The sequence below is a fragment of the Nostoc mirabile CHAB5784 genome (assembly GCF_020829645.1).
GTDB lineage: Bacteria > Cyanobacteriota > Cyanobacteriia > Cyanobacteriales > Nostocaceae > Nostoc > Nostoc mirabile.
The window spans coordinates 1-57,108 of the sequence record NZ_JAIVFS010000012.1 but is presented as its reverse complement, the minus strand read 5'-3'; the positions used below and the strand labels follow the sequence as shown (position 1 = coordinate 57,108).

The 57,108-nt window shown below is 42.1% G+C and carries 60 protein-coding genes and 3 pseudogenes (1 of these 63 only partly in view); 38 read left to right on the top strand and 25 right to left on the bottom strand.

Annotation, left to right across the window (positions count from 1 at the left end):
• From LC653_RS10910 to LC653_RS10900, 3 genes are all read left to right on the top strand, one after another.
• Positions 1 to 1,111, top strand: the 3' portion of a protein-coding gene (locus LC653_RS10910) for a toll/interleukin-1 receptor domain-containing protein (protein WP_229494498.1). The gene continues 251 nt to the left of window position 1, outside the view; only the last 1,111 of its 1,362 coding nucleotides appear in the window; the start codon falls outside the window, past its left edge; it ends in the stop codon at positions 1,109 to 1,111.
• 201 nt (positions 1,112 to 1,312) lie between these two features.
• Complete coding sequence (locus tag LC653_RS10905; RefSeq protein ID WP_229494497.1) at positions 1,313 to 1,642, top strand: flavoredoxin; 330 nt, start codon at positions 1,313 to 1,315, stop codon at positions 1,640 to 1,642.
• Between the two features lie 15 nt (positions 1,643 to 1,657).
• On the top strand, positions 1,658 to 1,918 hold the full coding sequence (locus tag LC653_RS10900) for a hypothetical protein (RefSeq protein ID WP_229494496.1): 261 nt from the start codon (positions 1,658 to 1,660) through the stop codon (positions 1,916 to 1,918).
• Positions 1,919 to 1,947: 29 nt separating this feature from the next.
• Here LC653_RS10900 and LC653_RS10895 read toward each other — a convergent pair whose 3' ends face one another.
• On the bottom strand, positions 1,948 to 2,871 hold the full coding sequence (locus tag LC653_RS10895; protein ID WP_229494495.1) for a nucleoside hydrolase: 924 nt from the start codon (positions 2,869 to 2,871) through the stop codon (positions 1,948 to 1,950).
• A gap of 15 nt (positions 2,872 to 2,886) precedes the next feature.
• Between LC653_RS10895 and LC653_RS10890 the strand changes: the two genes are divergently transcribed.
• On the top strand, positions 2,887 to 3,318 hold the full coding sequence (locus LC653_RS10890; RefSeq protein ID WP_229494494.1) for a nucleoside deaminase: 432 nt from the start codon (positions 2,887 to 2,889) through the stop codon (positions 3,316 to 3,318).
• A gap of 175 nt (positions 3,319 to 3,493) precedes the next feature.
• Here the strand turns inward: LC653_RS10890 and LC653_RS10885 are convergent, their stop codons facing one another.
• On the bottom strand, positions 3,494 to 4,618 hold the full coding sequence (locus LC653_RS10885; RefSeq protein ID WP_229494493.1) for a metallophosphoesterase family protein: 1,125 nt from the start codon (positions 4,616 to 4,618) through the stop codon (positions 3,494 to 3,496).
• Positions 4,619 to 5,061: 443 nt separating this feature from the next.
• On the opposite strand from LC653_RS10885, the gene LC653_RS10880 reads away from it, so the two are divergent.
• The 5 genes from LC653_RS10880 (at position 5,062) to LC653_RS10860 (ending at position 8,043) form a co-directional block, all read left to right on the top strand.
• Entirely contained in the window at positions 5,062 to 5,391 is a 330-nt protein-coding gene (locus LC653_RS10880) for a hypothetical protein (protein ID WP_229494492.1), read from the top strand.
• A 322-nt stretch (positions 5,392 to 5,713) separates the two neighbouring features.
• The gene (locus LC653_RS10875; protein ID WP_229494491.1) at positions 5,714 to 6,586 is read left to right on the top strand and encodes an S-methyl-5'-thioadenosine phosphorylase; all 873 of its coding nucleotides are present in this window, start codon (positions 5,714 to 5,716) and stop codon (positions 6,584 to 6,586) included.
• 86 nt (positions 6,587 to 6,672) lie between these two features.
• Positions 6,673 to 6,879 carry a hypothetical protein gene (locus LC653_RS10870; RefSeq protein ID WP_229494490.1) on the top strand — a complete coding sequence of 69 codons (207 nt, stop codon included), beginning with the start codon at positions 6,673 to 6,675 and terminating at the stop codon, positions 6,877 to 6,879.
• Between the two features lie 235 nt (positions 6,880 to 7,114).
• A complete protein-coding gene (locus LC653_RS10865; RefSeq protein ID WP_229494489.1) occupies positions 7,115 to 7,918 on the top strand; it encodes an Rpn family recombination-promoting nuclease/putative transposase in 804 nt (267 codons plus the stop codon).
• Positions 7,894 to 8,043, top strand: coding sequence for a hypothetical protein (locus LC653_RS10860; protein ID WP_229494488.1), 150 nt, complete (start codon positions 7,894 to 7,896; stop codon positions 8,041 to 8,043). The genes LC653_RS10865 and LC653_RS10860 overlap by 25 nt, the downstream gene beginning before the upstream one ends.
• A 67-nt stretch (positions 8,044 to 8,110) precedes the next feature.
• Here LC653_RS10860 and LC653_RS10855 read toward each other — a convergent pair whose 3' ends face one another.
• Positions 8,111 to 8,626, bottom strand: a complete 516-nt coding sequence (locus tag LC653_RS10855) for a DUF2085 domain-containing protein (protein WP_229494487.1) — start codon at positions 8,624 to 8,626, stop codon at positions 8,111 to 8,113.
• Between the two features lie 42 nt (positions 8,627 to 8,668).
• Positions 8,669 to 10,780, bottom strand: a complete 2,112-nt coding sequence (argZ, locus tag LC653_RS10850; protein ID WP_229494486.1) for a bifunctional arginine dihydrolase/ornithine cyclodeaminase — start codon at positions 10,778 to 10,780, stop codon at positions 8,669 to 8,671.
• Positions 10,781 to 11,569: 789 nt separating this feature from the next.
• Between argZ and LC653_RS10845 the strand changes: the two genes are divergently transcribed.
• A complete protein-coding gene (locus LC653_RS10845) occupies positions 11,570 to 13,141 on the top strand; it encodes a glycosyltransferase family 39 protein (RefSeq protein ID WP_229494485.1) in 1,572 nt (523 codons plus the stop codon).
• Between the two features lie 570 nt (positions 13,142 to 13,711).
• Positions 13,712 to 17,710, top strand: a complete 3,999-nt coding sequence (locus tag LC653_RS10840; protein ID WP_229494484.1) for a DUF2157 domain-containing protein — start codon at positions 13,712 to 13,714, stop codon at positions 17,708 to 17,710.
• 427 nt (positions 17,711 to 18,137) lie between these two features.
• On the opposite strand, the gene LC653_RS10835 is transcribed toward LC653_RS10840, so the two are convergent.
• Together LC653_RS10835 and LC653_RS10830 are read right to left on the bottom strand one after the other, a co-directional pair.
• Positions 18,138 to 18,584, bottom strand: a complete 447-nt coding sequence (locus LC653_RS10835; protein WP_229494483.1) for a type II toxin-antitoxin system VapC family toxin — start codon at positions 18,582 to 18,584, stop codon at positions 18,138 to 18,140.
• Positions 18,581 to 18,823, bottom strand: a complete 243-nt coding sequence (locus tag LC653_RS10830) for a hypothetical protein (protein WP_229494482.1) — start codon at positions 18,821 to 18,823, stop codon at positions 18,581 to 18,583. The genes LC653_RS10835 and LC653_RS10830 overlap by 4 nt, the downstream gene beginning before the upstream one ends.
• Positions 18,824 to 19,020: 197 nt before the next feature.
• On the opposite strand from LC653_RS10830, the pseudogene LC653_RS10825 reads away from it, so the two are divergent.
• The 3 genes and pseudogenes from LC653_RS10825 to LC653_RS10815 form a co-directional block, all read left to right on the top strand.
• Positions 19,021 to 19,293: pseudogene (locus LC653_RS10825) on the top strand (hypothetical protein); the annotation flags it as partial.
• Between the two features lie 104 nt (positions 19,294 to 19,397).
• The gene (locus LC653_RS10820) at positions 19,398 to 19,628 is read left to right on the top strand and encodes a type II toxin-antitoxin system Phd/YefM family antitoxin (protein ID WP_229494480.1); all 231 of its coding nucleotides are present in this window, start codon (positions 19,398 to 19,400) and stop codon (positions 19,626 to 19,628) included.
• Positions 19,625 to 19,885, top strand: a complete 261-nt coding sequence (locus LC653_RS10815; RefSeq protein ID WP_229494479.1) for a PIN domain-containing protein — start codon at positions 19,625 to 19,627, stop codon at positions 19,883 to 19,885. Before LC653_RS10820 ends, LC653_RS10815 begins: the two co-directional genes overlap by 4 nt.
• Positions 19,886 to 19,974: 89 nt before the next feature.
• On the opposite strand, the gene LC653_RS10810 is transcribed toward LC653_RS10815, so the two are convergent.
• From LC653_RS10810 to LC653_RS10795, 5 genes are all read right to left on the bottom strand, one after another.
• Positions 19,975 to 20,946 carry an NACHT domain-containing protein gene (locus LC653_RS10810; RefSeq protein ID WP_229494478.1) on the bottom strand — a complete coding sequence of 324 codons (972 nt, stop codon included), beginning with the start codon at positions 20,944 to 20,946 and terminating at the stop codon, positions 19,975 to 19,977.
• Between the two features lie 3 nt (positions 20,947 to 20,949).
• A complete protein-coding gene (locus LC653_RS10805; RefSeq protein WP_229494477.1) occupies positions 20,950 to 21,336 on the bottom strand; it encodes a Het-E N-terminal domain-containing protein in 387 nt (128 codons plus the stop codon).
• 237 nt (positions 21,337 to 21,573) lie between these two features.
• Positions 21,574 to 21,768 (bottom strand): DUF5615 family PIN-like protein, encoded by a 195-nt coding sequence (locus LC653_RS46805; RefSeq protein WP_308189071.1) that lies wholly within the window; start codon positions 21,766 to 21,768, stop codon positions 21,574 to 21,576.
• The gene (locus LC653_RS46800) at positions 21,746 to 21,928 is read right to left on the bottom strand and encodes a DUF5615 family PIN-like protein (protein ID WP_308189070.1); all 183 of its coding nucleotides are present in this window, start codon (positions 21,926 to 21,928) and stop codon (positions 21,746 to 21,748) included. Before LC653_RS46800 ends, LC653_RS46805 begins: the two co-directional genes overlap by 23 nt.
• A gap of 2 nt (positions 21,929 to 21,930) precedes the next feature.
• Positions 21,931 to 22,257 carry a DUF433 domain-containing protein gene (locus tag LC653_RS10795; RefSeq protein ID WP_229494476.1) on the bottom strand — a complete coding sequence of 109 codons (327 nt, stop codon included), beginning with the start codon at positions 22,255 to 22,257 and terminating at the stop codon, positions 21,931 to 21,933.
• A gap of 639 nt (positions 22,258 to 22,896) precedes the next feature.
• On the opposite strand from LC653_RS10795, the gene LC653_RS10790 reads away from it, so the two are divergent.
• From LC653_RS10790 to LC653_RS10775, 4 genes are all read left to right on the top strand, one after another.
• Entirely contained in the window at positions 22,897 to 23,337 is a 441-nt protein-coding gene (locus LC653_RS10790; protein WP_229494475.1) for a hypothetical protein, read from the top strand.
• Positions 23,338 to 23,750: 413 nt separating this feature from the next.
• Entirely contained in the window at positions 23,751 to 23,981 is a 231-nt protein-coding gene (locus tag LC653_RS10785) for a type II toxin-antitoxin system Phd/YefM family antitoxin (RefSeq protein ID WP_229494474.1), read from the top strand.
• Positions 23,978 to 24,169 carry a PIN domain-containing protein gene (locus LC653_RS10780; RefSeq protein WP_229494473.1) on the top strand — a complete coding sequence of 64 codons (192 nt, stop codon included), beginning with the start codon at positions 23,978 to 23,980 and terminating at the stop codon, positions 24,167 to 24,169. Before LC653_RS10785 ends, LC653_RS10780 begins: the two co-directional genes overlap by 4 nt.
• An 8-nt stretch (positions 24,170 to 24,177) precedes the next feature.
• Positions 24,178 to 24,363: a type II toxin-antitoxin system VapC family toxin gene (locus LC653_RS10775; RefSeq protein ID WP_229494472.1), complete on the top strand. Its 186-nt coding sequence runs from the start codon at positions 24,178 to 24,180 to the stop codon at positions 24,361 to 24,363.
• 16 nt (positions 24,364 to 24,379) lie between these two features.
• Here the strand turns inward: LC653_RS10775 and LC653_RS46175 are convergent, their stop codons facing one another.
• On the bottom strand, positions 24,380 to 24,511 hold the full coding sequence (locus LC653_RS46175) for a hypothetical protein (protein ID WP_267923009.1): 132 nt from the start codon (positions 24,509 to 24,511) through the stop codon (positions 24,380 to 24,382).
• Between the two features lie 152 nt (positions 24,512 to 24,663).
• Positions 24,664 to 24,921 (bottom strand): hypothetical protein, encoded by a 258-nt coding sequence (locus LC653_RS10770; protein ID WP_229494471.1) that lies wholly within the window; start codon positions 24,919 to 24,921, stop codon positions 24,664 to 24,666.
• Between the two features lie 476 nt (positions 24,922 to 25,397).
• On the opposite strand from LC653_RS10770, the gene LC653_RS10765 reads away from it, so the two are divergent.
• On the top strand, positions 25,398 to 25,760 hold the full coding sequence (locus LC653_RS10765; RefSeq protein ID WP_229494470.1) for a hypothetical protein: 363 nt from the start codon (positions 25,398 to 25,400) through the stop codon (positions 25,758 to 25,760).
• Between the two features lie 434 nt (positions 25,761 to 26,194).
• Here the strand turns inward: LC653_RS10765 and LC653_RS10760 are convergent, their stop codons facing one another.
• Positions 26,195 to 27,142, bottom strand: a complete 948-nt coding sequence (locus LC653_RS10760) for an NAD-dependent epimerase/dehydratase family protein (RefSeq protein ID WP_229494469.1) — start codon at positions 27,140 to 27,142, stop codon at positions 26,195 to 26,197.
• A gap of 718 nt (positions 27,143 to 27,860) precedes the next feature.
• Here LC653_RS10760 and purD point away from each other — a divergent pair.
• From purD to LC653_RS10735, 5 genes are all read left to right on the top strand, one after another.
• Complete coding sequence (purD, locus tag LC653_RS10755; protein WP_229494468.1) at positions 27,861 to 29,162, top strand: phosphoribosylamine--glycine ligase; 1,302 nt, start codon at positions 27,861 to 27,863, stop codon at positions 29,160 to 29,162.
• Positions 29,163 to 29,236: 74 nt separating this feature from the next.
• The gene (locus LC653_RS10750) at positions 29,237 to 29,512 is read left to right on the top strand and encodes an element excision factor XisH family protein (RefSeq protein ID WP_229494467.1); all 276 of its coding nucleotides are present in this window, start codon (positions 29,237 to 29,239) and stop codon (positions 29,510 to 29,512) included.
• A 143-nt stretch (positions 29,513 to 29,655) separates the two neighbouring features.
• Positions 29,656 to 31,602: a two-component system sensor histidine kinase NblS gene (nblS, locus tag LC653_RS10745; protein WP_229494466.1), complete on the top strand. Its 1,947-nt coding sequence runs from the start codon at positions 29,656 to 29,658 to the stop codon at positions 31,600 to 31,602.
• 193 nt (positions 31,603 to 31,795) lie between these two features.
• A complete protein-coding gene (locus LC653_RS10740) occupies positions 31,796 to 32,041 on the top strand; it encodes a type II toxin-antitoxin system RelN family antitoxin (protein WP_190727335.1) in 246 nt (81 codons plus the stop codon).
• Entirely contained in the window at positions 32,031 to 32,480 is a 450-nt protein-coding gene (locus LC653_RS10735; RefSeq protein WP_229494465.1) for a type II toxin-antitoxin system RelE family toxin, read from the top strand. The genes LC653_RS10740 and LC653_RS10735 overlap by 11 nt, the downstream gene beginning before the upstream one ends.
• 584 nt (positions 32,481 to 33,064) lie before the next feature.
• On the opposite strand, the gene LC653_RS10730 is transcribed toward LC653_RS10735, so the two are convergent.
• Positions 33,065 to 33,436 carry a zinc ribbon domain-containing protein gene (locus LC653_RS10730; RefSeq protein ID WP_229494464.1) on the bottom strand — a complete coding sequence of 124 codons (372 nt, stop codon included), beginning with the start codon at positions 33,434 to 33,436 and terminating at the stop codon, positions 33,065 to 33,067.
• Positions 33,437 to 33,695: 259 nt separating this feature from the next.
• On the opposite strand from LC653_RS10730, the gene LC653_RS10725 reads away from it, so the two are divergent.
• Complete coding sequence (locus LC653_RS10725; protein WP_229494463.1) at positions 33,696 to 35,078, top strand: AAA family ATPase; 1,383 nt, start codon at positions 33,696 to 33,698, stop codon at positions 35,076 to 35,078.
• Positions 35,078 to 35,815, top strand: a complete 738-nt coding sequence (locus LC653_RS10720) for a ParB N-terminal domain-containing protein (protein WP_229494462.1) — start codon at positions 35,078 to 35,080, stop codon at positions 35,813 to 35,815. The genes LC653_RS10725 and LC653_RS10720 overlap by 1 nt, the downstream gene beginning before the upstream one ends.
• A 191-nt stretch (positions 35,816 to 36,006) precedes the next feature.
• Here the strand turns inward: LC653_RS10720 and LC653_RS10715 are convergent, their stop codons facing one another.
• Positions 36,007 to 36,954, bottom strand: coding sequence for a glycosyltransferase family 2 protein (locus tag LC653_RS10715; protein WP_229494461.1), 948 nt, complete (start codon positions 36,952 to 36,954; stop codon positions 36,007 to 36,009).
• A gap of 958 nt (positions 36,955 to 37,912) precedes the next feature.
• On the opposite strand from LC653_RS10715, the gene LC653_RS10710 reads away from it, so the two are divergent.
• From LC653_RS10710 to LC653_RS10700, 3 genes are all read left to right on the top strand, one after another.
• Complete coding sequence (locus tag LC653_RS10710) at positions 37,913 to 39,382, top strand: MFS transporter (RefSeq protein ID WP_229494460.1); 1,470 nt, start codon at positions 37,913 to 37,915, stop codon at positions 39,380 to 39,382.
• A gap of 156 nt (positions 39,383 to 39,538) precedes the next feature.
• On the top strand, positions 39,539 to 40,288 hold the full coding sequence (locus LC653_RS10705) for an SDR family NAD(P)-dependent oxidoreductase (RefSeq protein WP_229494459.1): 750 nt from the start codon (positions 39,539 to 39,541) through the stop codon (positions 40,286 to 40,288).
• 19 nt (positions 40,289 to 40,307) lie between these two features.
• Positions 40,308 to 41,033: a gamma-glutamylcyclotransferase gene (locus LC653_RS10700; protein WP_229494458.1), complete on the top strand. Its 726-nt coding sequence runs from the start codon at positions 40,308 to 40,310 to the stop codon at positions 41,031 to 41,033.
• Here the strand turns inward: LC653_RS10700 and LC653_RS10695 are convergent.
• From LC653_RS10695 to LC653_RS10685, 4 genes are all read right to left on the bottom strand, one after another.
• Positions 41,011 to 41,850: a class I SAM-dependent methyltransferase gene (locus LC653_RS10695; protein ID WP_229494457.1), complete on the bottom strand. Its 840-nt coding sequence runs from the start codon at positions 41,848 to 41,850 to the stop codon at positions 41,011 to 41,013. The two genes, LC653_RS10700 and LC653_RS10695, sit on opposite strands and share 23 nt — an antisense overlap.
• Positions 41,834 to 42,223, bottom strand: a complete 390-nt coding sequence (locus LC653_RS10690) for a DUF120 domain-containing protein (RefSeq protein WP_229494456.1) — start codon at positions 42,221 to 42,223, stop codon at positions 41,834 to 41,836. The genes LC653_RS10695 and LC653_RS10690 overlap by 17 nt, the downstream gene beginning before the upstream one ends.
• A 385-nt stretch (positions 42,224 to 42,608) precedes the next feature.
• Positions 42,609 to 42,743, bottom strand: a complete 135-nt coding sequence (locus tag LC653_RS46170; protein WP_267923007.1) for a hypothetical protein — start codon at positions 42,741 to 42,743, stop codon at positions 42,609 to 42,611.
• Between the two features lie 121 nt (positions 42,744 to 42,864).
• Positions 42,865 to 43,362: a GNAT family N-acetyltransferase gene (locus tag LC653_RS10685; protein WP_229494455.1), complete on the bottom strand. Its 498-nt coding sequence runs from the start codon at positions 43,360 to 43,362 to the stop codon at positions 42,865 to 42,867.
• 609 nt (positions 43,363 to 43,971) lie between these two features.
• On the opposite strand from LC653_RS10685, the gene LC653_RS10680 reads away from it, so the two are divergent.
• On the top strand, positions 43,972 to 44,451 hold the full coding sequence (locus LC653_RS10680; protein ID WP_229494454.1) for a protein tyrosine phosphatase family protein: 480 nt from the start codon (positions 43,972 to 43,974) through the stop codon (positions 44,449 to 44,451).
• Positions 44,452 to 44,499: 48 nt separating this feature from the next.
• Here LC653_RS10680 and LC653_RS47890 read toward each other — a convergent pair.
• Positions 44,500 to 45,086, bottom strand: a pseudogene (locus LC653_RS47890) (IS110 family transposase); the annotation flags it as partial.
• A 5-nt stretch (positions 45,087 to 45,091) separates the two neighbouring features.
• Positions 45,092 to 45,481 (bottom strand): annotated as a pseudogene (locus LC653_RS10670) (GTP cyclohydrolase II); the annotation flags it as partial.
• Between the two features lie 212 nt (positions 45,482 to 45,693).
• On the opposite strand from LC653_RS10670, the gene LC653_RS10665 reads away from it, so the two are divergent.
• The 6 genes from LC653_RS10665 (at position 45,694) to LC653_RS10640 (ending at position 51,150) form a co-directional block, all read left to right on the top strand.
• Positions 45,694 to 46,176, top strand: a complete 483-nt coding sequence (locus tag LC653_RS10665) for a tetratricopeptide repeat protein (RefSeq protein WP_229484814.1) — start codon at positions 45,694 to 45,696, stop codon at positions 46,174 to 46,176.
• A gap of 299 nt (positions 46,177 to 46,475) precedes the next feature.
• Positions 46,476 to 46,721, top strand: coding sequence for an ABC transporter substrate-binding protein (locus LC653_RS10660; RefSeq protein ID WP_229494452.1), 246 nt, complete (start codon positions 46,476 to 46,478; stop codon positions 46,719 to 46,721).
• A gap of 313 nt (positions 46,722 to 47,034) precedes the next feature.
• The gene (locus LC653_RS10655) at positions 47,035 to 47,736 is read left to right on the top strand and encodes an ABC transporter permease subunit (RefSeq protein ID WP_229494451.1); all 702 of its coding nucleotides are present in this window, start codon (positions 47,035 to 47,037) and stop codon (positions 47,734 to 47,736) included.
• A 516-nt stretch (positions 47,737 to 48,252) separates the two neighbouring features.
• Positions 48,253 to 49,299 carry an RNA 3'-terminal phosphate cyclase gene (gene rtcA / locus LC653_RS10650; protein ID WP_229494450.1) on the top strand — a complete coding sequence of 349 codons (1,047 nt, stop codon included), beginning with the start codon at positions 48,253 to 48,255 and terminating at the stop codon, positions 49,297 to 49,299.
• Between the two features lie 175 nt (positions 49,300 to 49,474).
• Complete coding sequence (locus tag LC653_RS10645) at positions 49,475 to 49,945, top strand: toll/interleukin-1 receptor domain-containing protein (protein ID WP_229494449.1); 471 nt, start codon at positions 49,475 to 49,477, stop codon at positions 49,943 to 49,945.
• 113 nt (positions 49,946 to 50,058) lie between these two features.
• Positions 50,059 to 51,150 carry a toll/interleukin-1 receptor domain-containing protein gene (locus LC653_RS10640; RefSeq protein WP_229494448.1) on the top strand — a complete coding sequence of 364 codons (1,092 nt, stop codon included), beginning with the start codon at positions 50,059 to 50,061 and terminating at the stop codon, positions 51,148 to 51,150.
• 487 nt (positions 51,151 to 51,637) lie between these two features.
• Here LC653_RS10640 and LC653_RS10635 read toward each other — a convergent pair whose 3' ends face one another.
• Positions 51,638 to 53,089 carry an MFS transporter gene (locus tag LC653_RS10635; protein ID WP_229494447.1) on the bottom strand — a complete coding sequence of 484 codons (1,452 nt, stop codon included), beginning with the start codon at positions 53,087 to 53,089 and terminating at the stop codon, positions 51,638 to 51,640.
• 143 nt (positions 53,090 to 53,232) lie between these two features.
• On the opposite strand from LC653_RS10635, the gene LC653_RS10630 reads away from it, so the two are divergent.
• Both LC653_RS10630 and LC653_RS10625 read left to right on the top strand, forming a co-directional pair.
• Positions 53,233 to 53,835, top strand: a complete 603-nt coding sequence (locus LC653_RS10630) for a phosphoribosyltransferase (RefSeq protein ID WP_229494446.1) — start codon at positions 53,233 to 53,235, stop codon at positions 53,833 to 53,835.
• On the top strand, positions 53,828 to 54,103 hold the full coding sequence (locus LC653_RS10625; RefSeq protein ID WP_229494445.1) for a type II toxin-antitoxin system RelE family toxin: 276 nt from the start codon (positions 53,828 to 53,830) through the stop codon (positions 54,101 to 54,103). Before LC653_RS10630 ends, LC653_RS10625 begins: the two co-directional genes overlap by 8 nt.
• A 71-nt stretch (positions 54,104 to 54,174) precedes the next feature.
• Here LC653_RS10625 and topA read toward each other — a convergent pair whose 3' ends face one another.
• Entirely contained in the window at positions 54,175 to 56,346 is a 2,172-nt protein-coding gene (gene topA, locus LC653_RS10620) for a type I DNA topoisomerase (protein WP_229494444.1), read from the bottom strand.
• Positions 56,347 to 56,555: 209 nt separating this feature from the next.
• Positions 56,556 to 57,108 (bottom strand): transposase (locus LC653_RS10615; RefSeq protein WP_229494443.1); only part of this gene is annotated, 553 nt, incomplete at its 5' end.

Sequence of the window (57,108 nt, the reverse complement as noted above, 5' to 3'; positions counted from 1 at the left end):
TTGGAAGAAGAAGAAACCGCAACCACCGCGAGATATAAAAAAACCTCAAAAAACTGAATTTTCGGATGCTAGTTTGAGTGGTAAACCCATTGATTTAAAGGTAGAACCAAATAGTAAAAATATTGTTGGAGTGAATGAATTAAATAATATTATTGTTACAGTGAATGAGTTAAGTAGGGGTGGCGGCGATATCAAGGTTGAAGAAGAAGTTATTAAGCAGTTAAAAGCGCAGCTACAAAAAACCCCAACTATTCAAGAACGATCTTCACAGCCTGCTGATATAACGAAAGATTTGGTCGATTGTAGTGTGTTCAGTCCTTCTTGTGTAACTCCAGACGATATGTTTCTCGTCCAAGTCTTTGTTCATCTTCCTGAACAAGTTGAATTTGCCAAACAGTATGCTCAACAATTTGATCCTGAAGCTAAACAGTTAGGAGCAAAAACTTTAGGAGTACCTATTAAACGGGGAAGTGAACTCACTTTTAACTTATTTATTCCAAAACTAGAAGTGGACGAGCCGATTCAACGGTTGAGTTGGAATGGTAGAGCAGATTCTATTCAATTTGGAGTAACGGTTCCTGCTGATATCATTCAGAAAACAGTAATTGGAACTGTTACTGTAAGCCAAAATACAATTCCCCTTGGTCATCTAAAATTCAAGCTATCGATTATTCCTTCTGCATCTTCTACATCCAAAGATCCTCAACTTGTAGGAGATATCGCTAGACATTATAGAAAAGCATTCGTCTCTTATTCTTCTAAAGATCGGATAGAAGTTCTTAAAAGGGTTCAGGGAGTCGCTGTAAGTGGCATTACAATTTTTCAAGATATTCTTAATTTAGAACCTGGCGATCGTTGGGAAAAAGAACTTTATCGCAACATTGATGAGTGTGATCTCTTCCTACTATTTTGGTCTACTGCTGCTAAAGAATCGCCGTGGGTGCTTAAAGAAGTATTATATGCCCTTAAACGACAAGGATCTGATGGATTGCGTTCCCCCGAAATTATTCCTGTAATCATAGAAGGCCCACCGCTTGTTCCTCCACCTCCTGAATTGCAGGAGCTTCATTTTAATGACAAACTTCTTTACTTAATGGCGACACCTAAATAGCAGATGGAAATCCAAATTCAAACTTGATAAAATACGGAGATTAAAAGTACGATTTTTTAAGCTTTTCAGCTATCTTTTTATTATAAATGATTAGGATTCTTATAGTTACGCATAGCTTAACTATTCTTTAAATTTGTAGCATCCAATGCAATCCATGAAGTACCTGCCAAATTCTAATCTTTAATCAAAAACACTACACTTGTGACAATAATTCCAGATGAAGCATTGGTAGTTCGGGGAGGGCGTAATCGTCCAGAGGATATTCGACGTGGAATAGCTACTCATCCCAGTGGCATAACAGGAATTTCTGTGGAATGTGCAGTAGGATCGTCAGTAGCGGAGTTGGCATCGAGTATTCCTCATGGGCAGATTGGTGTAACAACAGTTGGCGAGGTTCGCCAAGCAGGTAGTGATGTAATCCGAACATCCGGTAGAAGTGCTAATCATGCAACATTAAGGGGTTTAAACCCGCAGCAAGTTAGTCAACTCCTTACACCTACTGTTCCAAATCCAGCAAAGCAGCAGTTATAGTTTGGATCACCTAGAATGATTACCCCTAGAGTTTTTGCAGATTTTCATAATACTGATGCTGAAGGGCGTTTGCGTTTGAACTGTATTGGTACAATCGAAGACTTGGCGAATCAAAGTATTGAGCTACAAGATGGGCAATTACTCACGGTATATAGCGAGGATTTGGAAGTTGATGGAGTGGTGCAGTTCTCTGAAGAGGAGAAGTTGTGGGTTGCTGCCATTGATTGGGATCGAATCAGACAAGTTGAGGATTTTATTGTGCAGGTACAAGTTTGAGTATCCACGCCATCTAATTTTTTAGTTTTTTATCTTGCCCATTGTTGCAAAATGTAAGCGTAAAAAGCATCTTTATCTACCTTATCCATTGCATATATTTTACGACCACCAGAAACTACTTTAGTACGCCCTTGACTAATACCAGTGGTAATAATTTCTGTTTCCCATTCGCGCAACTGATAAAAGTTTGGATGTCCAAGATAAGCTGTTGCTAAGACATCCCAAAAATAATAATCTTGGGGGATAACTAGTGCATAACATTGTCCGGCTAAATCAGAGATGGGATAGTGGCGTTGTCGTCCCATTTTGTATACTAACTCCGATGTGACTGGGACATTGTTAGTTAAATCCAAAGGACACATAATAATTTCAATTTGGGTTTGCCATACCCGCGCTGCTGAAACCGCATCCCAATAAACATTCCATTCGGCAGAACCATCTTGTCCTGCTTCCAAACTTTTTTCCACATTACCACCGACATTCAACGCACCCCCCATCCACACAATTTTGTGAATCTTGGCTTCAATGTCTGGTGCTTTGTCTAAAGCCACTGCTACTGTGGTCAAAGGGCCAGTTACCATCAACGTTACGGGGTCTGATGCCTCCCGCAACACCTTGATTATGAAATCTTGACCTGTTTCGGCAACCAAGGGCGTAGTAATGGTTTCGCTTTGATTGAGAATGGGGAGATGGTCAACGATAAACGAATCACGGCGATAGAGAGTAGGAAATGGATTGATACCGCGCACAGTGCTTTCTGCTACCGGGATATGAGAAAATCCCATCAAATCTATAATTTTACGTGTGGCGCTAACAGCTGGTTGAATGTAGCAATCTGCTGGAGTGACGACTACACCAAGGAGTTCAATATGATCCATCGTCAACAGCAACATAGTTGCTAAATAATCATCTACACCGCCATCGTGATCCATTAATACTAGTTGTTTTGTCATAAAAGGAGAATTAATATGGATGAGTTTATGGAAGCTGCTATTCAAGAAGCAAAACAAGGCAGACAAGAAGGTGGAATTCCCATTGGTTCAGTTCTCGTCAAGGATAGCAAAATTCTCGGCAGAGGACACAATAAACGTGTGCAAGACGCAGATCCTGTCACTCACGCGGAAATCGATTGTCTCCGCAATGCTGGGAGAGTTGGCAGCTACAGAGGTACTACACTCTATTCAACTTTAATGCCGTGCTACCTGTGCGCTGGGGCAGTGGTACAATTTGGCATTAAGAAAGTCATCGTCGGAGAATCCAGAACTTTTCCTGGTGCTAAAGAATTTATGGTATCTCACGGTGTGGAAGTAATTGATCTTAATCTTGACGATTGCGAACAAATGATGAGTGAGTTTATTGAAACTAACCCGGAACTTTGGAATGAAGATATCGGTAATTAGACGCGATTAATCGCGTCTGTACAAGAGAGACGCTATTAATCGCGTCTTTACAGGAGTTGCCCGCGTCTTGGTGAGTTTTGATAGGAGAATTATGGTAAGAGCGATCGCTATCTAAAAAGTCACCAACCTCTTAACCGAGACAAAAAAGTTACCTTCACACGGACACTCATCACTCCTAACCCAGTAAAAGCGTGCTGTTATTATCAATCAGCGTCAGAGTTGCATTAGTAGCCATACCTGGGTTGGGCTGCGCCAATGCACCATAGGACTGAATGTAACGCCTCACTTCTAGCGGAAAGTGGGGGTAATCTAATACTGCATCTCCATCGGCAATAGTTGCCCAGAACTCGCGCAAACTAGGAGCTAATGTTTTTGCCTGTGATAATGGTAAGTTTAATGGAGAGTGAGTTAGTAGCTTAATTAGGAAGGGGAAAGAGCGATCGCCCATCCACTGCCGCGATGATTGTTGCAAGTCGGGGAAATCAGGCACTGACTCTACCCGATGGGATATAATTTGCAACGATTCTTTACCTTGGTTATCCCGATGAAACTCTAGCACCCGATAAGGGTGAGGATAGCTCACTAAAGAGCCAGTGGTAATATCATATACTCCATCTGAGTAAGCAATATCCTGAACGTGCAAATGTCCTGTAAATACTAGTTTGACTCCATAGCGCCTTAGCAACTGCAATAGTTCTGCTGAATTGGACAACATGTACCGATTTGCTAGTGGATGGTTCGATTGATTGGGCAAATGCTCCACTACATTATGATGCACCATCACTAGAACTAATTCATCAGCAGATGCCGCCAGCACCTCTTCTAACCACCGTAGCTGTTTGGCATCTAAACACCCCACCTGCTCCCCCTGGTCATTAAAGGAGTTAGAATTCAGTCCAATTAGCTTAACTCCAGGCAATAACTGACGACTGTAGTAAATCTGCTGGGGATCTTCGTAGCCAAACTTAGTGTAATAGTAGGGAAAATCCGCAAAAGCAATTGATTGCTGATCAGCCAACAGCACAGGAACGTCATGATTGCCAGGAACAACATAGACGGGAAAAGGTAGCTGGGCTAAACATTGTTGCAACCAGGCGTGGTTCTCTGGTTCACCGTGCTGGGTTAAATCTCCTGGCAACAACAAGAAATCTAAATCGAGTTGTGTTAAATGTTCTAGTACACTTTTAAACGCCGAGATACTGACTTCTACTAGGTGGAATCGGTTGGGATGATCCCAAATTGTGTGGGGGAGTGCCAGGTGTAAGTCGCTGACTACCGCAAAGCGAAAATTGAGAGCCATTGATTTATGAAAATGTTAAAAGCAGAGGTTAAAACAAGCCTTTTCCCAAAAGTATAACGCTTGCTTTGTTTCGCTGCTGGGGAGTGCATTTACTTAACATTTGTATACATTGAGCAGAGATTACACGTTATGCTGACAATTAATTTCAAGGCTGAATATAACCTCCAGAGTAAACACTTACCCAGAAATTTGCCCTAGCTAGAACCTGCACTAGCAGTTCGTCAAGCGAAGTTTGAAGGGTAAAGGAACGAACCACAAAACTTCAATTAGCGTAAACTGACAATTAATGGGTAATAATTTAATAGTAGACTTCTTGCATAAATCCAAAATAAGAACCCCACCCCGCCTTTGACTTACGTCAAAGTCTCGCCTCCCCGCTCTTCGGGCTACGGTGTACACATAAGTATGACCAGCATAGGTTTCAATTCTAGTAGTTTCGTAGGGTGCGTTATAGACACGCCGAAGTAACAAATGCATTCGCCGAAGTAACAAATGCATTCGCCGAAGTAACAAATGCGTTCGCCGAAGTAACAAATGCGATCGCCGAAATAACAAATGCGTTCGCCGAAGTAACAAATGCGTTCGCCGAAGTAACAAATGCGTTCGCCGAAGTAACAAATGCGTTCGCCGAAATAACAAATGCGTTCGCCGAAATAACAAATGCGTTCGCCGAAATAACAAATGCGTTCGCCGAAATAACAAATGCGTTCGCCGAAATAACAAATGCGTTCGCCGAAATAACAAATGCGTCCGCCATGATTGCAAGAATTTAGCTTTGTCACGCCAGCGTAACGCACCCTTCTCCTATCGGAGACGCACTCGCGTTCGGCTTGGTGCAGTCGCCTGCGGAGGGAAACCCTACCAAGAGCGCTGCTTCACTGCAAATCTTTGGTAGATGAAGTTTTTCCGACTTGTGTGTACACCGTAGATGCTAAGGGGTGGGGTGTTAGGGGACTTTTGCAAGAGGTCTAGTGTTAGCGGCACGAAATGCGTCAGCGTAGCTCGTCGTAGACATCGCTTTGTTTGTTGGCTTCTCTGCTACTCCCCTTTTCGGTAAAATAACTTAGCAGATCAGCAAGGAACAGATTCAGGATCATGGCTCAAGCTAGTATTGGGATTATTGGTGGTAGTGGTCTGTATAAAATGGACGCGCTCAAAGATATAGAAGAGGTGCATGTTCAAACTCCCTTTGGTTCACCATCAGATGCTTTGATTCTGGGGACATTGGATGGTACAAGGGTAGCTTTTTTGGCGCGTCATGGTCGCAATCACACGCTGTTACCCTCTGAGTTACCGTTTCGCGCTAATATCTATGCGATGAAGCAATTGGGTGTGGAGTATTTAATTTCGGCTAGTGCTGTGGGTTCTTTGAAGGAAGAGGCGAAACCACTGGATATGGTGGTTCCAGATCAGTTTATTGACAGAACGAAAAATCGGATTTCAACGTTTTTCGGTGAGGGAATTGTTGCTCACATTGCCTTTGGTGATCCAATTTGTAAGAACTTGGCTCTTTTGTTGGCAGATGCGATCGCATCTCTCAATTTACCAGAAGTTACTCTCCATCGCGGCGGTACTTATGTGTGCATGGAAGGGCCAGCTTTTTCCACCAAGGCGGAATCGAATCTTTACCGCAGTTGGGGTGCAACAATCATTGGGATGACGAATTTACCAGAGGCGAAGTTGGCCAGGGAAGCGGAAATTGCCTATGCAACTTTAGCGCTGGTGACAGATTACGATTGTTGGCATCCAGACCATGATAGTGTGACAGTGGAATTGGTGATTGGCAATTTGCTGCGGAATGCTGTGAATGCTCAAAAAGTGATTCAAGAAACTGTGCGGCGCTTGAGTGAAAATCCGCCACCGAGTGAGGCGCATTCGGCGTTGCAGTATGCGATTTTGACTCAGTTGGATAAAGCACCAGCAGCGACGAAGGAAAAGTTAGGGTTATTGTTGCAGAAGTATTTATAGTGTTGGTGATGAATGAGGGATGTTTACAACGAGCTACGCTTAGGTAGTTTCTTAGTACAGTTTTGCGTAAAAGCGTAGCGTTTTTAATGCAGAGGAACGCATTGGCATTGTCAGGCAACGCATTAGCATTGTTAGCCGACACAATGCCATTGTCAGGCAACATATTGGCATTGTCAGGCAACACATTGGCATTGTCAGGCGACACATTGGCATTGTCAGCCGACGCATTGCCATTGCAGAGGATTGCAAAATTTAATTTGCTACGAATTAATGAAATGCTGTATTTAGATTAGAGCAAGAGCGATCGCTATGATGGGCTGTTCAATGACGCACCATATAAACGAACCACTCCAGACACAGAGAACACAGAGGAATGAGGAGAGAGCTTTTTCGTAAATTTTTGAGTATTTTTTTATTTGGAAGTCCCTTATCTCAAGTTCGGGCGACGCCGAATAGCCCGTCGTAGATATCGCTCACTACTAAAATCTCTTTGTGACAGACAAGACCTCGCTGATATAATACCTGTCTATGTTTGATAACGTCTGTCGCTTTTTAGCAGAGTCATTTTCAGCCGATTTCGCCACCTGGTTACTTGGCGAATCTATTGCACTTACCCAACTCAGTCCATCAGAATTATCTCTCGAACCGATTCGAGCAGATGCGTTAATTCTGTTACAGTCAGATGAAATTGTTCTGCATATCGAATTTCAAACCGAAGCAAAAGCCGAAATTCCCTTTCGGATGACTGATTATCGGTTAAGGGTATATCGCAGATTTCCCCAAAAGCGGATGCATCAAGTTGTCATTTACCTGCAACCCACCACATCTGAATTAGTCCAACAAACAGCTTTTGTTTTAGAAAATACCCGTCATGAATTTGGAGTCATTCGTCTTTGGGAACAACCAAGCGAGATATTTTTAAATACTCCTGGTTTGTTACCGTTCGCAACCCTCAGTCAAACTGAGGATAAAACGCGAACATTACAACAGGTTGCTGAAGCGATTGAGCAAATAAACGATACCCGAACACAAAATAATATTGCTGCGTCAACGGCAATCTTATCTGGGTTAGTATTAAACAAGGAACTGATTAAAAGGTTATTACGGAGTGATGCTATGCGCGAGTCTGTAATTTATCAGGATATCCAGCAGGAAAAAGCTTTATCGATTGTTATCCGACAACTTCGCCGTAAAGTCGGAACTGTTCCACCTGCACAGCTATTGAAAATTCAAGCTTTAGACTCAACACAGTTGGATGATTTAGCAGAGGCTTTACTTGATTTTTCAAGTTTAACCGATTTAGAAGCTTGGTTAGCGCAAAATCAAGGTTAATACAGCAGAATTGGGGAATTTTCCGAGTCAGAATAGTTTCTAAAATTAGAGCAAAAGCGATCGCTACGACGGGCGTAGCTGTGGCACTATTATCTGAAATTATACAGGCGATCGCTTATTACTAAAATCTCTTTGCGTCCCCCCGTCTTTACCCTTGGTAACAGATGCGTCAAAGAAGTGCCAACGGCGAATTTATTCGTCTTGAATATTAGCACCCCGCCACCCATGCAAAATCGGCATAGTAAACAATCCCCACGCCAAACCCGTAATCAATCCAAAAGGCGTAACCAGATAGTTATTAAAACTCCACAAACTGAAAATCTGTGCTGCTAATTCCAAAGGATAAGCCATCATCAGCACACTAGCTAAAGCCACACCACTCCAGCCATACTGATTCAACCAGTAAAATCCCTTACCACCAGTTACCCCATACAACAGACGAGTAATCAGCAAACCCGTCACAGTACCGTAGCACCGCATACACACAGCCATAATAAACGGTGGTGCTAAATCTAACCCCATAGTTGGTTGCGGACAAACATGATTACCCATGAAATAAATGATGTCCGCAATCCCAGGAAGCAAAGACACTCCAGACGCAGCCAAAAAGGGAGCGATAGGCGGGCCAAAAACCATCCCTACCAACAAGAAATCAGCAATCAAACTAACCCAATTAACCTGCAATTCACTGAAAGCTACTCTTGTCATCTCCCTTTCTCTGCGCCCTCTGCGCCTCTGCGGTTCGTCTTCTTAACCTACCTTATTAACATAAGGACTTGTCAACTTATCCAACTGCTGAATCAACAGACTCAAGAATAATCCCACATCTGTCACCACACCCACCGATTCTACAGAACCGCGATCGCTTAACTTAGTCACCACAGCTGGATTAATATCCACACACACCATTTTCACCCCAGCCGGAGTCATATTTCCCACGCCAATCGAGTGCAGCATCGATGACAGCATCAAAATCATCTCCGCACCTTCTAGATGTTTAGCATATTCCTCCTGTGCTTGAATCAAATCCATTACGGTATCAGGCAAAGGCCCGTCATCCCGAATCGATCCCGCAAGCACAAAAGGCACATTATTGTGGACACACTCATACATCACGCCACTTTTAATTGCCCCCGCCTCCACAGCTTTGGGAATGCTGCCATAACGACGGATACTATTAATTACCTTCAGGTGATGGCGGTGTCCACCATGCACGGCGACACCCCGCTTCATGTCTACACCCAAAGAAGTACCCATGATATTTTGCTCGATGTCGTGAACTGCGATCGCATTACCACCCAGCAGTGCTTGCACGTATCCTTCCCGAACCAGTTGCGCCAAGTGTTCGCCGCCACCAGTGTGAATCACCACCGGCCCAGCCGTGACAACTACCTTACCACCAGCATCGCGGATTTTCCGCAATTCCCAAGCTACTTGTTCAACAACCAATTCCACGCGCCGTTCGCTGGAAACCCCCGCCGACATAAAGCTGAATTCTTGGGTGCTGCGTTGTTCGCGCGATTCAGTTTTACGGATGGTGCGGATACCTAGCACGTCTACAATTACCTGTTCGCCAACTTTTAAATCCCGTAGTATTTTACACCGAGCGATGAAGCCATTGGCAGTTTGGGTAATTGCGATCGCGCCATCCATCCGTTGATTTTCCACCTTTATCCACTGGGCATTAATTCGGACTTCGGTGGGATAAATTGTACTAACGTAGAAATCATCAGGTGCAACGCCATCTTGAATTACCGGCTCCAAGATAGCGTCTCGCTCATCATGGGGTAAATCTACAGCACCCAAATCAATCAACCGAGAGATGATCTCTTCCATCACCTCATGGGATGGCGCTGATACCCTAACCTCGGCGGCTGAGGTACTTTGGCGCTGTTCTCCCAAGTTAAAATTCAGGACTTTGAAGCTTCCCCCAGCGTCTATAATCAAATCCAAAGCGCGGTTAATTAAGCCTGCGTCGAGCAAGTGTCCCTCCATGCGAATGACGCGGCTTTCTACCGAGACATTGGCATGAATTTCATCTCTAACTGGTTCTGTTACCCGCAAAGTTAAGCATTTAGCCGCACCACCAGCTTTGAGAAATTCGGTAAGCGGTGTTTCCAACACTTGGAAACCTGCATCTGCAAGGCGGGTTTTTAAAGCATCACTCGCCTTGTTCATGATGACGATGCTATCTACATTCACCGCATTACAAGCGAAGTTGACTGCATCAGCCTCTTCAAGTGCGATTCGCTTTTCGGGTGCGACTCGCATTTCGATTAAGCGGTTGGAGTAAGAATCAAAAGCGCCTGGATAGTATAGCAAATAGCCATTTGCTAGGGGACAAAAACAGGTATCCAAGTGATAGAAACGTTCGTCTATGAGTCGCAGGGATAGCACCTCAATATCCAGCCATTTAGCTAAATAAGGGTGAGAATCTAATTCCGAGCGGAAACCGTATCCCGCCCATAACCAGCGTCCTTCTCGATCCAGCAGTGCGTCCCCTGCTCCCTCAAAGGGCAAATCTTTGGGAAGTTCATTGACTGTATAACCATTTGCCTCAAACCATTGTTTGAAGAAAGGCTCTTCTCCCTGACGTTCTTTGTGCAAAAAGCGACTGAGGACGACATTATTCCCCAGTACCAAGCCAGCGTTGGCGGTAAAAACCAAATCTGGCCAACCTTTTTCAGGTGGTACTAAGTCTACAATGGCGTGTTGTTTAAGGATCTGGTTTAGTCCCTGCCACTGTTCCACGGCGCGATCGCGCGATGACTTGTGAATATTCCCTTCCATCCAAGGATTAATCACATAGTCTACATCGTAGTGGTCAGGAGGGCACATCAAAAAGCGAATACGGGAAGTCATAAAAATCTTACAAGCGTTTTATATGCTACAAGCCTATTTGGGATACAGATTTTCGATTTACTGACATTCGGTTAAATCTGCTACTAGAGCTTCTATCTTTTGATAGTTGAAGGCATTACAAAGGGTTCGTTACTAATTCTATTACTGGAAGATGGTAATTAGTCATTAGTCATTAGTCATTAGTCATTAGTCATTAGTCATTAGTCATTAGTCATTGGTCATTAGTCATTAGTTATTCTCCCCCTGCCCCCTGCTCCCTGCCCCCTGCCCCCTGCCCCCTGCCCCCTTCCATCAGGGCAATCAGCCAGGTTGGCAATGAATCAGAAATACCTGCGCTACGGGGCGATCGCTAGCTTAGTCTCCTCGATAAACCAGACTCAGCATCTTCAGCTTGATTTCAATTTTACACAAAGGCGTATTTATAGTATTTCTATATAAACTTTATGAAATCTTTTTCTTTTTAACACAATTATTTTACATTCATCTTAATTTATACTATATTATACGATGACAAATACAAATAATCGATTGTATTAAATAATATGGGATATTTTTGCTAAAAGCTGCAAACTTATTGAAACTCATATAAGAAAATTTTAACTCAAAATCTACAATTTGTAATTTCTAGATTAACCTGAAACTGAATCTGGCGGTTAACTAAAAATAGTTGTAGGGTCTTGCAATATCTTTGAGAGTAGCATTGGAGGCAAAATGCCTCCTAAGAAACGATTCTGGCGATAATAAAATTTTACCACCATTTATTAAGGTCTTGAGGAGATTGAAAACTACATGAAAAAGCAATTTTCACAGAACTGGTTTATTTCTCAATCTTCACTACGTTTTTTAATCATCATCCTATTAGTAATAGGTGTATTTTTTCGCTTCGTCAATCTTGACAAAAAACTTTATTGGGGCGATGAAGTTTTCTCATCATTACGCATATCTGGCTATATACAGTCAGAAATGAATGAGCAGTTAAGTAATGGTCGTTTGCTCACCATAGAAGATTTGCAGAAATATCAGTATCCCAATCCTGAAAAAAGCGTAATTGATACAATTAAAGGGATTATTTCAGAAGACTCACAGATTTTGCCGTTATACATTGTGATAACCAGGTTTTGGTTAGAGTGGTTTGGCAATTCGGTAGCAGTGGCGAGAAGTTTTTCGGCATTTATTAGTCTGCTTACCTTTCCTTATATTTATTTGCTATGCCTAGAATTATTTGAGTCTTCATTAGTAGGGTGGATAGCCATCGCGTTGGTAGCCGTTTCACCTATTCATGTCGTGTATGCACAAGAAGTACGAGCATATAGTTTATGGATAGTAACCATCTTAATATCGAGCGTAGCACTGCTGCGAGCTATGCGCCTTAAAACAAAGGTTAGTTGGTGCATTTATGCAGCAACATTATCATTAGGGTTTTATACTCATATATTTTTTACATTAGTTGCTTTTGGGCAAGGAATTTATGTAATTGCAATCGAACGCTTGCGATTGAGTAAAACATCGATTTATTACCTGATTTCATCGCTTGCGGGGTTTATAACTTTTATACCTTGGATTTGGATTATTATTACCAACCCTCAGTCAGGAGCAGTAACTTGGGCGAATGTTAAACAAACATTATTTGCATCAGCTATAAGGTGGGCTGGAATCTTTAGTCGTACATTTCTTGATTTAGGTATTAGCCCTAGCGATTCAGGAAAACTTAAGATTGTCTTAATTCCTGTTATTTTAATTATTTTAGCTTTAATACTCTATTCAATTTATGTTCTCTGTCGAAGAACCTCTAAGGAAGTTTGGTTATTTGTCTTGACTTTGATTGGATCTGTAGGGCTTCCCTTACTGATAGTGGATTTCGTCTTTGAAAAACGATACGCTACTAGTCGATATACACTTCCCTCAGTTTTAGGTATACAGTTAGCTGTTGCTTACTTATTTAGCACTAAACTCACGTCTATTTCTAGTAAAGTTTGGCAAAAAAAGCTCTGGTCATTTGTAGCGTTCATGGTAATCATGAGCGGAATCATATCTTGTACGATCAGTTCTCAAGCCCAGATATGGTGGAACAAATTCCCAGAAAAATACCAAGAATTTCCCAACATTGCTAACATGGTGAGTCAAGGTAATAAACCGCTTTTAATTACTGATGATAGCATAATTCCAGCAATACAAATTCTAGGTCACTTAGTTGATCCAAAAGTGCGATTTCAAATTGTAGAGAAAAATAAATTACCTGAAATTACTAATGGCTTTAGTGACATATTCTTATTTAGTCCCTCTGACTTCTTAAAAGCTGGAATTGAGAAAATTTATAACTCTAAATTACAGCAGATAAACGACTTACTCTGGAAAATATAGTGGTTCCCGCATAGGTAAGGTAACGTAAAGAAAAGGAACTTCAGTTCCTTGTAAGACATAGCTTTTACGTTAAGTTGACACACTCGTATGGGCAATGCCATGTCCATTGGTGTCAACTTAAGTCAGAGAGCTTCATTCCACAGTCATTTTACCCCACACGCCAGATGCTCCACTTGGAGAAACCCCTTGGCGCTAGCCTCTCCAAAGGGAGAAGACCGCACTAGCTCCCTTTAATCCCCTCCCCGTTCCCGGGGAGGGGAGATTTTGTCGCTAGACAAAAGCGGGGTGGGGTTGCGAGGGGATAATTAGTAATTGAGTGGACTTGGTATAAGGCAATATGCTTGGGTTTCACGTTAAGTTGACGTATAGGGAATATTGTCTAATTATTTTTGTTCAGTTCCATGCCCTACTAGTTGACCTCATTCAAATGAGAATCGCTATAACAAAATCCACCTGAACTCCGCGCTCCGTTAAAAATTAAATCAATGAGCCTACTAAGTGGCACAATTAGAGCCAAAATATACATTAATTAAATGCAAAATTAAGTATATAGTTATACTGCCGCCGCTTATGTCATCGCCCCTTGAGCGCCCGCTAAAATTTGAAATCAGACTGCCATCTTCCCATCCTCATTTATTAGAAGGACTAGATATATGGCTGCGTTTAGGTTTGATATCCGATACCCAAGTTAGGCAGCTATGCCGAGAATTCCTGGTGTGTACGGTGGTGTTGCAACCCCAGCCTGAACCTGAAACAAAGGTAGCCTTTGTAACTTCTGATTCAGTGCAGCAGTTGCCCGTAGCAGCTTTACAATCTAGTAGCCGTAGACAACCACCGCAGCAAAAACCAGCTAAACCCAACTTCATCAGCACAATGTTGCAGTCATTAGGGGCAGAACTGAGTGTCCGTTGGCTGCTTTTTCTAGGAGTATTCTTGGTAGTGGTGTCCTCTGGGGTACTGGCTGCAAGTCAGTGGGAGAGGTTTCCGGCTTCTGGACAGTATGGAGTTTTATTTGCTTATACTTTGAGTTTCTGGGGATTAAGCTTTTGGGCAACTAGGCAAAGCAACCTTAGATTGACGGCTCAGACATTATTGATTGTCACCCTTTTGTTAGTGCCAGTAAACTTTTGGGCAATGGATAGCTTTCGGTTGTGGCAAAATCCTTTGGATTGGATTGTAGTTGCGATCGCCTGTCCTACCCTTACTGCTATAACTATTTTACTCTCCAAAAATCGCAGTATTTTTCCCAATTTACTTACTGGGAAATTACCTCTAATAAATATTCTGGGGCTGAGTTATTTGCATTGGGGTTGGCAATTAAGAGGATTTCCCTTGATTGCCGTTTATGTGGCAATGATCGGCACAACTATTATTACCGTTTATCACAATCTTTACCAACAGCCTAATTCTATTAGTGAGGAAGATAGCCGCGATGTCTACGACGGGCTACGCCTACGCCAACGCTTAAGTATTAGTTTACCTGCTACTGTAATTATTTATGCTTTAATAGTGCTGCTAGTGCGGGCAATTTTTGTTGCCAAGGTAGATGTCACGCAGTTAGGGTTAGCCATTGGCATTTGCGGCTGGCTAGTAACTTGGTTAGCACAGCAGGGGAGGGCAGGGGGCAGGGGGCAGGGGACAGGGGGCAGGGAGCAGGGAGCAGGGGGCAGGGGGCAGGGAGCAAAAGTAATATTCTCCTCATCTCCCTCATCCCCCTCATCCCTCTTACTCTGGGAAAGACTTGGTGGTATTCTACTCTTCCTGGGTTGGTTGGTTTCGGTAGTAAATTATCCGATGTCAGCAATAGCTGTAAGTGCTTTGGGTTTGTGGTTTGTGGGAAGTCGTCTGCGGCAGTACAGTTTCAAGGTAGACTTTGCAGCAGTTTTCGTCATTGGCTTACAGACGATTTGGCTAGGTTGGCGATTAGTACCTGATAGCTTACAGAAATTAGCGATCGCAACTGGTACTCAACTTACCAATTCTCAAAATGAACCTTGGGCGTTGCTGAGTGTAGCTTTATTTCCATACATAATTTTAATGGTGGCGCTCACAGATAGGCTGCATCGCACCGAAAAGCGAGAATTGGCTAAATTTGGCGAACTGCTCACCCTCTTATTTGGAGCTTTTTTAACAACGATCGCGATCGGAAATCCCGCATTGCGATCGCTAAATCTGCTATTTTCCACAATCACTCTGGCATTCGTCACTCAACGCCGATCCCCCTCATCCCTTCCCCTGATATATCTAACTCACATCATGGGAGTGCTGACTTTTTGTTTTACCATTAATTGGTTATTACCAACCCTGAGTTACCAAGTCTGGGCAAGTATTTTATTAGTTCTGATGGTTGCAGAATGGGGATTTAGCCTTAGTGAAGGTTTATGGCGACGTAGTGGATGGGACATCGGTTTAGGACTAGCCGCCGCTAGTTTTTTCCTATTGTGGATGAATGCAGAATCATCTTGGTATGGCATCGCTGATAGCCAAGCTCATTGGGGAGTCTTATGGCTAGTTACGCCTATAGCTCTCACGGGTGTTGCCAATGTCACAATTATAGAGCGTCGCTTTACTAGCCGTTACTTGAGTGTATTGGCTGTGGTAACTGCCCAGTTACTGACTTTACAGCTACCAGAAACCAGATTAATCGGTTTGGCCGTGGGTACGGTATTGATGTTCGCAAATACGCGCTATTTGCGAAACCAAATATCTGCGGTAATTACAGAAGGATTTCTTCTGAGTTTCATTGTGGCGCTGTTATGGGTAGGCGTACCTGGCTTACCTCGCCTCGCGCTAGCAGGTTGGTTTGTCGTAGGAGCGATCGCAATCCTAATTCTATGGTTAGCACGGACAGTTTTGAACCGACGCGGTAACGAATTAGCAATTATATATGCAGCCGCTAGTGATAAGTGGGCGATCGCATTGTGTGGTTTTGAGTTGTTTGGTTTGACGGTACACTCAATACTAATTTACTCAGGGTTTATTACTTCTGGATTTTTGTACTTAGCTGCCACTGCAATCACCTTGGTAGCCATTGTTTATCGCAGTTGGCGAGAACCGACAAATTGGGCATTTTATGGCATTGGTTGGTCTTTGGAATTGTTGACTGCTCAAGTGCTGGGATTTGGGGAACGTTCAACTGTTAAGATTGCGATCGCAAATATCGCCTTGGGTTTAATCGCTCAACTTGTCGGCGAGTGGTGGCGACGACGACATCAATTAGAAAGGCTTCCTAGCAGTTTTCACATTTTGCCATTAATTTATGGTGCATTCAGTGTATTGCTGCGTTTGGACACCTTCACCGAGTGGACTGGTTTGTATTCCTTGGGTGTAGCTTTAATTATCATTGGCGTAGGGCGACGCCGCGAAGACTTTAAACCCCTGCTGTACTTAGGAATCATTGGCGTATCCATTTCTGCTTATGAACTTTTGTTCTATCAAATGTTACAAGCTTCAACAGGAGCATTAGGTGATGGATTGATTGCCATGTCTGCCCTTGGCGCTAGTATTATGTATGCTTACCGTATTCTGTCGCCTTGGCTTGTCAGCTACTTACGCCTGACTCCTCAAGAACTGAAAGGAATTGCCCATATTCACTGGGCTTGGAGTAGCTGCTTATTAATGGCTGCCATTCCTCTTCCCATTGGAGTTAACCGTTTAGTGGGATTGGGAACGGGGGTATTTTTGATTCGTTATGCCATCTTTCAGGGACGAAATTCGCGCACTTCTCCCAGCATCTTCGGAGGAATCACAATCGCCGAAATGTGGGTTTACCTTGGCTTATTAGAGGTAGCCGGGATGAGGGTTTATTGGCGCGAGACAGCAGTGGGACGATTTTGGGCTGGGCCATTAGTTCCTTGGAACGGTGCGATCGCCTGTGTGGTAGCCTATTTCTTATACATCCTGCCTTGGGAAAGTTGGGGTTGGTCTAAAAGACCTTGGCAGCAAGCCGCTTATATCATACCATTGATAAGTTTATGGGAAACCAGACTGCAAGTTTACCCAATCACCTTGGTACTCGCGGCTGGATTTTACATCTTCCTCGCAAAGGTGGGTGAAAACATCCGTTTTACCTATATTAGCGTGGCATTGATTGATTGGGCGCTTTACCGTTGGTTTGATTCCCTACGGCTGACTGATGCTTTATGGTATGTAACGCCAATTGGGTTATCACTGCTTTATATTGCTCAAGTAGATACCCAACTGAAGCTACCAGAGTACAAAACATCTCGCCATATTCTGAGAATAGTAGGTAGTGGTTTAATTTGTGGGTGGGCAATTTTATTTCATCAAAATCCAGCTTGGATACCTGGAATTTTCAGCCTCATCGCCATTTTTGCCGGATTAGCTTTGCGAGTGCGGGCTTTCCTCTACATTGGTACAGCCACTTTTTTAATCACTACAATCTATCAATCGGTAATTTTCAGCTTGCAGTATTCCTTTTTAAAATGGGTTGTTGGCTTGCTAGTTGGCATCCTCCTGATTTATATCGCCGCCAACTTTGAAACCCGTCGCGCTCAAATAACTTCCTTAATTCGTAGCGCCATTGATGAATTTCAATCATGGGAATAGGGCTAGGTATTAAAAATTTCTAATTCCTAATTTGTAATTGTGTACTCTTTTGGAATACGCAATTGATATCAAGTCTGGCTAATTATAGCGGTTCTCACTTCGTTGCAATACAGTCGTCACCCCACCCCGCATTTGCTTACGCAAACGCTCCCCTAAGAGCAAGCTCTTAGGGGTAGGGGGTGGGGTTGAAGCGTACCTCATGCAACTGAGAACCGCTATAGTTATAATTCTCAAAACGTGAGTTCGACGGGTTGATTTAGGTGCAAAAAAAAGCTGAGACTAGGGCGTGTCATCAATTCAAAAGGATTTTTCGGTGAGATTGCGACTGATTAAAATCTATGTTCCCAAATATTATGGGAAAGAATTAGGGATAAATTGAGCGATTTCTCTGTCACGAAAAAAGCGGCGATCGCGCTATTTTTATAGACTAGCTGTTTAAGCTATTAGGGTGAATGATTATTAGTCCTTCAATTGCAACAAAATCTTGGGGATTTAAGGTGAGGATATGAGAGGTATTATGAGCTAACATTACTGCTTGTATGCGGAGATCATGGGCGCGTTTACCTAAAATTTTGTGAGATGTAACAAGACTCAACCATTGGGGAAATATTGCAGGTGTTTCTTCTAGCAAGTCAAATTGATTAATTAACATTTGTACTGCTTGTTCAGTTTTTTCTACTGTCCATCCTAGTCCGTTAACAGTTATAGGACGAGTGGCTACAACCCAAAACTCAGTGATAACTTGAGAGGTAATAAAGCACTGACCACCTTCTACTAAGATTTGTGAAATAGCGTTGTTTATCAGGTCATATTCGGGGGAGTTAGTATCAGTAAACCTTATAATAATATTCGTATCTAGCAAATAGTTGGTCATCTGCCTCGATCATCATAAATATTTTTTCGACGTAAAGTTTCGTCAAGTAGATTAGCATTACTTTTAGGAAATTGAGCAACCCATTGACGAAATTGCTCTGCTTTTTCTGTTGAGGTTACACTTTTGCGAGTGATTACCTCTATTTGTCTATTAGAGAGCTTTTCTTGAAATAGTTTTTGGTCTTCAGGTGAGAGGTTTAATACCACTTCTACAAGAGAATTAACAAGTTTTACATTCATAGTTTTTTCTGATATTTTTGGGCTTACACTCTATTATATAGGACTCATATTTGATTTTTGAAAAAAACTCAGTACACCTTTATTCCTTCTTCCCAGTCCCCAGTCCCCAGTCCCCAGTCCCCAGTCTCTACGAGTAATTCAGGAATCAAATCGGATTGCTATATGATTTTGGAGTACATTCTTTTCCCCTTTAACCAGCCTGGATACCTGGAATTTTCAGCCTCATCGCCATTTTTGCCGGATTAGCTTTGCGAGTGAGGGCTTTTCTCTACATTGGTACAGCGACTTTTTTAATCACCACAATCTATCAATCGGTAATTTTTAGCTTGCAGTACTCCTTTTTAAAATGGGTTATTGGCTTGCTAGTTGGCATCTTACTAATTTATATCGCCGCCAACTTTGAAACTCGTCGCGCTCAAATAACTTCCCTAATTCGTAGCGCCATTGATGAATTTCAATCATGGGAATAGGGGTAGGTATTAAGCTAAGGGTTGAACTAATTAGACAGGCGATCGCCCAAATTCAAGATACCTGTAAAATTAAGCAAGAGCGATGACACCAGATGCACAAAACAATGACACGGATTCCATTAACAGAAGCTCAACTTCGTTTACCCGAACTGATTGCAAGTCTGCAACCCGGTGAAGAAGTGCAAATTTTTTCCGGCGATCGCACTGTCGCCAGACTGATTGGCGAACTCCAACCACCCCGGAAACCTCGCCAGCCCGGTAGTGCAATTGGAACCCTAATCATTCTATCCGAAGACGAAACCCACTTGGAAGACTTTCACGACTACATGCCATGAAGTTTCTGCTCGATACTCAGGCATTTCTCTGGTTTGTACTCAAGGATCGCGCCCTTAGTCAAGTCGCCTGTGATTTGATTGTCGATCCCCTCAATGACATTTTGCTCAGTCCTGCAACAATTGGGAAATTGCCATCAAAGTTAGTATTGGTAAGTATCAAATTCCTGGAAATTTTGAAACATGGATGGAGCATCAAATCCAAGTTAACGAATTGGAAATATTACCGATTAAAGTTGCTCATGCAGCCGCAATCGTGACTCTGCCATTCCATCATAAAGATCCTTTTGATCGGCTTTTGATTGCCCAAGCACTCACAGAAAAGATCCTGATTCTACCTAAACTCACTTCATGCTGGCAAAATGTTCCCGCAGCATCGGATTATAAAAGGTGTAACCCTAAGCATTAAAGGAGACTTTGCTAGCTCTTGCAGTACGGTATCTTCGGTCAGCAAAGTTTTGACTGCTCTTAGTTGTTCACCAGCCGCGTCCAAATATCGATTAACTTGCTCAGGAGTTAGAGAGCGGATGTAGATTGCACCTCGTAATTGCAGACGGTTAGAAAGAACTTCATAGTCTACAATACGACTACAGACCACCATTTCAGTCTGTCCATGATCCTGCATAAATTTGTTGACAGCTTGGACGCAATCTTCCCGCAGTTCAGCCTTTACCTCGTCTAGACCATCCAGCAGCAGTAGCAGTTGTTGATTTTTAACCCAGTTTTTACCAACTTCTTTGGGAACTTGGTATTTGCTCAAAAGTTCTTGTACGAGCCAATCAGCAATCGTTGGTTTCTTACTCCCCCAAGAAGATAAGTTAAACACCACTGGAATCAGGAGACTCACATTTTCTGTAGCACGAGCAACCAAATTCTCTGCAAGTTTTAGCAGAGTTATTGTTTTCCCAGCCCCGGGTTCTCCCAAAATCAACAGAGTTCGCCCCTCTCCTATTTGATCGAAGACCTTAGTTGCGTTTGTCTCTGTAGGCAGAATTTGTTCGGATTCTTCTGGTAGTTCCTCGAAGCTCCTAAATGGAAGCTCTACTGCATTTGATCGCTTTTCTAAACCGAGTTGAATCATTGCCTCGTTATACAATGACTTTTCTAAGACCCCTTCGATCCAATATTGTTTGACTTTACTGAGTAAAACTTTCCTCTGGCGTAATTCTTTCTCAGCTAAGAACTGTTCCGTACCGGATGTTTGCCCACTCAGCGAGTCAGATACATGATTAATGAAGTTTTGAGTGACAGTTCCATTATTTTCTTGGATAAATCCCTGAACTTTACCCCCAGAGATATTAACAGAATTATCTTCAGTCATTTTCTAAGCATCCTTGCCGTAGTTCTGAGTTATTGTTCCAGTATTTTGCTGTGTCAAACCCTGAACTGTACCCCCAGAAATTTGAACATTAAACTTTCCCTCTGCTGCTTCTTGAGGATTTAATTGCTCCATTAACTTTTGAGCCAGTTTAATAATTTCTTCATCCTTATCAGCCCCAACCTCAGTTAATTCATCTTCTAAAAGAGCTTTCGTCTTTTCGGGCTTCTGTTCGTATTTATCTAGAATAGTAGCTGAATCTGATTTACCTTGGCTCTCAAACTTACGCTTAATCAAAGCCTTCAAGCCGTTGTAAGCATCCTGAGCTACATCACCAGCCGTTTTTGCTGTGCCAGCTACTAATGCTGTAAGAATAAGAGAAATAGGCTCCATAAACTCATCTCCTAAATTGTTTAATAGGACTTCAGCTATACCTAAAAACCCTTCCTGGGTGATCGCAGTAAGTCAAATGTAACTTGTATAAGCCCTGGCTTTTACTACAAGGATACACTCTCTGGATTTTAACTGACAGAATATTGCACAATTAAGGCATAATTTTGCTTATGAGGCAGAATTTTCGGCGATCGCACTGTTAATGTATCTTACAATCATGAGCGATCGCGCTTCACCTCATCTACTTTTCTCAGCAGGCGGGCGATTGACTCGTATCAGTTTTCCAAACAAAGATTCTTCAGCCGCAATTGCCTCATGAATCCGGGTGGCTAATCGCTGCCGATCCAAATCCTCTGTGCAAACAATGATACCTGCATGATCTGGAATCATGCGATGCAAGCGGATAAAATCATCTCGATTTACTGTCAGCACTGCCCGCCCCTGAATCGTCGCCAATGCTTTTCCCTTGGTCATCAGGAATTTGCTGATTGGCTTGCCCTGCTTCTTGTACCGTCAGCACATCGTGACCGAATTGACGCAGTAGCCCCGTAACCATTTTGGGAAACCCCTCATCGGCATAAAGCAATGCCACACTTAAGCCGCCTCTTGCCGTGCGATCGCCGCTTCAATTTCTTCAGGATAAACCTCTGCATACAGCCATGCATTCACCAAATCAGCAGCAGTTAGCGTCGGGTAATCTTCTAACAAATAGGCTTCACTTGCCCCTTGATGGCGCAGGCTAACCAACAGCCAAACCGGAATCCGAGTCTGCCGAATACAGGCATCGCCCCCCATGACACCTGGTGTTTTCTCAATGCCAATCAACCCATTGCCCAGATATATCGCCAAAATCTGAATTGCCTGTGCCTTTTCTTCCAAAGACAGGGCTAAAAGTTGAGGTTGTAGCTCTTTCAGTGTCATTGTGGGTATCAAGCTGAATACTTGAGATGACGATTGTTCTCCATTATAGGTAAGAACCAACGAACAAATAGTGTGTATGCTCTTTAAGCTAAGGGTTGAATTAATTGTGATATCTTGACCCATTCAGAATAGGACAAAGACCAATAGAAAACTTAACCACACTTCCCCCAAATATTAATTTGGAGCGCGATCGCACCCCTGCTTACGATTCGTAATAAGCAAGAGTATGACCAAGCGATTAAATGATTTAATTGATGAAATTGGCACAAATGAACAGCATCCTCTTATCTACTTTTCTCAGCAGGCAGGCGATTGACTCGTATCAGTTTTCCAAAATTCCGGGTTGTTTTTTGGAAGTTTTAGTAACTAAAAAATATTTAGGTGGGGGAAATTACGGTTTACACTACTTGCTATACAAAATTTTTTAAGTTAATTGCTCTTAATGGTTGATTCCGAGTTTTTTTTTGAAAGTTTAGGAACTAAAAAAAATGGATAAACACGGTAATTTTTACCCCGATGTCTTTCCAAAGAAATATATTTATTTTTCCCAAAAAATATGTATACAGGAATATGTCAACCCATTAAAGTTTAGGCTACAGTTCTTGTAGTAATAAATGTTGTCAAAAGGATGTTTGAGATATGAGTAAAAATAAAGAATTAGAAACAAAGAGGAGAAGAGCCGTTTTTGCGCTTGTAAGTGCAGCGTTAGCGACAGGTTTTGCATCAGCAGTGCCAACGTTCACGGTTGAGGTTCCTAAACAATTGACTCTTATGGCAGCGGACGTTGCGTTGTGCGGTGTTATCTACGAAATTTACTTTGGTGACAAAACTAAACTAACAGAAGAAAAGCTTATGGATTTACTGAACGAAGCTACTACCTTAGGTTTTTTGTCCAGTGTTGCAGCTTATGCTGGAGTAAAAATAACACAAGGAATGTTTGATGAACTTATGGATTTTGCTGGCCCTTCAGGATGGTTACTTTCGGGTAGCTTAACTGGCTCACAAACCTTTGTTATTGGGTTAGTTTGTTTGAGAATTTGCGAATACCGTTACAAAAACTCCGCTTTTAAAGCAAATTAGATGGGTGTCTGAAATTCTAATGAGAACTGCATTTCTGTGTACCCAAAACCTGTATAACCCCTATTACCAGTATTAACCTCGGTTTCCCCAAATCGAGGCTATTTTGTATGTTTTTTCTGACGGGATGACAATACGCGATGAAGAGCTTGTTGTGTCAAGAGTGTAGCAATTCGTGGTAAAAAAAGATAGGTCTAGTATTGTCAACAAGACCTACCTTAATGATAATGTTACCAGAACTATACCAAAATGATCTCAAAAGTCAACATCCGTTTTACTTATGTTAGTGTGGCGTTAATTGATTGGGCGCTTTACCGTTGGTTTGATTCCTTAAAATTAAGCAAGAGCGATGGCTCTGCCAAAGCCAACTCTTGGAGACGCCCAAGGGACGGCTCACCCACCAGATGCACAAAACAATGACACAGATTCCATTAACAGAAGCTCAACTTCGTTTACCCGAACTGATTGCAAGTCTGCAACCCGGTGAAGAAGTGCAGATTTTTTCCGGCGATCGCACCGTTGCTAGACTAATTGGCGAATTCCAACCACCCCGGAAGCCTCGCCAGCCCGGTACTGCAATTGGAACCCTAACTATCCTGTCCGAAGATGAAACCCACTTGCAAGACTTTCACGACTACATACCATGAAGTTTCTGCTCGATACTCAAGCATTCCTCTGGTTTGTACTCAATGATCCCGCCCTTAGTCAAGTCGCCTGTGATTTGATTGTCGATCCCCTCAATGACATCTTGCTCAGTCCTGCAACAATTGGGAAATTGCCATCAAAGTTAGTATTGGTAAGTATCAAATTCCTGGAAATTTTGAAACATGGATGAAGCATCAAATGCATGTTAACGAATTTGAAATATTACCGATTAAAGTTGCTCATGCAGCCGCAATCGTGACTCTGCCATTCCATCATAAAGATCCCTTCGATCGGCTTTTGGTTGCCCAAGCACTCACAGAAAAGATTCTGATTATTAGCGCGGATGCAGTGCTAGACAATTATGCGGTAACTCGTTATTGGTAAGTAGGATAACCTGCGGTTAATCGCAGTGCGATCGCTCATCCCCGTAGGTTGGGTTGACGTAAGGAAACCCAACATTCATTAGCTCAAACAAAGTGCGATCGCTTGTGTGGTAGCCTACTTTCTGTACATTAATTCGTATGATATCCATTTTAAGAGTAACCTGTAAAAGCATGATTTTGCTTGGCTTGTAATCATATAGGAGCGCGATCGCACCCTTGCTTACGATTCGCAATCAGCAAGAGTATGAGCAAGCGATCGGTTTGTGGAAAATCTTGGTCAATCCCTGCAAGATTGGATAATTTATTTGTTGGAAGTCCCTAATACATCAAAAAATATTGCTCCAGGGTTGACGTTTCCGTGTTTCGCGCACTCTGTAGCAACTTCCGCCTTAAGAGTAAGAACTTCTGCCAAGACGTTTCGGTGTTTCGCGCAGTCTGTAGCAACTTCCGCCAAGACGTTTCGGTGTTTCGCGCAGTCTGTAGCAACTTCCGCCAAGACGTTTCGGTGTTTCGCGCAGTCTGTAGCAACTTCCGCCTTAAGAGTAAGAACTTCCGCCAAGACGTTTCGGTGTTTCGCGCAGTCTGTAACAACTTCTGCCTTAACCTTACTCAGTGCTAAGTCGTGAGTGAGGAAAAAGTTTGGGCGGGTTTACTCTACAGATTTCTAAGAAATCCAAATTTTTCATAACCGCAGTGGTTCTTTGTGGAGCCACTGCGGTTATGAGAGAAAGAGAGGGGGCAATACTGCGTAGGTTTTGCTTAAAAAATAACTCCAATGTAGGTTGGGTTGAGGAACGAAACCCAACAGTTTCGGGGCTTTGTTGGGTTTCACTGCGTACCCCTACGGGGATCTTGCTACAACCCAACCTATGAATCTTCAAAACCTACGCAGTATTAAGAGAGGGGGGATGAAAATTGTTGAAATTACTCAAATTTTAGTCTTTTTAACAAAAATCAACAATTTTACGCAGGACAACCTTTTCAAAAATTGTCCACTATAGAATAAGTTATTTTTCAGAGAAATGAGTATTAATTATGGCAAGGCACAAACGCGATTCACGTATTCTTAGTAAGGCTGAGATGCGCTTGGCAAGTATTAAATCTATCAGTCCTACTCTAGATGTCGGAGATAATTTAACGGTTAAAGATTATACCAACCAAATTGAAAGCCTCCGTCAATCTCTGGAAGCCTACAATACCACACTCTCTACTATTGATGTTTTATTAACACAAATCACCGAAAATGAACGAAATTTAGCAGACTATTCTGAAAAAATTTTGCTTGGTGTTGCTCATAAGTTTGGTAAAAATAGCTATGAGTATCAAATGGCTGGGGGTACTCGTAAAAGCGATCGCAAGCGTACTGTGCGCCAAGGTGTTGTTTTAACTACCAGCTAAGAGCAAAACTCCTATCAATACGCTTTGCATAACCAAAGTAAAGATGAGGGGATGAGGAAAATTAGAAGGATACAGAATAGACATAGGAGTGAAAAAGAATTGTTTTGACGTAGCAATGCTACGTCTCTACAAGGGTTCTAGATAACGCATATTTAACTCCTGTCCGTGGGTTTAAGTCCCCCAGTTCAATAAAAATTTTGTTTTGTGTTGGGGTTATACCAATTCGCAATTCGCAATTCGCAATTCGCAATTAATAAACTTAGATGCCGCAGGACTTTCCTGATCTACATCTGTTACCTCATTTTGGAGAATTGGTATTAAATCCCATTACAAAACAAAATTTACGAAAGCGTTGCGGGGCGAACGCGAGTGCGTCTCTAAGAGTTGCCCATTACGAATTACGAATTACGAATTACTTAAATTTCTGGAGATGTCTAATACAAAGATTTCACCCACTCCCATTCTTGTGTCAAACCTTCTCTCAAGGAGACTTGCGGCTGATATCCGAGAATTTTCTTTGCTTTAGATACATCAGCAGCAGTGTGGCGGGCGTCTCCCATCGCCTTTTCTATGTGGTTTCTTTTGATTGATTTCCCGACAATTTCTTCAATCGTATCCAAGACTTCTGCTAAAACTACCCTGCTACCGCCACCGATATTAAAGATTTCTCCCACTGCAACGGGAGCGGTGGCTGCGGCTAAATTGGCGGCGATGATATCACTAACAAACGTAAACTCCCGCGTTTGCTGGCCATCGCCGTAAATAGGAATTGCTTCATCCTGTAAAATCGATTTAAAGAACTTATTAAATGCCATATCTGGGCGCTGTTTGGGGCCATAGACTGTAAAATAACGCAATGTCACACAAGGTACGCCAAAGTTTTTGTGATATAGTTCACACAAAAACTCCGATGCTAGCTTCGTAATGCCGTAAGGAGAAACTGGTTGAGGACAAATTCCCTCGTGGGTGGGTAATGTTTCTGCATCACCATATACACTTGATGATGAGGCAAACACTAATCTTTTTAGGTGTTTAGCATCTTTAGCTGCTTCTAGCAAAACTTGTGTAGCATTAATATTTCGTTCTGTATAACCTCGAAAAGCTTTACCCCAACTTGCTCTAACCCCTGCTTGTGCCGCTTGATGGTAAACTACATCAACATCTTCTAGGAGTTTCTGCCAATCTAAAAACTGCATATCTCCTTCAATTAATGTAAAGCCAGGTGATTGATGTAAGTGGGCAACATTTTTAAACTTTAACATCGGATCGTAGTAATCATTGAATTCATCAATCCCGATTACTTCTTCTCCTTGTTGCAGCAATGTTTCTGCAAGATGAGAACCAATAAAACCAGCAGCTCCAGTAACAATAATTTTAGCCATGTTGCCTATTTTTTGATATTTTGATTAATCTCCATATTCACAGGTTAATACTTGTAACCAATAATCGTCATTACCTGAAGATGATTTTTTTTACTCAATTATTAAAATGCTTAAAAAACTCATCATAAATACTTAAATATTATCCTTTTATGGAAATAACCTCAGTATATTTATTTACTTATTGCAATTAATAAAATTTAGAATTATACTAATTCACTAAGTTGGATTTTAAAAATAACAGGACTTACGCAAACAATAGCCGAAACCCTTATTTCACGTAGGGGCAATTCATGAATTGCCCCTGAGCGCGTGTACTTTTGCGTAAGTCCTAAATAAATACAGTAAAAATTCAATAGCTATATTTTTTCGGCGTTGCAGAAAAAGCGGGATAATTTGGCAACTTCTAAAATTCCCCTCCTGCTCCCCCTGCTCCCCCTGCCTTTTTAGTCATAAGCAGGGTGGTTTCATACAAGCAGAGAAAAACTAAAACTGGGTTTCAAAGCCTCTCTCCGCTTCGGGGAGAGGAATGGAAGTGGGGTAAAAAGCTATGTCACAAAACGAGAAATCAAGACTTATGTATTTTTCTTTTTTCGTATGAAACCACCCTGCTGCCTTTTTAGTCATAAGGGGGCTTGCACAAGTGTGAGAATTGGTGAAAAAATTGATCCGCGAGAGTGCTAAGGCATTCTCGTTTCGCAAGGAACGCACGAGGAACGCAGTGAAAGTTTTAGTTGTAGGTAATGGAGGGCGCGAACACGCTCTGGCATGGAAACTGTTGCAATCTAAGCAAATTGAGCAAGTTGTCTGTGTACCAGGGAATGGAGGTACAGCAAGTATGGAACGTTGCCATAACTTGCCCCTAGCAGTAGATGATTTTGAGGGTATGAGCCGATATGCTCTCTCAAATGGCATAACTCTGGTGATAGTTGGGCCAGAAGTCCCCCTGTCTAAGGGAATCACAGATTACCTCCAAGACAAAGGACTGATGGTATTTGGCCCAGTCAGAGCGGGAGCGCAAATTGAGGCGAGCAAAGCTTGGGCAAAAGCCCTGATGCAAGAAGCGGGAATTCCGACGGCACGGGCTGCGGTATTTACGGAAGCAGCAGCAGCAAAATCATATATAAAAGCTACGGGAGCGCCAATTGTCGTCAAAGCTGATGGCTTGGCGGCTGGTAAGGGCGTAACGGTAGCTGAAACAGTTGCACAGGCAGAAAGTGCCGTTGATGCGATTTTTCAAGGACAATTTGGCAGTGCTGGTGAATTTGTCGTCATTGAAGAGTGTTTAATTGGGCAAGAGGTGTCAGTTTTAGCGTTAACAGATGGGTTAACAATTAGACCCTTGCTGCCAGCTCAAGACCATAAGCGGATTGGTGACGGCGATACGGGAGAAAATACTGGTGGGATGGGAGCATATAGCCCAGCACCCATCGCTACGCCAGAATTGATGGCACGCATTCAAACAGAAGTATTAGAAAGAGCGATCGCAACCTTACGAGCTAAAGGCATTGATTACCGAGGTGTGCTGTATGCTGGGTTAATGATTGCACCCGATGGCGACTTGAAGGTTTTGGAATTTAACTGTCGTTTTGGCGATCCAGAAACCCAGGTGATTTTGCCACTATTAGAAACACCTCTAGAAGAATTGATTCTAGCTTGTGTACAACAGCGATTAAGCGAATTGCCACCCATTGCTTGGAAAGAGGGAGCATCTGCCACTGTCGTTGCAGCTTCAAGTGGTTATCCAGGAGAATATAAGAAAGGCCAGATCATTACTGGCATTAGCGAGACAGAGGCAACAGGAGCAACTGTATTTCATGCAGGTACAAAGTTGAACCAGCAACAAGAAGTCGTGACAGATGGGGGTCGAGTATTAAATGTGACTGGAATCGGAGAAAATTTTGAGCAAGCGCTCGCCCAAGCTTACTCTAGTATCAAATATATTCAGTTTGAGGGAATATATTACCGGAGAGATATTGGGCATAGAGTGGTCGTCAGCGTGAAGCATGGGGAAACCCCATAAGCATCCAGTCTGATGTCGGCTTTAAGGCTGGCACTGATTTCCATGAAGCAGCGAGGCTGACTTATACTTAAGCTATGCCCAAGTTAGACATTATCCATAACGCGGTAAAAAACGCACTTATAAAGGACGGTTGGGCGATTACAGACGATCCCTACGTAATTCAGTATCGAAGAACAACGTTATACGCTGATATCGGTGCTGAACGCCCCATTGGGGCTGAACGAGATGGAGAAAAACTTGTTGTTGAAGTAAAAAGCTTTGTTGGCGCATCAAAGATACAAGATTTGAAAGAGGCTCTCGGTCAGTATGACATCTACCGTTATCTTCTAGAGGAGACAGTCGCATCGTAGCGGTGGCGCATTGGTTTGAATATCTTAGTGCTAAGTTCAAGTTTACTCCCCCATTCCCCATTCCCTAACATGTTTGTCAAATTAACTGTTAATTTTTTAGTTGTTAGGCTTTATAACAAAGACTATTAAAAACTTTATTTAAAATGCTAAGTCTGTTAAAAACAATTCGACATGCGATCGCTACTTGGTGGTCAGAGTTCACACTCCAGACCAAACTGTTGGCTGTGGCTACAATGGTAGTTTCATTGGTGATGAGTGGTCTGACCTTTTGGGCTGTGAATACAATTCAGCAGGATGCGCGGATGAATGACACCCGCTTCGGTCGTGACTTGGGGCTGCTGCTTGCTGCCAACGTTGCTCCCCTAATTGCTGACAATAATCTCACTGAGGTTGCCCAATTTTCTCAACGCTTCTACAGGAGCACCTCTAGTGTGCGTTATATGCTTTACGCCGATGAAACCGGGGAAATCTTTTTTGGCATTCCTTTTTGGGAAGCGGAGGTAGAAAACTCCCTCACCATTAAACGGCGGATACAATTGCCAGAAGATTACCCTGGTGATGGGGAAAAGCCGATGGTGCGGCAACATACAACCCCAGATGGAACAGTCACCGATGTATTTATTCCCCTGATCGTCAATAAAAAATACTTAGGTGTATTAGCGATCGGTATCAACCCCAATCAGACTGCTGTCATCTCCACTAATTTTACCCGCGATGTCACCATTGCCGTTTTTATCACCATTTGGGTAATGGTGATTTTGGCAGGAGTGATTAACGCCTTGACCATCACTAAGCCCATTAAAGAACTGCTGGTGGGGGTAAAGCAAATTGCTACCGGGAATTTCAAGCAGCGCATTGATTTACCTTTAGGGGGCGAACTAGGGGAGTTAATTTTAAGCTTTAATGAAATGGGAGAGCGATTAGAGCGCTATGAAGAACAGAATATTGAGGAACTCACCGCAGAAAAAGCCAAGCTACAAACCCTAGTTTCGACGATCGCAGATGGTGCTGTGTTGATTGATAACAACATGCAGGTGATTTTAGTTAACCCCACAGCAGAGCGAATTTTTGGCTGGGAAACTGCTGATGTGGTAGGTCAAAATCTGTTACATCACTTACCCCCATCGGTACAAATGGAAATCACTCGCCCTTTGTACGAAATGGCAGCAGGCGAATGCGAAAGCGCCGAATTCCGAATTTTTATTAACCAACCCATCCCGCGAACGATCCGCATTCTCTTGACTACAGTACTCAATGTACAAAGGGAAAGCATCAAAGGCATTGCGATTACCGTCCAAGATATCACCCGTGAGGTGGAATTAAACGATGCAAAAAGCCAATTTATCAGCAACGTTTCTCACGAACTGCGAACGCCTCTAACCAACATCAAAAGCTATATTGAAACCCTGCACGACTCCGGCGAAGACTTAGCTTTACAACAACGGCAAGAGTTTCTGCAAACAGTCAATTATGAAACCGATCGCCTAACCCGCCTAGTTAACGATGTTTTAGATTTGTCAAAACTCGAATCTGGTCGCAACTACAACTTCGATAGCGTAGATTTAGCCCAAGCGATCGAGCAAACACTGCGTACTTACCAACTCAATGCTAAAGATAAAGGTGTTGAACTCCTTCAGGAAGTTGCTCCTAATTTGCCGCTAGTAATGGGTAATTATGATCTGTTAGTACAAGTGTTTGGCAACCTGATTGGTAATGCCCTCAAATTCACCAAAGCCGGTGGTAAAGTGGCAATTCGCGCCTACCAACTAGATTTTAAACCCAGTCAAACCCAATCTTCTCCAGTGCGGATTGAAATTTCTGATACTGGAATTGGCATTGCCACAGAAGATCAACATTCAATTTTTGAACGCTTCTTCCGCGTAGAAAATCGAGTTCACACTCTAGAAGGCACGGGTTTAGGTTTATCGATTGTCAGAAATATCATCGATAGACATCGTAGTAAAGTCGATCTAGTGAGTGAAGTTGGTATAGGCACCACTTTTTGGTTCGACTTAGCCGCCTTTGAAGAAAAAGCGCCACCCATACAAGTTGAACCTATTGCGGAAGCATCCAAAATCACCACAGTTTGAAGATTGCAGAAGCATCCAAAATCATCACAGCCTGAAGATTAGCGATTGGGCATGGTTTGTTATTTTTGACCATTCCCTATAGTGGGGATTTTGGATGAAGCGTTTGAGGGGATTGCCGGATGAAGGGGGATAGCTGCACTAGACTATTAAGTAGGTTGAATTGACTCGATATTTAACAACACTATCATTATCTATGAAAGCAATTGAAACCACAGCGACAATTAATGAGAGTGGACAACTTACGCTCGATAAATCACTGGGATTCATCAAACCACAGCGTGTTCGTGTTATCGTCTTACTTTCCGAAGATGACGAAACCGATCCTGATGAAACACCTACAGAAGTTGTTATAGAAGGTATTCGCCAAGGTTTACACGAAGCTTTAACTGGACAAACTCTTCCCCTCTCAGAAATGTGGTCAGGCATCGATGCAGAGTGAACCATCGCCAATCCAGATCGCTCTTACACCTCGTTTCAAAAGGAATCTTCGAGAACTTGCCAAACGCTATCGTTCAATTCGTACTGATTTGCAACCCTTAATTGACCAACTTCAAGCAGGTGAAATCCTCGGTGATAGAATTGCTGGAGTTAAATATCAGATTTTCAAGGTTCGTCTCAAAAATAGCAACATTCAAAAAGGAAAAAGTGGAGGCTATCGAGTCATTTATTATCTGAAAACTGATCAAGGAATTATACTCACTACAATTTATTCCAAATCCGATATTTCAGATGTTAGTAATGAAACAATTGAAGAAGCGATGCCTACGGCGGTAAACTACGCACAATACGAGCAAGAAATTCAAATAGCCGATAATTCAGATGCATATACCCGCAATACGGTTCGGTTAAGGTGCATAGTCCTTAAAGATCCCCCTTAGTCCCCCGATAAATTGGGGGAAATAGAGCCATTATTAGCCCCCTTTTTAAGGGGGTTGGGGGGATCAAGTCTTATCCGAACCGTATTGCATAAACCCGGATTTCTCACAAGCAATAAAAAATCAATTTACATGAGGTCATGTAAATTGATTTTTTTGATACATCATCAATTCCAATTGGGAGCATCCCAATGCAAGCAAATTTACCAAGTTAGCAGGTAGTCATTGCGAATGGAGCGTAAAGCCTTCGGCATAGCTTCATTTCATTACGCTGGCAATGACAAAATATGTTTTTACACATTTGAGATGCTCCCATTCCAATTTAGCTGGGGAGACAATTTAAATATAAAATCGTAACTATTTAGGTCTGTATTAGAGGTTGTTTGAAAAGTGATTTGCTGTATCTTTGCACTTATTGATCCCCCCTAACCCCCCTTAAAAAGGGGGGAACCGGAATCAAAGTCCCCCTTAAAAAGGGGGATTTAGGGGGATCTAGAACATTTCGCTACCGTGAAGAGGACTTGTTCATTCATCCTCTTAGACTCAACACAGAAGCGTTATATTCCCCACTCCCCAGAAAACCCAAATCAAGACCTTAATATAACGAACAACAAACAGACCAATAATAAACCCAAAAGTAACAGCAAAGCCTGATTGCGTTTTACCCAACTTTTTACATTTATTGCAAAACTGTTAGTGTAACGCTGCTGTTCCAACTCTAACTTTGTCTCTTCAATATTTTGGTAGAGGGTACAGTCTTTGGCGTAGGGACGCTGAGGAAAATTGCAAGTATCATCAGCGTGATAGGTGCAGGTGTCGCACAGATACCCGTCCCCAGTGGCGCGGTGCAATGGAATACCGGGATGACCGTAAGCTTTGAGTGTCGTCCGGCAATAGGGACAACTAATAGCTTGACTATCAACGAGTTGATGGCAGTGGGGACAAGATACAGTAGCCAAAACCTTTAGCGCAAATAGGTAAACACTTTGATTCTATCCATTTACAAAGGTAATGGGGAAATACATACGTAGACTGGTACTTTTGAATATGGCTAGCTCTCAAAAGTGGTTACCTTACCAGCAAAAGTACTAATTTTATGATAATTATTCATATCTTTGTAAGTGATTTATATCACTCAACATAATTAAGGCTATGCCATAATCTATCAAATATCAGGTTTTATCACAAGTTCAATAATTATTTAGAGGTAGAAAAATATTGCCTTTTAATCCTGAGCTGTGCCGTAACGAAAGCGAAGTTGAAAGCAAACTCATAGTGCAATATTTGCTACCGCAGCTAGGTTATACTCCTGACACCTGGCATCAAGAGGTTGCCGTTGGTAGCATCCGCTTAGATTTTTTAGCATTTGCCGCACAAGTAATTCCCTTTGTCTTAGATGCCAATTCGCCGTTGAGTGTCGTCATGGAGGCAAAGCATCCCAAACAAAACTTAAATCATCATGTCCCCCGACTCAGGCATTATTTAAGCAGCTTGAATGTTAGGTATGGATTGCTGACTAATGGCAAAGAGATTAGAATTTATCAAAAATTGCAATATGATATTCAGCTATTATTTCAATGTTCTGGGAAGGAAGTTGAGATCAAGTTAGATAAAATTAAAAGTTTAATTGGTAGAGATAGTCTGAAAGAAGAAGAGTTGAGAAATAAACCAAAAGTTCAAATAACTGAAAATAATTTAATTTTGGAAACTAAGAGGCAACATTCAATGAACACAATTGCAATCTACCATCATAAGGGTGGCGTAGGAAAAACTACAGTTGCTATCAATTTAGCGGCTGCGTTGAGTAAGAAAGGAAAAAAAATTCTTCTGATTGATATAGATGCTCAAGCAAATACAACTTTTGCTACAGGATTGATTAAATTCCAATTTGAGGAAGATGATGATTTAAAAGACTGCAATGTTTATCATTTATTAGAAAAAAACGACATTAAGTTTATTCCAGATATTGTTTGCAAATCTAAGTTTTTTAACAATCCAGAAATTGATGTTATCCCTTCACATATCACCTTGATTGCATTGCAGCAAAATCTTGTCCAATCTGCGCCAAGCCGATCTAGACTAGCTAAAAAATTAGAAAAAGTAAAAAATGAATATGATATTGTAATTATCGACACACCTCCATCACTCGATGTGTATGCACAAGCTGCCTTAACTGCTGCTGATTACCTAATAATTCCTTCAGACTTAAAGCCATTTTCCAATCAAGGATTACCTAGTGTTAAAAATTTTATTCAACAAGAAATTAATGAAAATAAAGAAGGTTTAGGAAAGCCGCCTATTAATATTATGGGTGTTCTTCCATCCAAAATTTCTACTAATGCTCAGTATCTAAAATACACATTTGCAAAACATAAAAGTGTAATTATTGATCGTTATAATATGCCACTCATGGATAGTATTATCTCAGAAAGAACAGCTTTATCTGCTTGCATTAATAAAACTATATTAGTGGGAAATATGGAAATACCTGATCCGAAATCTATTCTTGATTTTGCTCTGAATGAACCTTCTGCAAATCAAGCCGCCGCTGAGTTTGAATTTCTAGCTATAGAAGTTTTAAGTAAAATGGGGATGCAATAATGATTAAGTTTTTTATGGTAGATGTTGAAAGTGTTAGTTCTAATGTTCCTCGTTCAAACTTTCAAGAGGCTGATTTAGAAATTCTTGCTGATCTGATACTAGAATCTGGAGGCATTTTAAAACCATTAATACTAAAAAAGACTGGCTTTGAACAATATGAGGTAGTTGATGGGCATTTCGAGTACTATTCTGCTGTAAGAGCTAGAGAAAAAAAACCTAGTGAAGGTGACATGGTTAGTGCTTTAATTATATCTTCTGAAAATGAGGATGTAGCATTAAAGCAAATTGCATCTCTCAAAGGAATCGATTCTTCTGGAAAATCAGTAACACCAGAGCTTGAAACAACAAAGTTAGAACCACGTCTGGCAAATCTAGAATTACGTCTTGAGAAGCAATTCAATGAATTCAAGTCAGAAATTTTACAAGAAAGACAGAGAATAGATAGTCAGTTAAAGCAACTTGAAAACCTTATTCCCCAAAAGAGTGAACAGATTAATCCACTCAGTTTATTGAACTCTTTGGATAAAGATGAGTTATCTATAAAGTTACAACGCGCTAGAATTCCTGGTGCGGAAAAAATTGCAAAGGGCATATTTGATGCTCGACGTAAGAAACCGAAGCAAGAGTTTGAAGATTACCGCGATGTAGTAAAGTCTGTTAAAAGCTTGAGTGATAAAACAATAAAGTTGGGTGATAAAACAATTTTGACTATTATTGATGAGTGGTCAAGAAGTTAGCTAGTAGGTTGGGTTGAACGAAGTGAAACCCAACGATTAAGGTTTAATGTTGGGTTTCGTTCCTCAACCCAACCTACGTAGCTTAAAGTTTTTAGGGCTAACTGAACCGTATTACGATAAGTTCTTCACAGTGTAAAAACCCTGCATAATTTTCTCTGCACTTCTACGTGAAACATTTCAAGAACTATTTACTAACCTCGCACCTGTCGCAGTGCATTAAACGCCTTACCTCGCAACCCAACTGGTAACAACGATAATCCTAAACCAGTCCAAGCTTTAGCAGTCGAAAAAGACTGCCCCGCTAAAACTAACTCTCTGCCTTTCTGCGTTTCCCCCTTTTCAATTAAACGCAAACCTAATAATAATTGCGTTTCAGTTAGACGATTTTTCCTGATTGCCTCTATTTTTTCAGACTCAAACTTATAATTTTCTAAATATCGGATTTTATCATATAAATAAGGAATAGCCCGATTGATACCTTGCTGCTCTGCATGGTAGCGATATTCCATCAATAATTCTGGTAAATAATACCCCTTTTTTCCAGCCACAGCTAGACGCACAAATAAATCATTATCTTCACAATTTTGCAGATTTGGCTGCATATATCCTAATTCTTGCAATGTTTTACGGCGAAATAATGTCGCCCCAACTTGAAAGCTTTGTTGAATAAATACAACTTCCAATAAATTATCTACAACCCCTGCTGGTAAATTCTTTCTACCCCAGCGATGAGAATTTTCTTGAGTTTTCGCCTCATCCCGCACATTGTTAATATCAATTATCCAATGGTCTGTACCAACAAAATCAATGCTAGAGTCTTGAGTAAGAATAGCTGCCGTACTTGCGAGAAAATCGGGTGTTAGCCGATCATCATCATCAAATTTAATAAAATATTCACCACTGGCTGCATCAAAGCCAGAGCGCATATTATTACTTTTACCAATATTTTGCAGATGACGGATATATTTAATCCGGTGGTCTGTATACTGTGACATCAACTCAGGTGTGCGATCGCTAGAACCGTCATCACAAACAATTAGCTCAAAGTCTTGCTCAGACTGATTGAGTACACTGTCAATAGCATAAGGAAGGAGATGAACACGATTAAAAGTAGGAATGCAAACAGTAATTTTAGGCATATTATATACTATTATAGAAAATTTATTTATATTAATTGCTAATTTAACTAGTTCCGTGGGTTTAAGTCCCCCGGTTCAATAAAAAAGCAAGTTTTGTGTTGGGGTTAAATCCCCATTACAAAACAAAATTTACGAATTCCGAATTCCGAATTACGAATTATTTAATCCACCGCCAATAAAGCTATATTTAGCTGATATCTATTTTAATTTTAATGATTGTTTTGTTGAACAATTTATTAATTTTTGCAATAATTATACTCAATGGTTTTAACTGAGGGCAAGCAGAAGGCTATTTTGGTTATAGCAATCTTATTTGATTTATGAAAATTAATTTTTTATAACCAACCGCAGAGGCGCAGAGAACGCAGAGAGAATAAAGAGAGATTTTCACGAACGATTTAGGATTAGTATAGTTTGCATGATGCTAACATTACCTTTGCTTGTACGAAAACCTCTAGAGCTTGCTTCTTGGAGTTGTCTATGATAATTTGCTAACTAGCTAAGTACAATAACTCTATCGAGTTACCGTATTTCGTTGAATATTATAGTGGAAGGAGTCTGGAGTTAAGAGTATCTAGGTACTCTACCAAATATATGACAAGTAGAAAAGCCAGTCTTACCGATTGAGAAATCGATGCCTCTGAATTTTTAAATTCATCTAGAACATTTCTGATCAACTCAGAACTTGCATCAGTCCTGACGACCGCCTCAGAATTCATTCTGAGGCTTATAGCTAAAGTCTATCTATTGAAGACTGAGTAAGGGTTGTAGTCCACGCTTAGTGGACTTGCACTATTAGCCTGAGAATAAATTCTCAGGCGGGATAGGCAGGTGCAAGATATAACTCAACGAAGCACCTGCTGCGATCGCTGTGAACAGGTAGTGAGGATAGCACCCTACAATGAATCTACGTATGCAAACTATTCACAACCGTAAAGTCAAAGCCGGAGGCTAAACGTTGGCACAATTGCAAGCACAACCTCTGCCTTTGTCAGGCTCTCAAAAAAATTGGGTCTTGCTCGGTATCGGACTTGGGGTGTTCATGTCTACCCTAGATGTGGGCATCATCAATGTTGCTTTGCCCACATTGGTACAAGCCTTTGATACCAGTTTCCCTACGACCCAATGGGCTGTATTGAGTTACCAGTTGGTCAGTTCCGGTTTAGTTTTGGGGGCAACGCGCCTGGGGGATATGTGGGGCAAGAAGTCCTTATATCAGGGAGGACTTGTTCTGTTCACTTTCAGTTCGCTGTTGTGTGGTTTTGCACCTGGTATTGGCTGGTTGATCGGCTTTCGGGCACTTCAAGGATTAGGTGCTGTGTTCATTTCTGGGCTTGGTTTGGCAATCATCACAGAAGTTTTTCCGTCCTCCGAACGAGGTCGGGCTGTTGGCGTTATCGGTAGCGTAGTGTCACTGGGAATTGCTTTTGGCCCTTCTGCTGGCGGACTGCTCCTGGGTTTGTCAGGCTGGCATAGTATATTCTTCATCAATGTACCACTGGGGATCATAGCTAGTTTCTTAATAACTCGCGTGGTGCCGCCTTCTGTACACATTCAGGACAAACAGAAATTTGATTTTTTTGGAGCGATATTGGCTTTATTGACTTTGGGTAGTTTTGGGCTGGGTATGACGTTAGGGCAAAGCCAGGGCTTTAGCAGTACCAATGCATTGATATTATTAGCGATCACTATCATCAGTTTTACAACTTTTTTGGTGGTTGAAGCGATCGTAGAGCAGCCGCTACTAGAGCTACACCTGTTTCGCAATCTTCAGTTGAGTATGGGTTTGCTAAGTGGCTGGCTAGCATTCATTGTTATTGGCGGTTCGCTACTCATCGTCCCTTTCTTTCTAGAGGGGGTCAAGCACTATCCGACGGTAAAAGTGGGGCTGCTACTAGCCGTGTCGCCTCTGCTTAGTGGGTTAATTGCCCCACTAGCTGGAACACTTTCAGACCGCTTTGGCGCTCGACTGATCAGTTCTATTGGGCTGGGGTTGATGATTGGCGGCTGTCTGGGCATTAGCACCTTTGATACTCAAATTACTGAGCTAGGCTATGTGTCGCGCTATTTTATTTACGGCATTGGACTGGGTTTATTCCAATCGCCCAACAACAGCACTGTTATGGGATCAGTACCAAGGGAGCGGCTAGGAATTGCTTCTGGACTGCTGTCTTTGTCACGCACCTCAGGGAATACAGTAGGAGTTTCTCTAATCGGGGCAGTATTTGGAGCGTTAATCGCTAGCATGTCTGCGGGTGCAGATGTCTCTGTTGCCCCTCGTGAAGCGATCGTTGCGGGGTTCCAAGGAACTTTTCGCTTTGCAGCCCTAATACTGTGTGGGGCAGCAGTTGCATCCGTTTTGAGAATCAGTAAGAGGCAGGGGGGCAGGGGGCAGGGGGAGCAGGGGGAGCAGAGGAGGAATAATTAATGCCCAATACTTCGGCTTACCTCGGCTCCGCTCGGCACGAGTCGCTCAGTACAAGTGCCCCATGCCCACTTACCCTGAGCGAACGCGAGTGCGTCTCGTAGAGAAGCCGAAGGGATGCTCAATACCCAATTATCAATTATTCAAGGAGTTAGATAAATGACAGGTAAATTAGAAGGAAAAGTAGCAATTGTCACTGGTGCTTCAGCAGGAATTGGAGAAGCAACTGCGATCGCTTTGGCTTCAGTTGGAGCAACAGTAGTGCTTGCTGCTAGGCGTGGCGATCGCATTCAGGCATTGACACAACGTATCGAAGCTAGTGGTGGCAAAGCATTGCCCATTGTCACTGATGTGACTGATGAAACCCAGGTAAATAACTTGGTGGCAAAGGCAAATGCAGAATTGGGAAGGGTTGATATCCTTGTGAATAATGCAGGGATTGCCTTACTAGGAACCATTGAAGCAGGGAATAGTTCTGACTGGCGGCGATCGTTTGACCTCAACGTACTAGGACTGCTATATGCTACTCATGCTGTTTTGCCTCTTTTGAAGGCGCAAAAATCGGGGCATATAGTCAATATTTCCTCAGTGGCTGGCCGGACAGCGCGGGCTGGCGTCGGTGTTTATAATGCTACCAAATGGGGTGTCAATGCCCTCTCGGAAGCATTGCGCCAAGAAGTCCACAAGGACAACATCCGCGTCACTATCATCGAACCAGGTTTGGTGGATACGGAAATTGACAGCCAAATTACTGATCCCGTTGCCAAACAACGGATCGAAGAACGACGCAAGGCAATTACACCTCTGCAAAGCGAAGACGTTGCTGCTGCGATCGTTTACGCCGTTACCCAACCACCGCGTGTTAATGTCAACGAAATCCTCATCCGACCAACAGGACAAGAACACTAAACAGGAAATAATCTAAATTATGTCACTGAGTCGTAGCGACCTCGAAGCTGGAAATGAACAGACGAGACTCTTAGAAGCATCACACTCTGGAATAAAGCTAACAACTCTGAGCGAAGATGAGTTACAGCGATCGCTAGATGAAACACTACAACAGCAACCGCCAAATTCTGATATCTGGATATTTGCCTACGGTTCGCTGATTTGGAATCCCCTAATCACATACGTCGAGCGCCGTGCTGGGATCATTTATGGTTGGCATCGGCGTTTCTGTACATGGATGATCCTCGCTCGTGGTACTCCAGAAAATCCCGGATTACTCTTAGGACTTGATCGGGGGGGTAGTTGTCGTGGTGTTGTTTATCGGGTTGCTGCTGCTGATGTACCATCCGAATTACTGCTGATTTGGCGACGGGAGATGTTAGGTGGTGTCTATGTTGCTCGTTGGGTAAAGGTGTTTGATGGTACACAGGAATTCCAAGCGATCGGCTTTGTTGCCAATCGCCAACATCCCAGGTACGTTCATCAGATACCATTAACAACCACTGTAAATAGTATTGCCACCGCATCTGGAAAATTGGGGTCTTGCGCTGATTATCTGATGAAAACTGTTGAAGGATTGATGGCAGAAGGCATTAAAGATAGACAATTACTCTTGTTACGCAAACAAGTGTTGGCAAAACAACAAGCGCTTTTAGTTAGTGGCGATCGCTTTACTTTATCGCCTATTTACGCGCAACAGCCATGATGTGAGCGCTCATCCCCAATATAGAGGGTTCGGTTTCTAACCATCGAATCGCTTCTAAAAGGCTCTCGCGCCGACCTAGCTCATTCCAGTGTTCCTGAAAGTTTTGTAGTAACCAGCCTGGCCCTTCAATCGCTAAAGTTTTTTCATAATTTAAACCCGCTTCTTCAACCTCTGCTCTGAGTTCTTCTGGATGATGAAAAAAGGTTTTTGTAAAGTATTTAGGATGGTTGTTTGGGTTGCGGTGTTGACCATCAATCAAATCCTGTTTAACAATCTCTACAAACTCTGGATCATCTAAATGTCCCCGAAATAATCCATCTAAGGTTGAAGCAAAGCGAGAAACTCCCACCGCGAAAGCAAAACCTCCAGTTTTTAAGATGCGATGAGCTTCACGCAAAGCAATAATCCGATCTGTGCCCTCGGTCAGATGATACAAAGGCCCAAGTAACAGAACAGCATCAACGCTATTATCCGCCCGATTCAGTTGCCGAGCGTCTCCAACAGCCAAACTAGCTAAAGGATATTCTGGTTGAGCTTGAGATAAATGTCGGGCTTGCTCTATGTGCAAAGGAACCGCATCAATGAGATGGACTTCATAGCCCTGTTGAGCAAGCCAAAAAGAATAGACGCCAGCGCCACCGCCAACATCGAAAATCACTGCGGGTGGAGGTGGTAGGTAGCGGCTAATAAGTTCTTGGCTTCGGGTCAATTCCAGTAAACCTGCACCTTTTGATAACCGCTCTTGCTCCCGACCACTCGCGTAATGGATTAACGCTTCATCTGCAAGCAGATTGTTTAATTCAGATAAATCTGACATCGTGAATCTCAACTTCAATCAAATCATTATCTTTAAGGTTATATAGCTCCCGAAGTTTAACGTCGCAAGCTATCTCAATAATTGTTTTTGGATGATCTCCACTCTCAGTGTTATTTTTGTCAGTTCTTAAGATAAAAGCATCTCTGCCAAATATCTGACAGGGAACAATGCTAACAGAAACAGTCCCTCCATATTCTTCCTTTTCCAGACGAATTACATTTTTTGGGAGATCGTAAGGTTGTTCTAGCTGAATATTTAAAGTTCCAGGAAAGAATTTCATTCCCGTTTTTCTCAAGTAATATTCCTGGAGTTTCTCAATCCAGTAAGAAAAGTTTCCTAAACCACTGACAACTTTACCTTTCAATATTTTCATATATATTCATTTTTGTAAATAGGTTGGTGAATTTTAATTACTATTAATATCGATTGAACATAAATTGTATTCAGTAGCGATCGCCAAAGCTGTTGCCTCTTGAGTAGTTTTGGTAGGGAGTCAAAATAATTCGTAATTTATAATTCGTAATTCGTAATTATTACCCCACGACTGAAGTCGCTTGCTCTGAAATAAGGAATAAATTTATTTGTCTCCATAAAATGTTAGTTAGTTGCTCTGTACCTTTAATTACGAATTACGTTAGCGACGCGCAAAGCGATAGCGCAGCGTTAGCGAGGAACGAGCGTCGTCATCGAGCGTCGGAACGAGCGTCATTACGAATTAGTAATTATTTGGTCACGCAGAAATAACCTACCTTCAAAAATCATGGCTTACAGCCGTATTGATAACTGAGAGGGGAGTGGCACTGATCCCGCATACCTAAAGTAGCAAATACTTGCGAGGCGGCTTCTATCAAACGTGTACGGGTGAGAGTTGATGAACGGATGGTTTTATTCATTTATGCTGGCAAGTACTTAGTTACATGATATATTATGTGCAAAAAGCTGTTGCAATTTGAAGAAAAATAATCTTGATACCAGCATTTTTAAAGTTATTGAAAATCTTATATCATCTCAAATTTATTTCGGTGCAATAGCTAATATTTTACTCATTTTAGTAACTGGGACAACTACTCCATTTCTTAAATAATGAGGTGCTCTTTGGATGGCAGTAAATCCCAATCGTAAATAAAAGCCTTCGGCATAGAGGCTAGCAGTTGTAATTACCTTATTTATACCTTGATTACTTGCTTCATCGCAAAAATGTTGGACTAAAGCACGCCCGATCCCTTTACCTTGATATTTAGGATGGACATACAGCCCGATGAGTTCATCAGCAATAAAACTAGCAAAACCTATAACAACATCTCCCTCGATCGCAACCCAGAAAGTTTCCACTTTCATACTCTTCAAGATATTAGAACCATCAGGTTTATCGCGGTTATTACGCCAAGCTAAAAGTTCTTTTCGGGTGTAGAAAGTTGCAGGCAGAGCTTTGATGGCAGCAATATGAATTGCACTCAGCACCCACGCATCTGTTTGTTGGGCAGGCCGAAGAGATATTTCGTTAGCGCTCATAGGTTCAGGGCTGGTATTCAGATTACATGCCTGTTTGATGGTATGTGTGAGAAATTTTAGTTACGTAGGCGTAGCCCGCACAACTCTTGGAGACGCTGCGCGTAGCAAGATCCACAAAGTGGTACGGCAGAGCTACGTGACCATCGTAGACATCGCAACACATCAACTAGCCAAATTATTAACTGCTTTACTGATCTTAGCAGTTTGCAATTGAGTCACAACTCGTTGGACAATCTGCTGTCTGATTTCTTAAACATTGTGACTCGCAGCAGTAAGATGAGCAACTACAGCCGCACGGGAAGTTTGGCTATAGCCACTGATCACACCGCCGCCTGTAATGCGATCAATGACAACTTTAAAATATAAGCTACGGTAATTTTATACACCAAAACTATAATAATTATTAATCATCACTAATCCCATCGACAAACCGTATATTATAGATAAAGCAATAAAATAACCAGCTTCAAAATCTGTATTTTGAATTAATCAAGCAATATCTTGTGATATTTGGCTAATTTTGCGGTGTTTATTTGAACATCTTCTTAAAGGTTGCCGATTCAACTATTTACAAAGCTGGAAACCATTAGAAATTCAAAAGGAGTGAATGTGATCAACGCCATACAGATTAACGAAAACTTGACAACAACAGGACAAGTTATACCAAAACAGCTTGAGCAAGCTATTCAAGAAGGTTTTAAGTCCGTTCTAAATCTGCGATCGCCTGATGAGTTAGGATTTTCCCAGGATGAGCAAAAAGTAGCGGAAGCATTGGGGCTGCATTATACGAATGTTCCACTCAAGGTGGATTTAAAAAATTTGAATGAAGAGGCTATTACCAAAATTCTCAGGACACTCGAACAAATACCTAAGCCAGCAGTTGTGCATTGTGCAGCCGGGATGCGATCGACTGGAATTGCGCTCCTAAGTATCGCTATCCAGGAAGGATTAACGCCAGAGGAAACCTTAGCAAGAGCTAAGAATCTGGGTTTTGGATTCTTTGAACATGCTGGCGTTAGTCCCAGGCTGAAGCAATTATTTGTGGACTACGTTAATAAACACGCGAAAGTAGCTGTGCCTACTTGCTGAAATAGCGAGTTTGAAAAACCTCTTCCTGCCTTGAACTTCACTCTAGTACGCACTTAGGCGATCGCCAAATCCAAACTTTTTGAAAACTGTGCGGTAATGGTCAAAGCGAGAATCAGCAAGCAGTTCTGGTAACTCTACCTCGATGGCGTGTTCCTCGCGTTAGAGGTTGCAGATCCTTGGCGCATGTTAGCGAACTGTGTCAGTAATGCCCAGTCCCACAGATTGTTCGTAAAGGCGATCATAGCGGCTACTTTTGCGAACTCCAGCAAGCCAACCCCAAAGCATTGGTACTTCACCTGATTCACCCCGCCGCCATCGCACTAGCGCCACCTCTGGAAATTGCCACGCTAAATCCTGTCGAATGCGGTTGATGATCGGGGACTGCACGCGGTTAAGGTGAGCAAGCCTCAGCACCAATTCGCGGATTTTGACAATGGCGCTAGAGCGAATTTGTCCAAATCGACGCGGGTCTGTGTGGTAATCAAACTAGTAACATCGGCATCATCATCTTTATCAGGGAGTGCCAAGTGCGACGCTCGATAATTCCTCAGTTCTTTGTGACCAACCAGCCGGACTTCTACACCAGCACAAGCCAAGTGAGTGCCCCACAACTTGCTGTAATTATTGCCAACTGGGGATTCATATTACTCATCGACACCATCCGGTCAATCCGCGTAATGCCCAACCAATGCAACACATCTGGCATCAGTTCTTGAAAGCGCATGTCTTCCACTCCGGCGACACATTCTGTACGGGTAAAGTAGGCATCAGCGCGATCGCCTCCTTCTTGACGCTTCCGGGCATTGTAAACTAAGAATTTCGTCACTTCTCCTAAAGCGCGACCTTCTTTGCGGCAATAGACAATTATACTGACACCGTCTTCCTGTGCCGTTTGGACGCACACTTCAATGCCATGTACCAGATAGGGGCGACAGGTGCAGATATCTGAGCCAAACACATCAGAACCGTTGCATTCATCATGAACCCGCACCGCTACAGGTTTATTGGGATCTGCGATCGCAGCCAAATCTAGGTATTTGTCAACTACCTCTAGTTAGTTTTTATTTTTATAAATCTAAATGTCGAGTGTGGTATTAGTCGTATACTGAATACAAGAAATAACACAGAAAATTCATAATTAGCAATAAATTACCGCAAATTTAAAGATGGCTTTAAAAATCATTTAATAGATATATTTTGTGAGAAAGTTAATACAAACGTATATTCACTGATCTCAAATTCATGGATTCTTTACCTATCAATTCCTTACTTGAAGAGTTGAAAAACCCAGATGCCACAGTCCGCGAAAAAGCAACTAGAAAAATCTGGCGGATTTGGTTTCAGCAAAAGGGAATTTATGGGCTGGAAATAATTGATCGCAGTCAAAAGTTACTCGATGCAGGTGAAATTACTGAAGCCGAAACAGCGCTGACAGCACTAATCAAAGACCAGCCAGATTTTGCCGAAGCTTGGAATCGCCGTGCTTTTCTTTATTACAGTATTGGAGATTATCAAAAATCTCTGGCAGATTGTCAGATGGTTGTACAGATAAATCCGATACATTTTGGAGCGCTTCACGGTATGGGTTTGTGTTATGCAGCACTAGGAGAATATAGTAAAGCCATCAAAGCTTTTAAAGGTGCTTTAGAAATTCAGCCCTATTCGCTAGTGAATCAAAAGTTGATTCTAGAATGTACATTTAGATTCAACTACAAGGGCAAATAAAAGAGAGCATCATACTGTTTTATGAATCCGTCATTACCCTCATCAACAGCAGTTCATCGCCTTAGTCGCCGTAATTTTATTCAATACAGTTCTATCTGAATTGGTAGTAGCTTCATTGCTGGTTGTACTAACAGCAACCAACCATCAACTAGCAATTCTTGGTTGGATAAAGTTACATTTGGTACAAACTAGATAGCACAAGCAGAACACGGCGGATTTTACCAGGCGATGTCTACGACGGGCTGTTCGGTGTCGCCACTGGTATTTACAAAGACTATGGTTTAGATGTAACTATTAAAATGGGTGGCCCGCAGGTTCCCAGTGGTACTCAATTGTTGATGGGGGGTGCGGTAAATTTCTTTATGGGTTATGGCATTGATGCCGTGAACGCCATAGCACAAGGTATTCCCAAAATCACAGTCGCAGCAATTTTCCAAAAAGACCCCTGGTGTCTTATTGCACATCCTAACACAGCAATTAAAACCCTTGCCGACCTCAAAGGCAAACCAATTTATGTCTCTGCTAAGGCTCACAGTAGTGAGTAGTTTTTGACAAGAGTGGTAGAAGCCAGTCAAGATGACTATATTTCCCTCCATACCAACCGAATGCTATCAGTTTACTCATAAGTTTGCTATTTTATGTAACCCTCTACTTTAACACTAAGTTGTTCAGTTAAACTCAAATAGATACCATTGAAATTTGCATTACCAGTATTTTTAAGGAATATTTAGTTAACATCGACTCGAAGAAGTGTTATTAATACTTTCAACGGCTTTGAGTTTAAACTGATAATTAGATTAACCATTAAAAATATTTTCCATATTGTTTCATACAGTCAAATTTTAATCTACAGAATGAATGAGTAAGCATCCGGTTATCACGCTAAATCAGATTAGCAAGGTCTACACCAATGGCACTGTTGCCCTGCAAGACCTAAATTTAGTAATTCCAGAGTCGCAATTTGTTAGTTTAGTTGGCCCCTCCGGGTGCGGTAAAAGTACAGTTCTGCGCCTGATTGCCGGATTGGGACGCACGAGTTCTGGTAGTATTGACTGGGGTATAACTCAGCAAACAAGAAAGCTGGCTTTTGTTTTCCAAGATGCCGCACTTATGCCTTGGGCAAACGTCAGGGAGAATGTTCGTCTACCGCTAAAGTTGGCGAGAATGTCTAATATTGCTGCGGCTATTTCTGGTTTACTAATGGCGATTTTGTTCACCCAAAGTAAATGGATTGAACGCAGTTTATTTCCCTATGCAGTAATTTTACAAACAACTTCGATAGTTGCGATCGCACCCTTAATCATTCTCTGGTTAAAAAATAACACTTTCGCCGCTTTAGTAGTTTGTGCCTGGATTGTCGCCTTTTTCCCTATAGTATCCAACACTACACTAGGACTCAACAGCGTTGACCGGAACTTGCTCAACTTATTTCAACTTTACAAAGCTTCTCGCTGGCAAACTCTCCTGTATCTCCGTTTACCTAGCGCCATGCCCTATTTCTTAGGTGGTTTAAAAATTAGCGGTGGTTTAGCATTAATTGGCGCAGTTGTATATTATTGAAGACGGCGGCAGAAAAGTTATTGATCCTGAGCAGTTAAAATTTAAGGAAATAGTTGATTCATATAGGTTGATGAATCCCGGTAAAAGCAAGGTTCTTCAATTGCAAATTCAAAATTAGCAAACTACCAGAAACACATACAGCAGAATTCAGAATACAGAATTCAGGAGCAAAACACGCTTTATACCTGCGTAACAGACTTAGCTTGTATACCTACCAACTTGAAATCTGCTGTATCAGAATTTTTTCTGTATATTTGTGTAACTTGTCTTCAAAAAGCTAGCTGTTAGGCGTTTATAATTTGTGGTTTGATTTCAACAACCGTGGGGTTGAAGAAAAATTCAGAATTCAGGAATCAGAATAAGAAAGTGGGGGATAAGCGCGGAAAGTCGAAGCAGCCGCTTCTGCAGGAAAGATCAGCTTGTGATGTTTTACCATTTATTCATTCCTCAGTCGGACTCCAATTCGATTCTGAATTCTTTTCGGATAACCCAAAATCCAACATTCCAAAATCGCCCATGATTGAAATTGACGGTTCCTATGGAGAGGGAGGCGGCCAAGTTCTTCGCACTTCCTTAAGTCTAGCGGCCATCACTGGCGAACCCATACGAATTTCAGACATTCGCGCTGGACGCAAAAAACCAGGATTAGCAGCACAACACTTAACAGCAGTTCGGGCTGCCGCGAGAATTTGTAATGCCCAACTACGGGGTGATGCTTTGGGTTCAATGCTGCTGGAATTCATCCCAGGTAGTGCTGTGCAAGCTGGAACTTATACCTTTGATGTTAGTAAAGCACAAGTTGGTGGTTCTGCAGGTGCGATCGCTCTAGTTTTACAGACAATTCTCTTACCTTTGGCACTAGCATCGGGCAATTCCCAAGTAACACTAAAGGGTGGAACTCATGTGAACTTTAGCCCGACAGTGACTTACATTGAGCAAGTTTATTTGCCGATACTGCAACGCATGGGTGTAGAAGCTCAAGTCAAGTTAGGTGCTTGGGGGTGGTTTCCCCAAGGTGGCGGAGAGGTACAGTTGCAGGTGAGTGGCGGTGGTAAACTCAATGGGATCAACTTGCTAGAACGGGGAAATTTACAACAGGTGCGAGGGCTAGCAGTGGTGACGGAATTGCCTTCGCATATTCCCCAACGGATGGCGAATCGTGCTGAGAATTTGTTACGGGAAGCCCATTTGAAAGTTGCTGTACACGCTTTGCGAGAAAGAGGTATAGCACCTGGGGCGGGTATTTTTTTAACTGCTGAGTATCAGAATAGCTTGACTGGCTTTGGTGGATTTGGGCGTTTGCGGTTGTCGGCGGAAACAGTTGCAGAAATTGCTTGTCAGCAACTGCTTGAGTTTCATCACACCGGCGCAGCAGTGGATGAACATTTAGCAGACCAGTTATTATTGCCAGCTGCTTTAGCGTCACAGGAAAGTCATTACCGGGTGGCTGAGGTGAGTAGGCATTTGACGACGAATGCAGCAGTAATTGAACAATTTGGGTTGGCACAGATAACAGTATATGAAGCTGATAAAATAGTTTCAGTAAAGAGTTTAACTAGATGAAATAAGTGTTTATTACTTTAGTAGTGCTTTATGATAAAGTATTATAAATTATTACTCTATAAATCAAAACAAATCTTGTGATCCCTTCTGCGTTCACCTAAAAACTGCAAGTTTTAGCAGACAACTTTGATAAAATTTTAAAACTTATTTAAAAATTCAAGTCCTAAACAAACTTATGTCAGTGCAACCTCATCAAGCTATTGAAGTGTTTTATTCTTATGCTCATGAAGATGAAAAACTTCGAGACAAACTAGAAAAGCACCTCACCCCTTTAAAGCGGGAAGGTGTAATTACAGGATGGCATGATCGCAAAATTGGAGCAGGAAAAGAATGGCAGAATGAGATAGACACCCACTTAGATTCATCTCAGATAATTTTACTACTTGTAAGTGCAAATTTTATAGCTTCAGATTATTGCTGGGATGTCGAGGTAAAACGGGCAATGGAACGGCATGAAAGCAAAGAAGCCAGAGTTATCCCTATAATTCTCGACTTTGTTGATTGGCAGAGCGCACCGTTTGGCAAACTTCAAGCTCTGCCTGAAGGCGGCAGAGCTGTGAAAAAATGGGGAAGTCGTGATGCTGCATTTTTAAGTGTTGCTCAAGGTATCCGAATAGTAGCGAAAGAATTGGCAGTAAGTTCATAGAAATTACCTATTTAAAATTCATAATTATGACTGAGTAAATTATCAAAAATTTAAATAAAAAATGTTATGAAAAGAAAGTAATAATTCTTTCATATTAATAGGTGCTAAGGTCAATGCCTGCTACTAAGGTTGTCAAAGTTTTTTATTGCTGCTCTGACTCTGCTCAAGATGAAGAAATGCGGCAAAAACTAGAGAATCACCTCAGTGGTTTAAAGTGGAAGGGCTTAAGTACTAGCTGGCATAGGAAAATGATCAGCCCAGGAAAGGATTGGAAAAGTGAGATTGATACAAATTTAAAGACGGCCGATATAATTTTAGTGCTAATTAGTTCAGAATTTATTGCTTCAAATTACCACTGGAATGTTTTGGCTAAACAAGCTATGGAACAGCATAGGGCTAAAACATCTCGTGTTATTACTATTCTGCTTAGTCCAGTCGATAATCATTGGAAGGACGAATTCCCCAATGTCAAAGTTTTACCCAAGGGTGGAAGACCCATAACTGAATGGAGACCCTATAATAAAGCTTTTGCAAATATTGCTACAGGTATTCGAGAAGTAGCCGAGGAACTTACTGATTCTGCCTTCCCTATTAAAAAAGTTCTGCGTTGGATTAGTACAATTGTTATACTTATTGCAAAAGCTGCTGGAAACACTTTTATAGATGTGGCAAGAGCGACCTTTTCATATTTGTTTAGGCCATCAAGGTATCGTCGCCGGAATAGGGTAAGCAAGATTCCCGTAGGACTACTTATTATCATTGTAGTAGGTGGTATGTTTATGCTCTTCATTTCTCAACCACCTGATATACTAGAGATCCCTTCCTCAGCACCTAAACCAACTTCAAATTCAATAAAAACAGTAAATACAGGAAATCCTACTGGTTGGATATGGATAGGGATGGTTAATAATACTTCAGGTGGTTTATCTGTGGGGAAAAAACTAGTTCTTAAACCATCAAATCGTAAACAATTTCCTCGTATTGAGCCTCCTGTAATTCCATCACCAGGAACAATCGTAACTGTTAAATATGAAGTTAATCTAATGCAGGGAAAATCTTTATCTGGAAAAACAATCGTTAAACTTAAAAAAGGAGAAAAGCTAGTTATCTTGAAAGTAGAGCGTTTCTCAAAGGTTGCAAAAAATTCGCCTTACATTAAATTGAAAGCGCAAGTTCGCAAATGTAACTCAATTTGTAATAAATAGTACTAAGATAGGCACAATACATTACAGCACTCACTAACACTTTACCCACCTCCCCGATAACAAAATCACGCGTGAGTATACAGTTACATAGAAATTTGCCTCATTTCCGCTCTTGGGAATGAGGCAAAGGTGTTTAATATAAGCGGAGACAGAAAACTTTTGATAGTTTATTTAAGAGGATTTGCAATCAAACTTGTAACCTGCATGGGTTGTAACAATAAGCGACCAACCAATTTACAAGGCAATGCAAATGTAGTTGAGAGTGAGTTCAGTTATCTCTTATACTTGCTTTTTAGTTAAGTATGGAACAGAGCGTTTGAATTTACCTCTGTCAAAGGCATATACTTAGGTTAAGTCAGTTTGCGATCGCAAATACAAGGCACTGAGAATTGGGCATGGGGTAGCAGTCTAGGAACGCCAGCAACGAGTGTAAATAACTCAGTTTTATTTTTTCTCTGCTTGTATGAAACCACTCTGCCCTGCTCCTTTAACTCTCCCTCTTCTCTTGCCGTTCTTTGAGTTTCAGCATGATCTCTGCGTGCATCTCGCGGGTAATCGGGTAAAAATACGTTAAAACTAAGCCACAAAGCAAACAAACTGTAGGTATGGGGCCAACAGCAATGCGAATCGCAAACAGTGCAGATTCAGGTTGGATGGGTAGTGGACTTCCGGCTACAGATTCTTTGAAACCGGCTACTTGCAAAGCATTTCCCACCAAAAACAGCCCGAAAGCTAAACCAAATTTTTGTAGCAAAACCATGAAGCCATAAAAAATGCCTTCTCTGCGTTGTCCAGTTTGCAGTTCATCTAATTCAATCACATCTGGAATCATCGACCAGGGAATTAGATAAGCTGTGGATACACCAATACCTGCCATGACAGCCATCACATACATCAAAACTATTTGACCAGGTTTTAAGAAAAATAGTCCGGCGGCAGCTATTATCCACAAACTCATTCCCAGAAAATAAACAACTTTTTTGCCGATTTTTTTACTCAGCGCCCCCCAGACAAATAGCATCAATAGGGCAGTTCCTTGGACTGCAATCAGCACTGGGGGGACATCTGATTCTTTTAGACCCATATAATTGACTACAAAATAGGGAATAATGCTGGCTGTAATCTGCACACCTAGCCAAGAACAAAGATATATACCAATGACAAATAAAAAAGGTCGGTTGCTGAAGACAATTTTTAACTGTTCAAAGAAGGGGAGAGATGCAGGTTCTTCAGTTTGGATACGTTTGGCCTCAAAAGCCAAGATGCGATCGCGGACTCCAAAAACGCACCAATATAATCCTAAAATTGAAATTACAGTACAAATTGCTGCTAAAACAAGATATCGTTGTTGGCGATCGGCAATCTGCGAAAAAATAATTTGCGTTAAAATCAACGACAGAATACTGCCACCAATGGAAAATGTAAAACGGTAGCTGTTAAGACTAGTACGTTCGTCGTAATCTTGAGTTAGTTCTGGAGTCATCGCCGTATAAGGCAAATTCACAACCGTGTAAAACGCCTGAGATAGAATCCCAATTGCTACGTAATACCAGAACAGCGGCCCAATATTCTCACTCTGATTTGCACTAAATTGCGGTACAATCCACTGCAAGAAGAAGAGAACTCCAAAAGGGATTGCTCCATAAAACATCCAGGGAAGACGACGACCCCAGCGACGAGATTTCGTTTTATCAGTCAAAAACCCGACAAGCGGATCATTTACGCCATCCCAGATTTTGCCAATCATCAAAATAGTGCCAGCTAAACCCGCAGGGATACCAGCGACACTCGTAAAGAAAATCAGTAGATAAAAGACGGAGATATTTGCAGTAATTGCCGGGCCTAAATCTCCTGCACCGTAAGCCAGCTTTGTTTTTAAGTCGAGTTTTTCACTCTTAGGATCTCGTTGGGCATCGCCATCAGCACCAGAATCGTTCATAATAACTTGCACTTATACTAAAATAAAAAGTTTGCGTAGGCGTAGCCCGCACTTCTCTACGAGACGCTGCGCGAACGACAAAGCTCAATGACCATAGTAGACATTGCCTTCAATACTAGCTATCTACCACTCCCGTTAGACTTATGCCAGACCTTTATGTTTCTTGGTCAGATTATCACCAAAAAATTGAACAACTGGCTATTCAGATTTATGAATCCGGTTGGGAATTTAACCAGATTATCTGTCTTGCCAGAGGAGGACTACGAGTTGGAGATATTCTTTCCCGTATATACCAGCAACCACTGGCAATTTTAGCAACCTCATCTTACAGTGGCACTCGTAAGCAAGAAAGAAGTAATTTAATTTTCTCCCGCCACTTAACGATGACTGCCGAAAAGTTAGGTTCGCGCATTCTCCTAGTAGATGATTTGGTAGACTCTGGGGTAACACTGCAACAGACTATACCTTGGCTCAAGCAAAATATTGATTCTCAAATTGAGGAAATTCGCACCGCCGTTCTTTGGTATAAAGCCTGTTCAGTTATAGCACCCGATTATTATGTCGATTACTTAGCTAACAACCCCTGGATTCACCAACCCTTTGAACACTATGAGCAGATGAACATTGCAGAACTTGCGGCTAATGTTGAAGATGCTATTGATTCAGAAACACTTCGTCGTGCAATTGAGGAAAATGATGGGTTTACTACCTTAGACGCAATTAGTGTCAAGCGTGGAAATGAGTGAACGCTACAGTTTGAGAATTGCTAAGACTGCTGAAAAGGATTTGTTGGATTTGCAAGCGAAACTTTATAAGCAGGTTGTATCTAAAATCCTTTCGCTTCAAGGCAATTCTCAACCTCAAGATTGCAAAGCCTTGAAAGGCTATGAGGGTGGTTATCGTGTTGATCAAGGTGAATATAGAATTCTCTACACAATTGATAAAGAAAGCAAATTGATTGATGTTTTTCGCGTTGGTAAGCGAAATGATGGTGAAGTCTACAAAAATTTGTAATCGGACTTTACTCCATAGACCTCTTTTCTCTCGTTCCCATGCTCTGCATGAGAACGAGGAACTCCAAACTTTTAACTCTTAGCTTCTAACTCCCCAAACTTAGGACTCCACCACCCTTTTTGCGTATTGAAATAAGCTACATCTTTATGTTTGGTATCCTTACGGGATTGTGAATTAGAACATCGCAACATTGTCTTACTCTGCCCCTCTTTGATATAACTGTACTCCTCTAGAGGTTTCTTACATACCGGGCACGGATATGCCGTCATCTTCACGGGAGACTTTTGTTGATTTTCAGCTTGAACTGCTTTAGTTTGTGGTGGCTGCCAAGTTTTGTTAAAGTCGCTCCAAAACAGCACGACATTTTCACAGCCTTTTGTGCATTTGAGGAAATATTTCTTTTTTACCTTACTACTCGGAATTTTGGCGAGAAAATTTTTGCATTCAGGGCATCGAGTCTTAGAAGTTTCATATTTGCGCTCGCTTATCACATTAGCTTTACCTGTTGGGGAACTCGCAACTACAGTTTTAGCTTTGGAAAGTGCTGGTACAAAGTAATTCTGATTCCAACTAGTTAAATAATGCTGCCAAGAGTTTTTTCCTTCAGAAATTGCATCAAGGGCATCTTCCATTTTCGCTGTGAATTCCGCCTCTAGTAAATCAGGCAGTGCTTTGAGCAAAAACGCATCAACTTCTAACCCTAACGCTGTCGGTTGCAGATGGTCTTTTTTCAACTCAACATAATTTCGTTTTTTTAAGGTAGCAACAGTAGGAGCATAAGTACTTGGGCGACCAATTCCTTTACGTTCCATCAGTTGCACTAATTTTGGTTCACTATAACGGGGTGGTGGCTGCGTCTGCTTCTGCTCATGTCCAGCATTCTCCAGTTTCAATGCTTGTCCCTGTTGTAATGAAGGTAAAACACTATCCTTGCTAAGATTATTCCAGTACCGGGCATAACCGTAAAATTCAATCACTTGCCCTCTAGCTGACCACAGTAGAGAACCAGACTGAGTAATCACCAGAGTTTTACGCAATTGAGCAGCACGACACTGAGAGGCAATTGACCGTTTCCAGATCATCACATACAGATTAAACTCATCATCAGGCAGTTCAGAGCGCAATTGAACTGAGGGACGAAACACATCCGTTGGACGAATCGCCTCATGTGCTTCTTGAGCCGATTTACTACTGCGATGCTTGGCGACTTGCTGGGGTACATTCTGCGGATCATTTTGCTCTAACCATTTACGGGCGCTGGCACAAAATTCTGGACTCAGCATTACTGAGTCTGTTCGCATATATGTAATCAGCCCTGCCTCATAGAGCTTTTGGGCAACAACCATAGTTTTGTCGGGAGCAAACCTCAGCTTTGAACCGGCTGCTTGTTGAAGGCTGGAAGTTGTAAATGCTGGAGGTGGCTGGCGATTAACGATTTTTCCCTCAAAATGAATCACCTGATGAGGATGCCGCTGTGCTTCTTCAACTAAACGTGTAGCCTCTGCTTCCGAAAGAACACGCTTAGACTCCGGTGTTTCTGGGCTATTACCCACCTTTGCGTCATCGTGAGTTTCAGTTTCTTGCTCTGCTGCATCTTTTGCAGAATCAACCGTCCCTTTATAAAAAGCCCGGAATCCTTCAGCATAATCTACCCAGACACTCCAGTAATCTTGGGGGACAAACGTCAGAATTTCGGTTTCTCGCTGACAAATTAGGTGCAACGTCGCGCTTTGGACTCTGCCAACACTCTTAGCGCCGTTATTCAATGCCCAAACTAAAGGGCTACCCTTGTAACCCACCAACTTATCCAGGCAATCTCGGCACAACCCAGCACCGATTAAGTTTTGGTCTAGCTTTCTGGGATTTGCGATCGCACTCTGTACCGCCGATGCTGTAATCTCAGTATAAATTACTCGTTTCGGTTCCCTCAAACCCAGTGTTTCTTTGAGATGCCAAGCGATTGTCTCACCTTCCCGGTCTGGGTCAGTTGCTAAGACAACTTCATCAACCTGCCTCACCGCAGACTTGAGCTTCTGGATTGTTTCTTTCGCTCGTTGGTCACGCGGGACGTAATTGCATCGGACATTACTGCCGTCCATGACGAAGCCCAAGGAATCGTCTCCTTCATTGCTGAGTTCTCGGATGTGGCCACAACTGGCTAGAACTTTCCAATCCGAACCCAGAATTTGACTGAGTTTTTTGACTTTTCCCGGAGATTCTACCACAAGCAGGCGTTTGATCATAGCAACTGCGTTCTAGATTTTGAGCAATAAACTGGCAATTGCAATGAGCGATGGCTGCGCCAACGCCAAAGGCGAACGCCTATTCTCGTGATATGGATTTTATAGAATACTGTACCAAAAAGCTTTGGAAATTGCTCAACTCAGTTTAGAGGTAAATCATCTCAAAGCGATGCCTGATTGTGCGATCGCTGTTGTAACTGGCGCAACTACTATATATCTGCTGGAATGCTGGCAGTTTTTAACAAAAAAGGGGCACAACCATACTCGCTGTCCCAAACAGAAATCGGTCTGCTGGGTAAATGCTCACACACCTGTAATAGTAGCCAAGTGGCTTTCTCTATTGGACTTTCCCAACTGGTTATGCGTTCATGCCTCAAGGGTAGTGCCCAACTGCCTGAATCCTCCGGTATCCAAGCAATCGTACTATATCCCTGTCCAATGGTAATCGGTTTATTTTCAGCTATGGATGTGCCGCTATGCTCAAATGTTCTGTCTTGAAGTGTTACCGCATCCAGGCGCGGCCAAGCTGTATGGTCGCCTGCCAATAAAGGACGTCCCTCTATTTCCATCTGTTTAATATATAACTGCATCAATCTCTGTCGCTGTGGTCTACTATCTTGTAGCGCTTCATAAATACTTGACCACTTGCGTCTAAATACTGGTGATAAGGATAAGTCTGCTAAGGAGTAAACATTGCGGGTTAGCAATATGGCATCTGTTAATTCAAAGGTCGCGTCTTTGGCTCTACCTAAATATTTGTAA

Coding starts and splice junctions, on each gene's coding strand:
- LC653_RS10900 (WP_229494496.1), top strand. CDS start 1,658: ATGATTACCCCTAGAGTTTTTGCAGATTTTCATAATACTGATGCTGAA.
- LC653_RS10895 (WP_229494495.1), bottom strand. CDS start 2,871: ATGACAAAACAACTAGTATTAATGGATCACGATGGCGGTGTAGATGAT.
- LC653_RS10890 (WP_229494494.1), top strand. CDS start 2,887: ATGGATGAGTTTATGGAAGCTGCTATTCAAGAAGCAAAACAAGGCAGA.
- LC653_RS10885 (WP_229494493.1), bottom strand. CDS start 4,618: ATGGCTCTCAATTTTCGCTTTGCGGTAGTCAGCGACTTACACCTGGCA.
- LC653_RS10875 (WP_229494491.1), top strand. CDS start 5,714: ATGGCTCAAGCTAGTATTGGGATTATTGGTGGTAGTGGTCTGTATAAA.
- LC653_RS10870 (WP_229494490.1), top strand. CDS start 6,673: ATGCAGAGGAACGCATTGGCATTGTCAGGCAACGCATTAGCATTGTTA.
- LC653_RS10865 (WP_229494489.1), top strand. CDS start 7,115: ATGTTTGATAACGTCTGTCGCTTTTTAGCAGAGTCATTTTCAGCCGAT.
- LC653_RS10855 (WP_229494487.1), bottom strand. CDS start 8,626: ATGACAAGAGTAGCTTTCAGTGAATTGCAGGTTAATTGGGTTAGTTTG.
- argZ (WP_229494486.1), bottom strand. CDS start 10,780: ATGACTTCCCGTATTCGCTTTTTGATGTGCCCTCCTGACCACTACGAT.
- LC653_RS10845 (WP_229494485.1), top strand. CDS start 11,570: ATGAAAAAGCAATTTTCACAGAACTGGTTTATTTCTCAATCTTCACTA.
- LC653_RS10840 (WP_229494484.1), top strand. CDS start 13,712: ATGTCATCGCCCCTTGAGCGCCCGCTAAAATTTGAAATCAGACTGCCA.
- LC653_RS10835 (WP_229494483.1), bottom strand. CDS start 18,584: ATGACCAACTATTTGCTAGATACGAATATTATTATAAGGTTTACTGAT.
- LC653_RS10830 (WP_229494482.1), bottom strand. CDS start 18,823: ATGAATGTAAAACTTGTTAATTCTCTTGTAGAAGTGGTATTAAACCTC.
- LC653_RS10820 (WP_229494480.1), top strand. CDS start 19,398: ATGACACGGATTCCATTAACAGAAGCTCAACTTCGTTTACCCGAACTG.
- LC653_RS10815 (WP_229494479.1), top strand. CDS start 19,625: ATGAAGTTTCTGCTCGATACTCAGGCATTTCTCTGGTTTGTACTCAAG.
- LC653_RS10810 (WP_229494478.1), bottom strand. CDS start 20,946: ATGACTGAAGATAATTCTGTTAATATCTCTGGGGGTAAAGTTCAGGGA.
- LC653_RS10805 (WP_229494477.1), bottom strand. CDS start 21,336: ATGGAGCCTATTTCTCTTATTCTTACAGCATTAGTAGCTGGCACAGCA.
- LC653_RS10795 (WP_229494476.1), bottom strand. CDS start 22,257: ATGACACTGAAAGAGCTACAACCTCAACTTTTAGCCCTGTCTTTGGAA.
- LC653_RS10790 (WP_229494475.1), top strand. CDS start 22,897: ATGAGTAAAAATAAAGAATTAGAAACAAAGAGGAGAAGAGCCGTTTTT.
- LC653_RS10785 (WP_229494474.1), top strand. CDS start 23,751: ATGACACAGATTCCATTAACAGAAGCTCAACTTCGTTTACCCGAACTG.
- LC653_RS10780 (WP_229494473.1), top strand. CDS start 23,978: ATGAAGTTTCTGCTCGATACTCAAGCATTCCTCTGGTTTGTACTCAAT.
- LC653_RS10775 (WP_229494472.1), top strand. CDS start 24,178: ATGCATGTTAACGAATTTGAAATATTACCGATTAAAGTTGCTCATGCA.
- LC653_RS46175 (WP_267923009.1), bottom strand. CDS start 24,511: ATGGATATCATACGAATTAATGTACAGAAAGTAGGCTACCACACAAGC.
- LC653_RS10765 (WP_229494470.1), top strand. CDS start 25,398: ATGGCAAGGCACAAACGCGATTCACGTATTCTTAGTAAGGCTGAGATG.
- LC653_RS10760 (WP_229494469.1), bottom strand. CDS start 27,142: ATGGCTAAAATTATTGTTACTGGAGCTGCTGGTTTTATTGGTTCTCAT.
- LC653_RS10750 (WP_229494467.1), top strand. CDS start 29,237: ATGCCCAAGTTAGACATTATCCATAACGCGGTAAAAAACGCACTTATA.
- nblS (WP_229494466.1), top strand. CDS start 29,656: ATGCTAAGTCTGTTAAAAACAATTCGACATGCGATCGCTACTTGGTGG.
- LC653_RS10740 (WP_190727335.1), top strand. CDS start 31,796: ATGAAAGCAATTGAAACCACAGCGACAATTAATGAGAGTGGACAACTT.
- LC653_RS10735 (WP_229494465.1), top strand. CDS start 32,031: ATGCAGAGTGAACCATCGCCAATCCAGATCGCTCTTACACCTCGTTTC.
- LC653_RS10720 (WP_229494462.1), top strand. CDS start 35,078: ATGATTAAGTTTTTTATGGTAGATGTTGAAAGTGTTAGTTCTAATGTT.
- LC653_RS10715 (WP_229494461.1), bottom strand. CDS start 36,954: ATGCCTAAAATTACTGTTTGCATTCCTACTTTTAATCGTGTTCATCTC.
- LC653_RS10705 (WP_229494459.1), top strand. CDS start 39,539: ATGACAGGTAAATTAGAAGGAAAAGTAGCAATTGTCACTGGTGCTTCA.
- LC653_RS10700 (WP_229494458.1), top strand. CDS start 40,308: ATGTCACTGAGTCGTAGCGACCTCGAAGCTGGAAATGAACAGACGAGA.
- LC653_RS10695 (WP_229494457.1), bottom strand. CDS start 41,850: ATGTCAGATTTATCTGAATTAAACAATCTGCTTGCAGATGAAGCGTTA.
- LC653_RS10690 (WP_229494456.1), bottom strand. CDS start 42,223: ATGAAAATATTGAAAGGTAAAGTTGTCAGTGGTTTAGGAAACTTTTCT.
- LC653_RS46170 (WP_267923007.1), bottom strand. CDS start 42,743: ATGAATAAAACCATCCGTTCATCAACTCTCACCCGTACACGTTTGATA.
- LC653_RS10685 (WP_229494455.1), bottom strand. CDS start 43,362: ATGAGCGCTAACGAAATATCTCTTCGGCCTGCCCAACAAACAGATGCG.
- LC653_RS10665 (WP_229484814.1), top strand. CDS start 45,694: ATGGATTCTTTACCTATCAATTCCTTACTTGAAGAGTTGAAAAACCCA.
- LC653_RS10660 (WP_229494452.1), top strand. CDS start 46,476: ATGGGTGGCCCGCAGGTTCCCAGTGGTACTCAATTGTTGATGGGGGGT.
- LC653_RS10655 (WP_229494451.1), top strand. CDS start 47,035: ATGAGTAAGCATCCGGTTATCACGCTAAATCAGATTAGCAAGGTCTAC.
- rtcA (WP_229494450.1), top strand. CDS start 48,253: ATGATTGAAATTGACGGTTCCTATGGAGAGGGAGGCGGCCAAGTTCTT.
- LC653_RS10645 (WP_229494449.1), top strand. CDS start 49,475: ATGTCAGTGCAACCTCATCAAGCTATTGAAGTGTTTTATTCTTATGCT.
- LC653_RS10640 (WP_229494448.1), top strand. CDS start 50,059: ATGCCTGCTACTAAGGTTGTCAAAGTTTTTTATTGCTGCTCTGACTCT.
- LC653_RS10635 (WP_229494447.1), bottom strand. CDS start 53,089: ATGAACGATTCTGGTGCTGATGGCGATGCCCAACGAGATCCTAAGAGT.
- LC653_RS10630 (WP_229494446.1), top strand. CDS start 53,233: ATGCCAGACCTTTATGTTTCTTGGTCAGATTATCACCAAAAAATTGAA.
- LC653_RS10625 (WP_229494445.1), top strand. CDS start 53,828: ATGAGTGAACGCTACAGTTTGAGAATTGCTAAGACTGCTGAAAAGGAT.
- topA (WP_229494444.1), bottom strand. CDS start 56,346: ATGATCAAACGCCTGCTTGTGGTAGAATCTCCGGGAAAAGTCAAAAAA.